Origin of the sequence: Kitasatospora sp. NPDC051702 (assembly GCF_040681575.1) — a bacterium.
In the GTDB taxonomy this organism is placed as follows: domain Bacteria; phylum Actinomycetota; class Actinomycetes; order Streptomycetales; family Streptomycetaceae; genus Kitasatospora.
Genome location: NZ_JBFAZB010000052.1, coordinates 1 through 56,990 on the forward strand (window position 1 = coordinate 1; position 56,990 = coordinate 56,990).

The 56,990-nt window shown below is 74.9% G+C and carries 50 protein-coding genes and 2 pseudogenes (1 of these 52 running past the window's edge); 20 read left to right on the forward strand and 32 right to left on the reverse strand.

All coding sequences use genetic code 11. The features are described from left to right. Positions 1–30 precede the first annotated feature (30 nt). The 7 genes from AB0N04_RS32060 to AB0N04_RS32090 all read right to left on the reverse strand — a co-directional run bounded on the left by AB0N04_RS32060 (position 31) and on the right by AB0N04_RS32090 (position 9,642). Complete coding sequence (locus AB0N04_RS32060; protein ID WP_360215290.1) at positions 31–786, reverse strand: methyltransferase domain-containing protein; 756 nt, start codon at positions 784–786, stop codon at positions 31–33. A 3-nt stretch (positions 787–789) separates the two neighbouring features. After that, positions 790–1,557, reverse strand: a complete 768-nt coding sequence (locus tag AB0N04_RS32065; protein ID WP_360215287.1) for an SDR family oxidoreductase — start codon at positions 1,555–1,557, stop codon at positions 790–792. Further along, the gene (locus AB0N04_RS32070) at positions 1,554–2,453 is read right to left on the reverse strand and encodes a TauD/TfdA family dioxygenase (RefSeq protein ID WP_360215284.1); all 900 of its coding nucleotides are present in this window, start codon (positions 2,451–2,453) and stop codon (positions 1,554–1,556) included. The genes AB0N04_RS32065 and AB0N04_RS32070 overlap by 4 nt, the downstream gene beginning before the upstream one ends. Positions 2,454–2,471: 18 nt before the next feature. Then, on the reverse strand, positions 2,472–3,743 hold the full coding sequence (locus AB0N04_RS32075) for an aminotransferase class III-fold pyridoxal phosphate-dependent enzyme (protein ID WP_360215281.1): 1,272 nt from the start codon (positions 3,741–3,743) through the stop codon (positions 2,472–2,474). Between the two features lie 163 nt (positions 3,744–3,906). Further along, entirely contained in the window at positions 3,907–8,250 is a 4,344-nt protein-coding gene (locus AB0N04_RS32080; RefSeq protein WP_360215278.1) for an amino acid adenylation domain-containing protein, read from the reverse strand. Continuing rightward, positions 8,247–8,834 carry a DUF6309 family protein gene (locus AB0N04_RS32085; RefSeq protein WP_360215275.1) on the reverse strand — a complete coding sequence of 196 codons (588 nt, stop codon included), beginning with the start codon at positions 8,832–8,834 and terminating at the stop codon, positions 8,247–8,249. The genes AB0N04_RS32080 and AB0N04_RS32085 overlap by 4 nt, the downstream gene beginning before the upstream one ends. A 10-nt stretch (positions 8,835–8,844) precedes the next feature. Continuing rightward, positions 8,845–9,642: a phytanoyl-CoA dioxygenase family protein gene (locus AB0N04_RS32090; protein WP_360215272.1), complete on the reverse strand. Its 798-nt coding sequence runs from the start codon at positions 9,640–9,642 to the stop codon at positions 8,845–8,847. A gap of 365 nt (positions 9,643–10,007) precedes the next feature. Here AB0N04_RS32090 and AB0N04_RS32095 point away from each other — a divergent pair, with 365 nt between their 5' ends. From AB0N04_RS32095 to AB0N04_RS32105, 3 genes are all read left to right on the forward strand, one after another. Then, on the forward strand, positions 10,008–10,691 hold the full coding sequence (locus tag AB0N04_RS32095; protein WP_360215269.1) for a TetR/AcrR family transcriptional regulator: 684 nt from the start codon (positions 10,008–10,010) through the stop codon (positions 10,689–10,691). A 156-nt stretch (positions 10,692–10,847) separates the two neighbouring features. Next, positions 10,848–11,042: a DUF1918 domain-containing protein gene (locus AB0N04_RS32100; RefSeq protein WP_360215266.1), complete on the forward strand. Its 195-nt coding sequence runs from the start codon at positions 10,848–10,850 to the stop codon at positions 11,040–11,042. Between the two features lie 50 nt (positions 11,043–11,092). Continuing rightward, positions 11,093–11,854 (forward strand): DedA family protein, encoded by a 762-nt coding sequence (locus AB0N04_RS32105; RefSeq protein WP_363365630.1) that lies wholly within the window; start codon positions 11,093–11,095, stop codon positions 11,852–11,854. A gap of 21 nt (positions 11,855–11,875) precedes the next feature. Here AB0N04_RS32105 and AB0N04_RS32110 read toward each other — a convergent pair whose 3' ends face one another. From AB0N04_RS32110 to AB0N04_RS32135, 6 genes are all read right to left on the reverse strand, one after another. Then, entirely contained in the window at positions 11,876–12,616 is a 741-nt protein-coding gene (locus AB0N04_RS32110; protein WP_360215260.1) for a PIG-L deacetylase family protein, read from the reverse strand. Between the two features lie 363 nt (positions 12,617–12,979). Next, a complete protein-coding gene (locus tag AB0N04_RS32115; RefSeq protein WP_360215257.1) occupies positions 12,980–14,215 on the reverse strand; it encodes an MFS transporter in 1,236 nt (411 codons plus the stop codon). Positions 14,216–14,220: 5 nt separating this feature from the next. Then, positions 14,221–14,868, reverse strand: a complete 648-nt coding sequence (locus AB0N04_RS32120) for a GNAT family N-acetyltransferase (RefSeq protein ID WP_360215254.1) — start codon at positions 14,866–14,868, stop codon at positions 14,221–14,223. Next, positions 14,865–16,103 (reverse strand): type III PLP-dependent enzyme, encoded by a 1,239-nt coding sequence (locus tag AB0N04_RS32125; RefSeq protein WP_360215296.1) that lies wholly within the window; start codon positions 16,101–16,103, stop codon positions 14,865–14,867. Before AB0N04_RS32125 ends, AB0N04_RS32120 begins: the two co-directional genes overlap by 4 nt. 166 nt (positions 16,104–16,269) lie before the next feature. Continuing rightward, positions 16,270–17,583, reverse strand: coding sequence for a DUF6271 family protein (locus AB0N04_RS32130; protein ID WP_360215251.1), 1,314 nt, complete (start codon positions 17,581–17,583; stop codon positions 16,270–16,272). Further along, entirely contained in the window at positions 17,565–18,674 is a 1,110-nt protein-coding gene (locus AB0N04_RS32135) for a phytanoyl-CoA dioxygenase family protein (protein ID WP_360215248.1), read from the reverse strand. The genes AB0N04_RS32130 and AB0N04_RS32135 overlap by 19 nt, the downstream gene beginning before the upstream one ends. Positions 18,675–19,198: 524 nt before the next feature. On the opposite strand from AB0N04_RS32135, the gene AB0N04_RS32140 reads away from it, so the two are divergent. Then, positions 19,199–21,157 carry an FUSC family protein gene (locus AB0N04_RS32140; protein ID WP_360215245.1) on the forward strand — a complete coding sequence of 653 codons (1,959 nt, stop codon included), beginning with the start codon at positions 19,199–19,201 and terminating at the stop codon, positions 21,155–21,157. Between the two features lie 132 nt (positions 21,158–21,289). Here the strand turns inward: AB0N04_RS32140 and AB0N04_RS32145 are convergent, their stop codons facing one another. Continuing rightward, complete coding sequence (locus AB0N04_RS32145) at positions 21,290–22,693, reverse strand: amidase (RefSeq protein ID WP_360215242.1); 1,404 nt, start codon at positions 22,691–22,693, stop codon at positions 21,290–21,292. A 295-nt stretch (positions 22,694–22,988) separates the two neighbouring features. On the opposite strand from AB0N04_RS32145, the gene AB0N04_RS32150 reads away from it, so the two are divergent. After that, complete coding sequence (locus AB0N04_RS32150) at positions 22,989–24,311, forward strand: cytochrome P450 (RefSeq protein WP_360215239.1); 1,323 nt, start codon at positions 22,989–22,991, stop codon at positions 24,309–24,311. 90 nt (positions 24,312–24,401) lie between these two features. On the opposite strand, the gene AB0N04_RS32155 is transcribed toward AB0N04_RS32150, so the two are convergent. Both AB0N04_RS32155 and AB0N04_RS32160 read right to left on the reverse strand, forming a co-directional pair. Further along, entirely contained in the window at positions 24,402–24,983 is a 582-nt protein-coding gene (locus AB0N04_RS32155) for a YetF domain-containing protein (RefSeq protein WP_360215236.1), read from the reverse strand. A gap of 184 nt (positions 24,984–25,167) precedes the next feature. Continuing rightward, positions 25,168–25,998 carry a LysR family substrate-binding domain-containing protein gene (locus tag AB0N04_RS32160; protein WP_360215233.1) on the reverse strand — a complete coding sequence of 277 codons (831 nt, stop codon included), beginning with the start codon at positions 25,996–25,998 and terminating at the stop codon, positions 25,168–25,170. A 58-nt stretch (positions 25,999–26,056) separates the two neighbouring features. Between AB0N04_RS32160 and AB0N04_RS32165 the strand changes: the two genes are divergently transcribed. The 3 genes from AB0N04_RS32165 (at position 26,057) to AB0N04_RS32175 (ending at position 29,542) form a co-directional block, all read left to right on the forward strand. After that, positions 26,057–26,476 (forward strand): DUF5997 family protein, encoded by a 420-nt coding sequence (locus AB0N04_RS32165; protein WP_360215230.1) that lies wholly within the window; start codon positions 26,057–26,059, stop codon positions 26,474–26,476. Between the two features lie 227 nt (positions 26,477–26,703). Then, positions 26,704–27,618 (forward strand): SDR family oxidoreductase, encoded by a 915-nt coding sequence (locus AB0N04_RS32170; RefSeq protein ID WP_360215227.1) that lies wholly within the window; start codon positions 26,704–26,706, stop codon positions 27,616–27,618. Positions 27,619–27,865: 247 nt separating this feature from the next. After that, positions 27,866–29,542 (forward strand): DUF885 domain-containing protein, encoded by a 1,677-nt coding sequence (locus tag AB0N04_RS32175; protein WP_360215224.1) that lies wholly within the window; start codon positions 27,866–27,868, stop codon positions 29,540–29,542. A gap of 58 nt (positions 29,543–29,600) precedes the next feature. Here AB0N04_RS32175 and AB0N04_RS32180 read toward each other — a convergent pair whose 3' ends face one another. Continuing rightward, positions 29,601–30,476: a hypothetical protein gene (locus tag AB0N04_RS32180; protein WP_360215221.1), complete on the reverse strand. Its 876-nt coding sequence runs from the start codon at positions 30,474–30,476 to the stop codon at positions 29,601–29,603. A gap of 314 nt (positions 30,477–30,790) precedes the next feature. Between AB0N04_RS32180 and AB0N04_RS32185 the strand changes: the two genes are divergently transcribed. Beyond that, positions 30,791–31,525: a hypothetical protein gene (locus AB0N04_RS32185; RefSeq protein WP_360215218.1), complete on the forward strand. Its 735-nt coding sequence runs from the start codon at positions 30,791–30,793 to the stop codon at positions 31,523–31,525. Positions 31,526–31,715: 190 nt separating this feature from the next. Here the strand turns inward: AB0N04_RS32185 and AB0N04_RS32190 are convergent, their stop codons facing one another. From AB0N04_RS32190 to AB0N04_RS32210, 5 genes and pseudogenes are all read right to left on the reverse strand, one after another. After that, the gene (locus AB0N04_RS32190; RefSeq protein WP_360215215.1) at positions 31,716–33,086 is read right to left on the reverse strand and encodes a nucleotide disphospho-sugar-binding domain-containing protein; all 1,371 of its coding nucleotides are present in this window, start codon (positions 33,084–33,086) and stop codon (positions 31,716–31,718) included. Between the two features lie 133 nt (positions 33,087–33,219). Beyond that, positions 33,220–33,963 (reverse strand): SDR family oxidoreductase, encoded by a 744-nt coding sequence (locus AB0N04_RS32195; RefSeq protein WP_360215212.1) that lies wholly within the window; start codon positions 33,961–33,963, stop codon positions 33,220–33,222. Positions 33,964–34,058: 95 nt separating this feature from the next. Continuing rightward, positions 34,059–34,511, reverse strand: a pseudogene (locus AB0N04_RS32200) (SAM-dependent methyltransferase); the annotation flags it as partial. 233 nt (positions 34,512–34,744) lie between these two features. Next, complete coding sequence (locus AB0N04_RS32205; RefSeq protein ID WP_360215293.1) at positions 34,745–35,677, reverse strand: ADP-ribosylglycohydrolase family protein; 933 nt, start codon at positions 35,675–35,677, stop codon at positions 34,745–34,747. A 37-nt stretch (positions 35,678–35,714) separates the two neighbouring features. After that, positions 35,715–35,885, reverse strand: a complete 171-nt coding sequence (locus AB0N04_RS32210) for a hypothetical protein (protein ID WP_360215209.1) — start codon at positions 35,883–35,885, stop codon at positions 35,715–35,717. 302 nt (positions 35,886–36,187) lie between these two features. On the opposite strand from AB0N04_RS32210, the gene AB0N04_RS32215 reads away from it, so the two are divergent. Next, on the forward strand, positions 36,188–36,610 hold the full coding sequence (locus AB0N04_RS32215) for a hypothetical protein (protein ID WP_360215206.1): 423 nt from the start codon (positions 36,188–36,190) through the stop codon (positions 36,608–36,610). A 103-nt stretch (positions 36,611–36,713) separates the two neighbouring features. Here AB0N04_RS32215 and AB0N04_RS32220 read toward each other — a convergent pair whose 3' ends face one another. Further along, positions 36,714–37,598, reverse strand: coding sequence for a hypothetical protein (locus AB0N04_RS32220; protein WP_360215203.1), 885 nt, complete (start codon positions 37,596–37,598; stop codon positions 36,714–36,716). Positions 37,599–37,656: 58 nt separating this feature from the next. Beyond that, positions 37,657–38,133, reverse strand: a complete 477-nt coding sequence (locus AB0N04_RS32225) for a hypothetical protein (RefSeq protein ID WP_360215200.1) — start codon at positions 38,131–38,133, stop codon at positions 37,657–37,659. Positions 38,134–38,260: 127 nt separating this feature from the next. Here AB0N04_RS32225 and AB0N04_RS32230 point away from each other — a divergent pair, with 127 nt between their 5' ends. Then, positions 38,261–38,842: a hypothetical protein gene (locus AB0N04_RS32230; protein ID WP_360215197.1), complete on the forward strand. Its 582-nt coding sequence runs from the start codon at positions 38,261–38,263 to the stop codon at positions 38,840–38,842. Between the two features lie 13 nt (positions 38,843–38,855). Here AB0N04_RS32230 and AB0N04_RS32235 read toward each other — a convergent pair whose 3' ends face one another. From AB0N04_RS32235 to AB0N04_RS32245, 3 genes are all read right to left on the reverse strand, one after another. Continuing rightward, positions 38,856–39,329 (reverse strand): hypothetical protein, encoded by a 474-nt coding sequence (locus AB0N04_RS32235; RefSeq protein WP_360215194.1) that lies wholly within the window; start codon positions 39,327–39,329, stop codon positions 38,856–38,858. Between the two features lie 104 nt (positions 39,330–39,433). Further along, positions 39,434–39,577: a hypothetical protein gene (locus AB0N04_RS32240; RefSeq protein WP_360215191.1), complete on the reverse strand. Its 144-nt coding sequence runs from the start codon at positions 39,575–39,577 to the stop codon at positions 39,434–39,436. 308 nt (positions 39,578–39,885) lie between these two features. Continuing rightward, entirely contained in the window at positions 39,886–40,458 is a 573-nt protein-coding gene (locus tag AB0N04_RS32245) for a nuclear transport factor 2 family protein (protein ID WP_360215188.1), read from the reverse strand. Between the two features lie 255 nt (positions 40,459–40,713). On the opposite strand from AB0N04_RS32245, the pseudogene AB0N04_RS32250 reads away from it, so the two are divergent. The 4 genes and pseudogenes from AB0N04_RS32250 to AB0N04_RS32265 all read left to right on the forward strand — a co-directional run bounded on the left by AB0N04_RS32250 (position 40,714) and on the right by AB0N04_RS32265 (position 45,308). Further along, a pseudogene (locus AB0N04_RS32250) lies at positions 40,714–41,908 on the forward strand (IS110 family transposase). Between the two features lie 433 nt (positions 41,909–42,341). Further along, positions 42,342–42,902: an SMI1/KNR4 family protein gene (locus tag AB0N04_RS32255; protein WP_360215185.1), complete on the forward strand. Its 561-nt coding sequence runs from the start codon at positions 42,342–42,344 to the stop codon at positions 42,900–42,902. A gap of 183 nt (positions 42,903–43,085) precedes the next feature. After that, positions 43,086–44,345, forward strand: coding sequence for a damage-control phosphatase ARMT1 family protein (locus AB0N04_RS32260; RefSeq protein WP_360215182.1), 1,260 nt, complete (start codon positions 43,086–43,088; stop codon positions 44,343–44,345). Positions 44,346–45,092: 747 nt separating this feature from the next. Beyond that, positions 45,093–45,308, forward strand: coding sequence for a hypothetical protein (locus AB0N04_RS32265; RefSeq protein WP_360215179.1), 216 nt, complete (start codon positions 45,093–45,095; stop codon positions 45,306–45,308). Positions 45,309–45,496: 188 nt separating this feature from the next. On the opposite strand, the gene AB0N04_RS32270 is transcribed toward AB0N04_RS32265, so the two are convergent. The 4 genes from AB0N04_RS32270 to AB0N04_RS32285 form a co-directional block, all read right to left on the reverse strand. Then, positions 45,497–46,870: a M14 family metallopeptidase gene (locus AB0N04_RS32270; RefSeq protein ID WP_360215176.1), complete on the reverse strand. Its 1,374-nt coding sequence runs from the start codon at positions 46,868–46,870 to the stop codon at positions 45,497–45,499. Between the two features lie 403 nt (positions 46,871–47,273). Then, on the reverse strand, positions 47,274–49,220 hold the full coding sequence (ftsH, locus tag AB0N04_RS32275) for an ATP-dependent zinc metalloprotease FtsH (RefSeq protein ID WP_360215173.1): 1,947 nt from the start codon (positions 49,218–49,220) through the stop codon (positions 47,274–47,276). A gap of 238 nt (positions 49,221–49,458) precedes the next feature. After that, complete coding sequence (locus tag AB0N04_RS32280) at positions 49,459–50,064, reverse strand: disulfide bond formation protein DsbA (RefSeq protein ID WP_360215170.1); 606 nt, start codon at positions 50,062–50,064, stop codon at positions 49,459–49,461. 116 nt (positions 50,065–50,180) lie between these two features. Continuing rightward, positions 50,181–51,788, reverse strand: a complete 1,608-nt coding sequence (locus AB0N04_RS32285) for an alpha/beta hydrolase (RefSeq protein ID WP_360215167.1) — start codon at positions 51,786–51,788, stop codon at positions 50,181–50,183. A gap of 285 nt (positions 51,789–52,073) precedes the next feature. On the opposite strand from AB0N04_RS32285, the gene AB0N04_RS32290 reads away from it, so the two are divergent. The 4 genes from AB0N04_RS32290 (at position 52,074) to AB0N04_RS32305 (ending at position 55,968) form a co-directional block, all read left to right on the forward strand. After that, positions 52,074–52,949: an NUDIX domain-containing protein gene (locus AB0N04_RS32290; protein WP_360215164.1), complete on the forward strand. Its 876-nt coding sequence runs from the start codon at positions 52,074–52,076 to the stop codon at positions 52,947–52,949. Between the two features lie 165 nt (positions 52,950–53,114). After that, the gene (locus AB0N04_RS32295; protein WP_360215161.1) at positions 53,115–53,495 is read left to right on the forward strand and encodes a PadR family transcriptional regulator; all 381 of its coding nucleotides are present in this window, start codon (positions 53,115–53,117) and stop codon (positions 53,493–53,495) included. After that, positions 53,492–54,094, forward strand: coding sequence for a hypothetical protein (locus tag AB0N04_RS32300; RefSeq protein ID WP_360215158.1), 603 nt, complete (start codon positions 53,492–53,494; stop codon positions 54,092–54,094). Before AB0N04_RS32295 ends, AB0N04_RS32300 begins: the two co-directional genes overlap by 4 nt. Positions 54,095–54,765: 671 nt before the next feature. Further along, positions 54,766–55,968 (forward strand): Ig-like domain repeat protein, encoded by a 1,203-nt coding sequence (locus AB0N04_RS32305; protein ID WP_360215155.1) that lies wholly within the window; start codon positions 54,766–54,768, stop codon positions 55,966–55,968. Between the two features lie 97 nt (positions 55,969–56,065). Here AB0N04_RS32305 and AB0N04_RS32310 read toward each other — a convergent pair whose 3' ends face one another. Beyond that, positions 56,066–56,779, reverse strand: coding sequence for a DUF5995 family protein (locus AB0N04_RS32310; RefSeq protein ID WP_360215152.1), 714 nt, complete (start codon positions 56,777–56,779; stop codon positions 56,066–56,068). A 207-nt stretch (positions 56,780–56,986) separates the two neighbouring features. On the opposite strand from AB0N04_RS32310, the gene AB0N04_RS32315 reads away from it, so the two are divergent. Further along, positions 56,987–56,990: the 5' portion of a TetR family transcriptional regulator gene (locus AB0N04_RS32315; protein WP_360215149.1), read on the forward strand. 689 nt of this gene lie beyond the right edge of the window; only the first 4 of its 693 coding nucleotides appear in the window; its start codon is at positions 56,987–56,989; its stop codon lies beyond the right edge, outside the window.

Here is a 56,990-nt window from a genome sequence, read left to right on the forward strand (position 1 = left end):
GGCCCCTGAGCGGCCGCGGGCCGCGCCCGCTCAGGGGCCGGGACCCGGCGCGGCCTCCCGGTGGCGCCAGCGGACCGGGTCGACGGGCGTGGAGGGCCTGGCCGCTCGGACCGGGGGCCGGTACCCGCCGCAGGAGAGGACCAGCCGCTCGTTGTCCCCGGGCTGGAACTCGTAGGCCGTCCGTTCCAGGCGGCTCGGGATCCCGGCGTCGGCGAGCTGCGAGCGCAGCCGCTCCAGCGGACCGTAGCGGCGGCCGGTGTCGTACACCATGACCGGGAAGAGCCGGACCTCGCGGCGGGCGACCCGGGCCAGCTCCAGCAGGGACGCCAGGTGGAACGCCTCGTCCAGCCGGTTGCCGTACGAGAAGAGCAGGTGCGAGCTGAGCACGAGGTCGAAGGAGTCGTCGGCGAAGGGCAGGTCGGGCAGCGATCCGGCGACGTAGCGCTCCGGGCGGGCGGCGATGTCGGCCCGGAAGGCGCGGGCGTTGCCGATCCACTGCTCGGTCAGGCGGTCGGGGTGGCCGTACCAGCTCCAGACGAACGCCGCCGCCTCCCGCAGCAGCGCCGGGTGCTTGTGACGGGTCTCCCGCTCGACGAGGGCGCCGAGTTCGGCCCGGTGGCGGGCGTACTCGCGGTCGACGGCCACCGCGTCGACGCCGCGCCCGCCGGCCTCGGCGACGAAGCTCCCGGCGCCGCCCGGGCAGTCCAGGACGCTCCCGACGAGGTCCCGGGCGGTGAGCCCGAACATCGCCCGGTACTCGGCGAAGGAGCGTGCGCTGACCAGCACGGTTCAGCCCCTTCCGACGTACGGCATGGTGGTGGGCAGGACGGTCAGGGAGTGGACGTTGGTGTCCAGGGGCATCGAGGCCATCAGCAGCACCGCCTCGGTGAACCGCTCCACCGGGATGGTCGGCTCCACCGCCGTCCGCCCGTCGGCCTGCAGGGCGGCCGGCTGGGGTCCGCCGTCGAACGGGGCGACGTTGCCGACGTCGATCTGGCCGACGGCGATGTCGTGGGCCCGGCCGTCCAGCGACAGCACCCGGGTGAGGCCCAGGAGGGCGTGCTTGGCGGCCGTGTAGGCGGCCGAGTGGGGGCGGGGCACGTGCGCGGAGGGCGCGCCGTTGTTGATGATCCGCCCGCCCTGCGGGGTCTGGGTGCTCATCACCCGGAAGGCCTCGCGGGCGCAGAGGAAGCCGCCGGTGACGATGGTGTCCAGCACCCGGTTCCAGTCGGCGAGCGGGGTCTCGGTGACGGGCCGGCGCGGAGCCGCGGCGCCGGCGTTGTTGAACAGCAGGTCGAGCCGGCCGAACCGCTCGCGGACGGCGTCGAACAGGGCGGCGACCTCCTGCGGGTTGCGGACGTCGGTCGGGAAGGCCAGCACCCGGCCCGGGTCGACCGGCGCGAGGGCTGCGGTCTCCTCGAGCGCGTCCTTGCGCCGGCCGGCCACCGCCACCGACCAGCCGGCGCCGAGCAGGGCCAGCGCGGCGGCCCGGCCGAGCCCGCTGCCGCCGCCGGTGACGATGGCGATCCGGCCGTCCGGTGTCCGTGCGGCGGTCATGACGCCTCCGTGTTCATCCAGATCCGCAGCATCCGCCGGGCGTTCGGTCCCGGCTCGTCCACGTAGGGTGAACGGCCGTGCAGCACGCGGCTGTTGCGGATGATCAGCAGGTCGCCCGCGGCCATCGGCAGGCCGAAGGCGATCTCCGGGCGGTAGAGCACCTCGTCCAGCACGCCGAGCGCCTCCCACTGACGGTCCGTCAGCGGTGGTCCGCCGCGGTCCGGCGAGGAGCGGACGGTGCGGGTCTGGTAGTAGCAGCCGACGGTGCCGTCCTTCTGCGCGAAGAGGATCGGGGAGACCACGACCTGGGGGCCCGCCCGCCCGGTCCGGTCGAAGGTCCAGTCCTCGGCGAGGGTGGCGAGGGCGTCCGGCCGCTCCCGCGCGATCAGGTCGTGGACGTGCCGCGCGCTCGCCAGCTTGGTCGCCCCCCCGCCGTGGAAGGCGGGTCGGAGGCAGAACAGGACGAGCAGGTCGCAGGTGTCGCAGTGGAAGCCGAGCTCGGTGTTCCCGTCGCCGTCCTGGTCGCTCAGCACCTGGGTGAGGTCGCCGCGGCCGTTCTGCGGGACGATCTCGCCGAAGTCGCTCAGCAGGAAGGACAGTGCGGCCGTGACCTCCGCCTCCGGCTCCTCCGGGTCCAACAGCCCGCGGACGTGGGCGAGGCCGACGGAGCGGGTGGCGCCGTCGACGAAGGCGCGCAGCCGGGCCCGGACGGGCTCCGCCGGGCCCCAGCGGCGGGCCCGCGCGTCGGCCCGGAGCAACCGCCGTTCCCGGTCGTCCGGCGCGAGCGACCAGAGCACCCGCCGGGCATCCAACTCGGCACTCTCCCAACCGATCTCGGCCACCCGGCCGGCCCCGGCCACCGTGCCGGCGTCCGGCGTCGTGTCGTCGTGGTCCATGTGCACACCGTCCCTCCGCTACCGGGCGTCCGCCACCGCGACCGCCTTGGACCACAGCGCCAGCGCCTCGTCGATCTGATCGGCCGTGACCACCAGCGCCGGCACCATCCGCACCACGTTGAGGTGGACGCCGCAGGTCAGCAGCAGCAGGCCGAGGTCGGCCGCCGCCTGCTGGGCCCGCCGCGCGGTGTCCGGGTCCGGCGAGCCGTCCGGGTGGCAGAACTCGCTGCCGGCCATCAGCCCCAGCCCCCGGACGTCGGCGACGGCCGGGGCTCCGGCGGCGACCGCCCGCAGGCCGTCGAGCAGACGCGGGCCGAGCTCGGCGGCGTTGTCGACGAGGCGCTCGTCCCGGATGACGTCCAGCGTGGCGAGCGCGGCGGCGCAGGCCACCGGGTTCCCGCCGTACGTGCCGCCCTGCGAGCCCGGCCGGGCCCGGCGCATCAGCGCGGTCGACGCGGCGACCGCCGACAGCGGGAAGCCGCTGGCCAGGCCCTTGGCGGTGATCAGGACGTCCGGCACCACGCCCTCGTGGTGCAGGTGGGCCCAGAACCGGCCGGTGCGGCCGAAGCCGGTCTGGATCTCGTCCACCACGAGCAGGATGCCGTGCCGGTCGGCACGCTCGCGCAGCCCCGCCAGGAACCCGGCCGGCGCGGGCACGTAGCCGCCCTCCCCCAGCACCGGCTCGACGAACATCGCCGCCGTCTCGTCCGGGTCGGAGACGGTGGCGAGCACCTGGTCCAGCCCGCGCAGGGCGTGGGCCACCGCCTCCTCCTCGCCCAGGCCGAGGTCCAGCCGGAGGCGGAAGGCGTTCGGGAAGGGCGCCACCGCGACACCGGGCATCACCGGGCCGATGCCCGCGCGGAAGCGGGTGCCGGCCGTGCTGAGCGCCGCCGCGCCCATCGTCCGGCCGTGGAAGGAGCCCTCGAAGACGATCACGTTCTGCCGCCCGGTGGCGTGCCGGGCGAGCCGCAGCGCGGCCTCCACCGCCTCGGTGCCGGCCGTGGCGTAGAACAGCGCGTCCAGACCGGGCGGCAGCACCTCGCCCAGCCGGCCGGTGAGGGCGAGCAGGGGGTCGTGCAGCACGGTGGTGTACTGGCCGTGGATCAGCCGGCCGGCCTGCTCGCGGACCGCCTCGACCACCCGCGGGTGGCAGTGGCCGGTGCTGGTCACCCCCACGCCGGAGGTGAAGTCGAGGTAGCGGCGGCCGTCCGCGTCGAAGAGGTGGAGGCCCTCGCCGCGGGTCGCGACGACGGGGGTGGCTTGCTTGAGCACCGGGGAGAGCTGGGACACGCGGTCCGCCTTCCGTGGTCGGGGGGTGGGTCTCGGTCGGTCGCGGATGGTCCGCGGGGTGCGTCGTCGGGTGCGTGCGCGGAGCGGGCGGGGGGCGCGGGAGCGGGCGGGGGGCGCGGGAGCGGGTTGGTGGGCGCGGGAGCGGGTCGGTGGCTCGGGGCGGTCAGTGGCGCGCGGGGGCGGGCGGCAGGTAGCCGGCGCCGGCCGCCCAGGTGAGCGCGGCCGACCACCACTGCGGGGTCGGCGCCGCGAACCGGACTCCCAACCGCGCCAGCACCGAGGTGGTGTACGCGCTGTCCACCAGGACGTTGCGCTCCTCCTGCAGCGCCCACGCGGCGGCCAGTCCGGCGGCCGTCGGGTGGTCGCGCTCGGCGCGGGCGATCGCCGCCGCGAAGGTCGCGTCGTCGGCGAGCCGGACGGCGTGGCCGTGGGCGGCGAGCCAGCGGACGAGGTCGTCGTGCGGCGTCTCGTGCGGCGTCTCCACGTGGTAGGCGCCGGGCGGCGCGGACGGGTCCAGCGCGATCGCGGCGATCCCGGCAGCCACGGTGTCCACGTACGAGAACCCGAAGGCGGTGTGCGGCCGGCGCGGGGCGACCCCGGCCAGCAGGTAGCCGCGGACGAGCTGGTAGATCCGGTTGTCGCCGACGTTGGCCTGGAAGGCGCCGGTGCCGCTGTGCGCCGCGATGTGCCCGCTGCGGTACAGGTAGGCGGACCGGCCGCCGGCCGCCCAGGCCCGGACGGTCTGCTCCGCGGCGAACTTGCTCCGCTCGTAGGGGGTGCGGAAGTGCTGGCCGATCCGCAGGTCCGCCTCGCTGAACCGGCGCGGCGGGCCGTCCACGCCGCCCGCGACGGCCAGCGTGGAGACGTGGTGCAGCCGGGCCGTCGGGGCGTGCTCGTCGACCCAGTCGAGCAGTCGGCGCACCGCCGTGTGGTTGGTCCGCTCCAGCTCGTCGGGCGAGGCGACCAGCCGGACGTCGGCGGCCGCGTGCACCACGACCTGCGCCCGCCGCGCCCGCGCCAGCCCGGCCGGGGACAGTCCCAGCCCTTCCCCGTCGATGTCCCCGGCGACGGCCCGGACGGCATCCGGCAGGCCGCCCAGCCGGCGCGCGGCGTCGGCGTCGTCGGCGGCCCGCACCAGGCAGGTGACCTGGGCACCGCGGTGGTGCAGGGCGTCCACCAGGTGCCGCCCCAGGTAGCCGGTGGCGCCGGTGAGCAGCACCCGGACGGGCTCGCGGACCACCAACGGGCCGGGCGCCGCGGGCCGGGCGGGCGGGGCCACCGGGGCGCCCGCGTGGAGCGGTTGGCCGGAGGTCGACAGCGGGCACCGCACCGGCGGTGCGGGCCGCGCCCCGGCCTCGGTGGCCACGGCGGCGGCGAACCCCGCGACGATCCGCTCCGCCTCCGGGTGCGGCAGCGCGGGCCACCCGTACACCAGGTCGGCGACCAGCCGGCGCTCCACCACCCGTGCGGTGAGCCGCAGTTCGTAGAGCGGGTCACCACCGGTGCAGCGCGCCACCCCGGCCTGCTCGTCGGCGACGGTCCAGTCCAGCGCCGGCTCGTCGGGCAGCCGGAAGGTACCGAGGAAGTTGAACCCGGCGGCCGGGCGGTCGCCGGGCGCGTCCATGGGCCGCACGGGTGCCCGGCGCAGCCGCTCGGCCACCGCCGCCGGGCCCGCCGACGGGTCCACCTCCAGCCGTTTGACGGCGGTGAACCAGCCCACGGTGTCCAGGAACTCGCCCTGGTCCCCGGCGGTGTCGCGGCCGTGCGTCTCCACCTCGACGGCGAGCCGTGACCGCGCACCGCGGCCCGGGACGGCCGCGGCGAAGGCGGTCAGCAGGAGGGCTTCCAGTCCGGCGCCCCCGCCGTGCCGGGCGACCAGCCGGGCGGTGCCCGCCTCGTCGAGCGCCCAGCCGACGGCCGCCGGCCGCGCGCGGACCGGGGCGGCCGGGGACGGGGGCCGGGCGGGCGGGCGCCGGACGGGCGGGGCGCCGGAAGGCGGTTCGTCCGCCGGGGCGGGCACGGCGGCGGCCCACCGGTAGAAGTCCGGGGCCGGCGGCAGGGCGGTCGGCTCACCGTCGAGCGCCGCCCGGTAGGCGTGGGCGAGGTCGTCCAGCAGGATCCGCCAGGAGAGGCCGTCCACCACCAGGTGGTGCGCGATCAGGGCGAGCCGGTCGTCGGTGCCGGGCGGGCCGGTGAACAGGTGGGCGCGCAGCAGCCGGCCGGCCGCGGGGTCGATGCCGCGGTGGAGTTCGGTGCAGACCCCGGCGATGGTTCCCGCGAGGGTCCCGGCGAGGGGGTCGGCGGTAGGCCCGTCGACCGGGCCCGGCGGGCCCGGGAGCCGGGAGAAGGTGAGCGGGTCGAGGTCGGCCACCGGCCGGGGCTCGCCGTAGCCCTGCGGGCCGACCGGCCGGCGCAGCGCCGGGTGCCGTTCCAGGACCGCCCCGAGGGCCGCCGACAGCGCGCGCGGGTCGACGGCCTTCCGGCAGCGCAGCAGGACGGACTGGTTCCAGTGCCGCAGGTCGTCGACGGCACTCTGGCGGTACAACCACCGCTGGGCCGGGGCGAGTCGGGCCCCCCGGTCGCCGGGCGGCGCGGCGCCCGCGTCCGGCGGCGTGACCGGGGTCGCCGGCGTGCCCGGGGTCGGTGGTGCGGCCGGAGCCGGCGGTGCGGCCGCGGCGACCGCCGCCAGGCCGTGCGCCGTCGGGTGCCGGTAGAAGTCCTCGTAGTGCACCCGCAGGCCCCGGCGGCGCAGCAGGGCGACGGTGCGCATGGCGAGGATGGAGTCCCCGCCGAGGCCCCGCACGTCGCTGTGCGGCCCGACCGCGGGCAGGCCCAGCGCGCCCGCCCAGAAGGCGGCGATCGAGCGGGCCAGGCCGTCGTCCTCTCCCGTGGTGGTCCCCGACTCGGCGCGCCGGCCGACCAGTTCGCCCACCAGCTCGGCCAGGCGGGCCCGGTCGAGCTTGCCGTTCGGCCCGAGCGGGAACGCGGGCAGCACCAGGATCGGCCGGGGCACCGAGTAGCCGGGCAGCCGGTCGCGCAGGTGGGCGTCCAGCCCCTCCGGGCCGGGGCCGCGCCCCGACAGGCTCACCGCGCCGACGAGTTGGTTCCCGAGCACGGTCTCCCGGACCAGCGCGGCCGACCGGGCCACCCCGGGGAACCCGTCCATGGCCCGTTCGACCTCGGCGAGGTCGACCCGGTAGCCGCGGACCTTCACCTGGCGGTCCACCCGGCCGACGAAGACCAGGCTGCCGTCCGGGCGGCGCCGGCACAGGTCGCCGGTGCGGTAGCGGAGCTCACCGCCGTGCCAGACGAAGCTGCGCGCCGTCTCGGCGGGCCGGCCGAAGTACCCGGCGCTGACGCCGCGTCCGCCGATCAGCAGCTCCCCCACCCCGCCGTCGGCCACCGGCCGCCCGTCGCCGTCCAGCAGGGTGAGCAGCACCTCGCCGATCGCGGTGCCGATCGGGACGGTCGGCTCGTCGGCGGGCAGCTGGCGGGCCTCGGTGGCCAGGAGGCAGGTGGCTCCGACGGTCGTCTCGGTCGGCCCGTAGTGGTTGGCCAGCCGCGCGGTGGCGCCGGTGTCGAGCAGGGCGGCGGCCAGCGGGCGCGGCAGCGCCTCCCCGCCGAGCAGCACGGTGTGCAGCGGCGGGGCGTCGGCCGGGCGGCCCTCCAGCAGCGCGGTCAGGTGCGAGGGCGTGGTCTTCAGCACGGTCACCCCGGCGCGGTTCAGGGACGCCCAACAGGCCTCGGGGTCGCGCACCTCGGCGTCCGGCACGACGTGCACCGAGCCGCCGACGGCCAGCGCGAGCAGCCAGGCGGTGTGGCCCAGGTCGGCGGCGAGGGTGGTGACGTGCGCGGTGCACGGGGCGTCGGCCTCGGTGTAGCCGAGCCGCCCGGCCAGCGCCTGCGCGTAGTGGACGGCGTTGCCGTGGGTGACGGCCACGGCCTTGGGCTCGCCGCTCGACCCGGAGGTGAAGGAGAGGTACGCCGGGTCGTCGCCCTGCCCGGCGGGTCCGGAGGCAGCGGGGCCGGTACCGGTACCGGGGCCCGCGGCGGCTTCGGCGGCGGCCGCCCGTGCGCCGGGCGGCCCTTCCGCGTCCAGCACCTCCACCGGCCGCTCCGCCCCGCAGCGGGCGTCCGGCTCGGTGCCGAGCACCCGGGTGACCCGGACGGCCGCCAGCCGTCGGGCGAGGTCGGCCGCCGACCACTGCGGGTCGACGGGCACCGCGGCCGCGCCCGAGCGCAGCACGCCGTACAGCAGCACCAGCATCCGGGCGTCCCGGGGCCCGAGCAGGGCGATCCGGTCCCCCGGCCCGGTGCCGGAGGCGGTCAGCCGGGCGGCGATCCGGCCCGCCGCGGCGTCGAGGGTGCGGTAGTCGAGGGCGCGGACGCCGTCGGTGAGGGCGGTCCGCACCGGGTGGACCCGGGCGTGGTGCGACAGGAGCTCGGACAGCGACCGGGCGGCCCGCGGGGGCCGCGCCGGCCGGACGTGCTGCGTCGCGGAGGTCACGCCGACTCGTCCCCCGTCCGCGCGGCCCGGGCCGCCCGGGGTGTCCGGGCCTCCGGCGCCACGAGCAGGGGGTCCCCCGCGAGGTACCCGTCCAGCCGGGCCCGGCCGGGCAGTCGCCCGGCCAGCTCCCAGGCCAGCATGCGGTGCAGGCCGTCGATGTGGATCAGTCCCTCCCGGACCAGCAGGTCCGTGTAGTCGGTGTGGTCGACCGGGCCGGTGCTGAGGTAGACCGGAGTGAACGGGGACCACCGGAGCAGCCGCAGCTTGGCCGCGCAGACCGGGTTCGCCCCGGACCAGTCGGCCCCGCCGGCGCGGATCCGCTCGGCCGCCTCGCCCACCGTCAGGCCGGAGCGGGGGACGAGTTCGCGCTCGCCGCCCTCGCTCAGGTGCCAGGGCAGGACGACGCCGAGGACGTCCGCCCGCGAGAGCCGGACGCGCCACCAGCCGCCGGGGATCCGGTCGGCGCGTTCGAGGTTCTCCTCGCCGGCCGGGTTGCTGTTGGCCTCGTGGGCGCGCTCCACCGGGTGGTCCCGCAGGTAGGCGTCGTGGACCTCGGGGTAGGCGACGGCGGTGACGATCTCCACGCGGTCCTCCTCAGACGGTTCCGGTGTACTCGGTGAAGTGCCGTTCCGCGAACAGCTCCGGCCACTGGGCGCCCGCCAGCCCCAGTTCGCGGGCCCGGGCGAGCATCTGGCGCCAGTACGGCTTCACCGGGCGCCAGCGCGCGCCGACCTGGCAGTAGGACGCGTCGATGAAGTAGCGGGGACTGCCGAGCCCTTCGGGCGCCGGTCTGCGGGTGTGGAGCAGGGCCGAGTCGAGCAGCACGGTGGAGCCCGCGGGCAGCCGGTCGATGACCACCTCCCCGGCCAGTTCGCGGGTGCCGTGGTGGGCGAAGGACGCCTTGCCGACGACGCGGCGGTGCGAGCCGGGCAGCACCGCCAGACTGCCGACCTTCTCGTCCAGCCCGCCGAGGTAGTGCAGCGCGTGGACCATCAGCAGCGACGGGTCGGAGCGGTCGTTGGGCTCGCGGTCGTGGTGCCAGGGCTTGCCGGGGATCCCCGGCGCCTGGCGGTCGCTGTGCAGGTGGTGGAAGACGAAGGACGGGCCGATCAGGCCGGTCAGGGTGCGCAACAGCGGCGGGTGGGTGAGGAGCCGGCCGTGGGCGGGCAGTTCCAGTTCGAGCAGCGGGGGCGCCGCGCGCCCGGTCGGGTCGGCGCAGGCGGCGATCGAGTCGGCGCGCAGTCCCTCGTCGACCCAGCGGTCGACCTCGGGGACGAGCCGCGAGCGGAGCGGCTCCGGCAGCAGGCCGGGCAGGACCAGGTAGCCGGACTCGAGGAACCGACGGCGCTGCGCGCCGGAGGGGGCCTCACGCCCCGGGGAGGACGGCGTCACCGAGCGGACCCCCTCCTTCCGGACGACGGGACGCACAACCGGGCACGGTCGATCGGACCTGAACGGGTTCGGTGGGTCGCACGGGACCATCCAGACCTCGGGTGGCGACGGAGACGTCCGTCGTCGCCACAGCTGACACACGGGTCACCACGAAGAGACACGAGTTGATCACGCAAAGTAGTCCGCGTGAGGAGTATGAACCGGCCTTCGCGTCCACGACAAGACCACGGCCGACCCGTGGACACCTTCCCGCCACCGTGCCGTTCAGCTCCGGCCACCGGTCGACCCGCTCCCCACGGGGCACTCGGGGGCGCCACCGCACCGGTGATTGGCCGCCGGAACAGCGGATACGGCAGAGTGACGTCATGAGCGCCGACACCAGGAGTCACCAGACGGCCGGCCGCGGCCCCGTGGTCCGACGGCGACCGGTCCAGCAGCGCAGCCAGGAGCGGTACGGCCGGATCCTGGACGCCTGCGCCGGACTGCTCGACGAGGTCGGCGCCACAGCGCTCACCACCAAGGAGGTGGCGCAGCGCGCCCAGGTGCCGATCGGCACCCTCTACCAGTTCTTCGCCGGCAAGGAGGACCTGCTGGCGGCGCTCGCCACCCGCAACCTCGACCAGTACCTCCAGCGGCTCGACGGCCGGCTCGCGGGCGCCGCCCCGCTCGGCCCGGCCGGGTTCACCGACCTCGCGGTGGACGAGTTCGTCGCCATGAAGCGCACGGTGCGCGGCTTCGGCCAGGTCGACTTCGGCCTCGCCGACGCCGGACCGGCCCTCCCCGCCTGGGTCCACGACGACCAGCACCTGCTCGACGCGGGCGTGGACAACAACACCGCCGTCGCGCTGCGCCTGCAGGCGCTCGGCGGGGACCTGTTCGCGGCGGCCGACCCGGCGGCGCTCACCCTGGCCCTGCGGGTCGCCCTGGAGGCCGCCGACGCGGTGCTCAAACTGGCCTTCCGCAGCGACCCGGACGGCGATCCGGCCCTGATCGCCGAGTGCAAGCGGCTGGTGCGCTGCTACCTCACCGAGCAGCCGCCCGCCCGCTGAACCGGCCCCGGGCCCGCCACCGGGCCCCGCCGGCAGCGCACCCGCCGCCCCCGACCCGCCCGCCCGAGGCGTTGCGAGCCCGCCGCCGCGGCAGCACAGTGGAAACCGTGGACCGGAACGGCCGCGCGGCGGCCGCCACGACCCGAGGAGCAGACCATGCACGCAGCGGTAGGTGACCAGCTCCACATCCACAGCAGGTCGGTGGGCATGGTGGACCAGAAGGGCGAGATCGTCGAGGTGCGCGGCGCCGACGGCCAACCGCCGTACGTGGTCCGCTTCGAGGACGGACACCAGGGCCTGATCTACCCCGGCCCGGACTGCAACATCGAGCCGCGCGCGACGAACCGCTGACCGACACCCCCACCGCCCCGCACCCCACCGGGACGAGGTGGTGAGGAGCGGTGTCCGCCGCCACGACCCCGCTGCCCGGGGCGCTCGCCGGGCTCGCGCCACTGCTGGACCACTACGGGTACCTCGCGGTGGCGCTGCTCGTGCTGCTCGACAACTGCGGCATCCCGGTGCCCGGGCAGACCATCCTCGTGCTCGCCTCGGTGTACGCCGGGACGGGCCACCTGAACTTCGCCGCCGTCCTGCTGATCGCCGTCGTCGCCGCCACCGTCGGCAACAGCCTGGGCTACCTGATCGGCCGCACCGGCGGGCGCGCCTTCGTCCACCGCTGGGGCCGCTACGTGCTGCTCACCCCGGAGCGGATGGAGCGGGCGGACGGCTTCTTCGCCCGGCACGGCGCCAAGGTCGTCACGGTGGCCCGCTTCGTGGACGGGCTGCGCCAGACCAACGGCATCATCGCGGGCACGACGGAGATGCCCTGGCGCCGGTTCCAGCCGTTCAACGTGCTCGGCGCGGTGCTGTGGGTGGGCGTCTGGGGCACCTTCGGCTACCTGGCCGGGGCCAACATCGGCACCGTCTACCGGACGGCGATCCGCTACCAGCTCTGGTTCGCCGTCGGCCTCGGGCTGCTGGTGGCGGCCTTCCTGCTCCGGCAGGTGCTGCGCTACCGGCGCCGGCGCGCGGAGGACGGCGGTGCCGACGGGAACCCCGCCGGCACCGAGCCGGGCGGCGCCACCGGCACCACCTCCGACACCACCACCGGGGACGACACCGCCACCGGGCACGACACCGAACCCGGCCCCGACCGCGACTGAACGGGCCGGCCGCCCGCGCGCCTACCGCAGCGGGAACACCTCGAACGGCACCGCGAACCGCACCCCCAGCCGGCTGCCGGCGCCGCGTCCGAAGCCCTCCAGGAACTCGCGCGCGTCCGCCATCGCCCCGCCCAACCCGGCCAGGTACGCCTTGTGCTCCTCCAGCGAGGCGACGCCCAGGTCGAAGTGGTCGGTGGTGTCCACCGCGTGCCGCGCCTCGGGCGAGCCCGCCGCCCACACCTGCCGCACCCCGTTCCACGGCTCGTGGCCCTCGTCGAGCAGCTCGCGGAACACCCACCGGTTGCCGGCGTCGCGCACCGCGTCCAGGGTGGCGCGTCCGACCGCGATGTGGTCGGCCTGGTTGAGGAACACCCCGCCGTAGGTCTCCCGGAAGTTGCTGGTGATCACCACGTCGGGCCGGTGCCGGCGCACCGCCCGGGCGATGTCCCGGCGCAGCGGCAGCCCGTACTCGAGGACCCCGTCCGGGTGGCCGAGGAACTCGACCGTGTCGACGCCGACGACCCGCGCCGAGGCGATCTGCTCGGCCTCGCGCAGCGGACCGCACTCCTCGGGGCTCATCGAGTCGATGCCGGCCTCGCCGCTGGTGACCATCACGTAGACGACCTTCTTGCCCTGCGAGGTCCAGCGCGCGACGGCCGCGGCGCCGCCGTACTCCATGTCGTCCGGGTGGGCCACGACGGCCAGTGCCGTGGTCCAGTCCTCGTCGACGGGGAGGTAGGGCTCGGGGGCCTGCTCGGTCATGGTGCTGTCGCCTCTCGCTCCGTGCATCACAGTCGTACGGTCGTGCCGCAGGCGACTCTAGAAGACCCCCGGCGTCGACGCACCGTCAGACACCGTTCCGGCCCGCGGCCTTGCCCCGGGGCCGGTCCGGCGGACGACCCGCCGCCCCGCGGAGGAGTGCCGCCCCGGACGCCGGGAGCGTCCGGGCGGGCCGCCCGACGGGACGGGCTCGCCCGGCACGTCCGCGACGGGGGCGCGGAGGTGCCGGGCGAGGGTCGGGTGCGGGCGGGTGACCGGGTGGTCCCGCCCCGGCGGAGGGGGCTCGCCCGGAACGCCGCGACGGGGGAGGGCGCGGCGTGCCGGCGAGGGTCGGGGGTGCGGGCGTCAGGCCGGGCCGGCCGCGAGGTCGGCGCCGGGCCCGGTGCGGGGCTCCGGGGCCGGCCAGCCGATGCGCAGGGCGCAGAGCGAGACGATCGCGGCGGAGGCGGCGACGGCGGCCATGCCCCAGACCAGACTGGTGGCGTCGGCGATGAAGCCGATCACGGCCGGGCCGGCGAGCAGTCCGGTGGTGCCCATCGCGGCGACCAGGGAGAGCGCGTCGGAGCCCTGGCGGGCCGCGGCGACGTAGACGCAGGGCGTGACGGCCGCGACGCCCAGGCCGACGCAGGCGAAGCCGAGCAGGGTCGGGACGACGCCGCCGACGAGCAGGGCGAGGGCCAGTCCGGCGCCGGCCAGCAGGCTGCCGGTCCGGACGATCCGGCCGTCGCCGAACCGGGTCCGCCAGCCGTCGGCGAAGATCCGGGCGAGCACCATCATCACCGAGACCACCGCGATGCCCATCGGGGCGAGCCCGGCGCCGGCGTCCACGACGTCCTTGAGGTAGAGCGCGGACCAGTCGTTCATGGCGCCCTCGGTGACGGTGCCGAAGACCATGGCCAGCCCCATCCAGAGGGTGGCCGCGACGGGCAGGGCGAAGCGGCGCCGCGCCTTCCGCCCCGCGGGCGCCGGCTCCGCAGCCTTCGCCTCGTCCGTCTTCGCCTCGTCGGCGTCCGCCTCGTCGGCGAGCAGCCCGGGCCGGGCGGCGACGACCAGGACGGCGAGCAGGGCGGCGGCGACACCGAAGTGCGCGAGCAGGCCGTCGGTGACGGCGGTGACGCCGGAGGCCAGCAGCGCGGCCAGCAGCGAGCCGGCGCTGAAGGTGGCGTGCAGCCGGGACATCGTGGTCCGCCGGTACCTGGCCTCGAGCGCCGCGCCCTGGGCGTTCATCGCCACGTTCAGGCAGCCCACCGCGACGCCGTCGCAGAACAGCACCAGGAGGGTGAGCGGGTAGTCGGGCACCACGGACAGGGCGAGCAGGACGGCGCCGAGGGCGAGCGCGGACAGCACCGACAGCAGGCGCGAACCGACCCGCCGCATCAGCACCGCGACCAGCGGGAAGGACACCGCCGCGCCGACCCCGCAGGTCATCAGCAGCAGGCCGATCTGGGCCTCGCCGAGGTCGAGCCGGGCCTTGAGCGCGGGGATCCGGGAGACCCAGCTCGCGTACTGGAATCCGAGCAGGAGGAACAGGGCGCCGATGGCCAGTTGGGACCGGCGGAAGGCGTCTCGATCGGGGGACATGTGCATCAGCCCACTTCGGCTCTGGGTGGGGACCCGGGGGACGGTTCGGTGGAGCGCGCCGGCGGCCGGGGCACGCCCGGGACGGGCGCCGGGGAGGGGACCGGGGCGGCGGCAGGGACGGGCGCCGGGGCGGCGGGGAGCACCGCGGGGGCCGCGACCGGGCCGAGCGGCATCGCCATGTAGACGGCCTGCGGCCCGTAGCTCTCGGGCAGGTCGACCTCGGGCCGCGCCCGGTAGCCCAGCGGGCCCCACACCACCTGCGCGCCGCCGACGGCGACCAGCGAGACGGTGCGGTAGCCGGCCGCGCGGGCGGTCTCCTCCAGGTGGCGCAGCAGCCGGTGGCCGAGGCCCCGGCCGCGCAGCTCCTCGGCGACGACCAGGTCGTGGGCGTGCATGTTGGTGGCGCGCACGCCGCCCGCCTCGCTCCGGCTGAGGTCCGGGCACCGGAACAGCGGGTAGGGCAGGGCGAGCAGGTACCCGCCGAAGCCGCCGGCGTGCTCCAGCACGAAGCAGGTGTCGGGTGAGGCCCGGTGCCGGGACTGCAGGGCGGCGCGCCCCTCGGAGAGACCGCTGGCGGCGTAGGCGCGCTCCTCGAGCGCGACCAGGCCGTCCCAGTCGCCCTCCCGGAGCAGCCGGATCCTGACGTCGTTCATGCCGCGCCCCCGTCCCGGCCGACCGTTCCGGCCACGGCGCCGGTCACGCCGGGGCCGTCCGCACCGCCCGTGCCGTCCGCCGGGTCCGTCCGGCCCACGCAGACGTAGGGCAGCGGCTCGAAGCCGTTGAACCCGCGAGTGGTGTAGGCGGTGGCGTACGCCCCGCAGGAGTGGATCCAGACCGGGTCGCCGGAGGCGATCGCGCGCGGGACGCGGACCAGTCCGCCGTCCCGGGTGTAGGCGTCGTCGCTGTCGCAGGTCGGCCCGGCGACGACGGCGTTGACGAACTGGCCACCGGGGTGGGTGGGGAACTCCAGGCGGTACTGCAGCTCGTCCATCTCGTAGAGGCCGTTGAACTTGCCGCAGCTCAGGTAGAGCCAGTCCTCACGGGTGCCGTCGAGCTGGCGGCGGGAGGAGAGCCGCGCGACGTGGGCGCGGATGGCCCCGTGGTCGGCGACCAGGTGGCGGCCGGGTTCCAGCAGGAACTCCAGCGGTGCGGCGTTGACGGTGCGCAGCCGCTCCATGCCCTCGCGGATCACCGCGAACATCTTGTCCAGCGGCGGCTCCAGCGGTCGCCCGTGCCGGTCGAGGACGCCGAGGGCGGGCAGGCCGCCGCCGAGGTTGATCCGCTGCGGGGTGATGCCGCGCCAGTTGAGCGCCTCCAGGACGGCGGCGAGCGAGTCGACGGCGGCGCCCCAGGCCTCGGCGGTCATCTGCTGGGAGCCCACGTGGACGGAGAGCCCGGACGGGACGAGCCCGGCCGTGCGGGCCGCGTCCAGGACGCGCAGAGCGTCCTCCGGCGAGCAGCCGAACTTGCGGCTCAGGCCCCACAGGGCGCCGTCGCCGGTGGTGGCGATCCGGCAGAACACCCGGGAGCCGGGGGCGTGTTCGGCGATCGCGGCGACGTCCTCCAGGCTGTCGGTGGCGAAGTCGCGCACGCCCAGCCGGTACGCCTCGGCGATGTTGCGGTCGGACTTGATGGTGTTGCCGTAGTGGATCCGCTCGGGGCCGACCCCGGCGCGCAGCGCCTGGGCGATCTCCTGCGGGCTGGCCGCGTCGAAGCCGGAGCCGAGCGCGGCGAGGCCGGCGAGCACCTCGTCGACCGGGCAGGCCTTCATGGCGAACCGGACGTCGACGCCGGGGAGTTCACGGACGAGGGCGGCGTACTGGCGCCCGATGCCGTCGAGGTCGTAGACGATCCGGTCGTCGGTGGCGGCGGCGAGGGCGGCGCGGATCGCCGTCCGGTCGTGCGCGGCCGGGTCGGGTGCGGGGCCGGCGAGTTCGCCGGCGTGGTGGGCGGTGGTGTGGTGCGCGGGGGCGCGGTGGGCGGCCGCCTGGCGGTGGCCGGCGCTCTGGCAGTGGGTGGTGCTCTGGGATATCACGGATGGGCTCCCGGTCCGGCTACCGCGGCAGCCGCTCGGCGGGGGTGGTCCTGCTCGCCCGGGTCAGCGGGCCCCACGCGTCGATCAGCAGCGCGAAGTCCTCGATGTCCGCCTGCGCCTCGTCGAGCAGGCGTGCCCGCTGGGGCGCCAGGTGGTCGGCGAACTCGGCGTACTTGCCGCCCAGTCGCCGGTAGCAGCGGTCGAGTTCGTCGAGCCGCCGGTGGTTCTCCGCGCGGTCCGTCGCGGCGCTGCGGCGGGCGGAGTCGGCGATGGCGTCGGCGCGCACGTGGTGCGCCTCGTCGAGGAGGGCGTCGCCGGCCGCCTCCATGTCGAAGTAGACCGGGTAGAGGTAGAGCATGGAGAGCAGGAACTTGGCGTAGCGCAGCTGGTAGGCGGTGAAGCCGGCGCCGGTGCGGCGTTCCGGGGTGTAGTAGTTGACGATGTGCCGGTTGTGGACGACGCCGGGCAGGGTGGCGTCCCGGACGAGGTGCAGCAGGAAGTAATCGCTGCCGATGGTGTCGGTGGCGGGCGGCAGCGGGACGCGTTCGTAGACCTCGTGGTCGATGGCGACGTTGCACATGTCGATCCGCCAGATGTCGGGCAGGTCGAGCACGGCGCGGTCACCGCCGAACGGTTCGGTGCCGCCGCCGGTGAAGGACTCGGCGACGAGCTCGCGCCGCTCCTCCTCGCTCGCACCGGTGGGCGCCCAGAGCGCGACGACCCGGTGGTAGGCCTGCGGGTCGAGGTCACGGATCTCGGCGAGGTCGACGGAGAGTTCACCGACGAAGGAGCCGCCGACCAGGGCCACGGGCTTGTCCGCGTGCGCCGGGTCGAGGGTGTGGTCGGTGACGGCGGCGGCCGCGTCGGCGGCCTTCAGGCCGAGTGCGGCCAGTTCCGGGACGATCGGGAACACCGGTTCGCCGTCGAGGAGTTGGTAGTGGCTGTCGGAGTCGCGGCGGTGCACGGAGGTGCAGCCGAGGGCGGCGGCGAGCAGGAAGGCGCGGTTGGTGCAGGCGCCGTAGGAGACGGCGTCGGGCAGCATGAGGTCGAGCAGCCGCTCGGGGCCGGCGGCGCCGGAGCGCTCGATCACGTCGCGCAGGAAGGCGCGTTGGGCGTCCTCGTCGAGGTGGTGGACGGTCACCCGCTCGACGGCGGGCAGGGCGGCGACGGCCTCGGCGTGCCGGCGGAAGACGGCCGGGTCGGCGGAGTCCAGGACCAGCAGGTGCACGCGGACGTCGAACCGCGCCGCGGCGAAGGCGGCTTCGGCGCCGATCGCGGCGATGGTGGCCGCGCACTCGCGGTTGGTGGGCAGGGTCAGGCAGACGGTTCGCATTCGGGCTCCCCCGTGGACGTGGCGGGCTGGTGCGCGGCGGGATCCTGCTCCGCCGGCGCCGGGTCCGCGCTCGCGCGGCCGTGCCAGGAGCGCAGGCCGAGCAGCTTCTCGCCGAGTTCGGTGAGCCGGGCCGGCCCGTACCGCAGCGACTCGTGCCTGACCGGGTCGCCGACCAGGGTGCGGTTCCAGTCCGGGGTGGCGAGGGTGCGCCAGGACTCCACCCGGGAGCGGCGCATCTGCTCGGCCTCCTCCAGCGCGGGCATCATGGACAGGTACTGCACGGCCCGCACGCCGTTCTCGGAGGTGTTGCGGGCGACTCCGTGGGCCAGCAGGCCGTTCCAGATCAGCAGGTCGCCGGCGGCCAACTCGGGCCGCACCACCGGGAACTCGGTGCGGTCGACGTCCGGGCGGATCGGGTCGCGGTCGGCCGGCTGGGCGGCCTGCCACTCGTTGAACCGGCGGAACAGCTCCGGGTTGCACTGGAAGCCGCCGTGGTCGGGGCGGGTGTCGTCGAGCGCGATGATGCCCTGGACGCGCTGGGGCAGCATGCCCTGGGTGGTGTCGACGTCCCAGTGCAGCTCGATGTCGAAACCCTTGTCGGTGGGCTCGATGAGTGCGCGGTCGCGGTTGCGGACGTTCGGCGGGTTGAGGTTGAGCCGGTCGAGGGTGACCCACAGCTCCTCGCAGTCCCAGACGTCGACGAAGGCGTCGTAGACGCGGCGGGTCTGCCGGCTGTCCCAGATCAGCTGGTGGTGGTAGGCCTCGACGAAGCCGTAGATGTGCAGGTGCTGGTCGAGTTCGTCCCGGTAGTCGCGCTCGCGGTACCAGTCCTCGGGGCGGTCGGGCGAGAGGCCCTGGAACTCCCAGGCGAACTCCAGCAGGCGCCGCGCGGCCTCGGCCGGGACGGCCTGCTTGACCACGACGTAGCCGTAGGTCTGCCAGAACGCGAAGTCCTCTTCGGAGAGCACCCGCAGCGGGTGCTTCTTGCGGACCTCGCGCAGCGCGGTCCGCGCGAGGTAGCTCTCCCCGTCCTCACTGAAGTAGGGGCGCTCCGAGGCGGCTCGGTGCAGATACCCGTCAGGGCTCGGCATGGGCAGTCACTCCATGGTTCGTAGTCGACGCAGCGCCCCTCGGGCGCAGAGTGCGGGTACGGCGGGCCGACGGCCCGTCACCGGCCGCACGCGGAATTCGACCCACGAACGCGTGCCGATCCGCAAACGCTCCGTCCCTTCCGGGGCCCGGTCGCGGGCTTCGCCGAAAGGGGCCAACTCGCAAGTCCGGCAGGCGTGCTCACCCCGTCTCAGCCTTTTGCCGAACCGCGCTCCCCATACGTTGGACTAGACCAACTAATGGTGTCAACCCTCGATCGGCGGTTACCAACGGGGAAATCCACGCAGCTCATGACGACCCTCGGGAGCGCTTTATGTTTCGGGAGCCGACATAAGCCGGGATATGTTTCCGGAATTGACATAACCGTCGGTGAACCGGATCGGCCGCCCGTCCGTTGCCCGCCCGCCCGGGCCGGACGCAGGACGAACCCCGGGCCGGACGCCCGACGAACCCCGGACCGGACGCAGGACGAGCCGCGGGCCGGGCCCGGCCGTACGTTGGGCCTATGGCACGCCGCCGACGAGTCGCCGCCAGGCTCGCCCCGCCCAGCTGGCTGACCGAGGGCCTGCGGCCCGCGCCCGCACCGGTGCCCTGGGCGGCGGCGGCCCGGGCCTCGGTGGCGCTCGCCGCGCCGCTCGCGGTCGGCACCGCCACCGGCCGGACCGGGTACGGCGCGCTGGTGTCGATGGGCGCCCTGTCCGGGGTCATCGGTGACACCGCGGACGCCTACCGGATGCGGGTGTTCAACATCGCCGTCCCCCAGCTGTTCGGCGCGCTCGGGGTGCTCCTCGGCACCCTGGTGTACGGCTCGGGCTGGACGGCCGTCGCCGTGCTGACCGCCGTCGCGCTGGTCTCCGGCATGATCTCCTCGATCGGCGCGGTGGCCTCCGTCTCCGGGCTGCTCCTGCTGCTGAACGCGGTGGTCGGCGCCGGGCTCCCGCTGCCCCCTCCGTGGTGGCTGCCGCCCGCGCTGCTGCTGCTCGGCGGTCTGCTGGTGCTCGCCCTCACCCTGCTGGCCTGGCCGCTGCGCGGCGGCACGCCGGAGCGCTCGGCCGTCGCGGACACCTACCGGACGGTCGCCGCCGTCCTCGAGGCCACCGGCACCCCCGGCCACGACGCCCGGCGCCAGGCGCTCACCCAGTCGCTCAACCACTCCTACGACCTGCTGCTCGCCCGCCGGGCCCGCCGGCACGGCCGCTCCCCCACCCTGGTGCGCCTGCTCGCCCAGCTCAACGCCGTCATCCCCGTGGTGGAGGCGGTCTCGGCGGCCCAGCTGCGCCCGAGCCCGCAGGTACCGCTGCCGGCCGCCTACCCGGCGGCCGTGCGCGACCTGGCCGCGGCCATCGACCACGACCGCCCCGGGCGCGCCCCGCCACCCGCCCTCCCCGCACCCACCGGGCCGTCCACCCGGGCCCTGGTGGACGCCATCGGCCACGCGCGGAGCGTCGTGCACGAGACCGAACCCGACCCGTACGGCGCCGAGGACCGGCTCGGCCGGCCCGCCGCGCTACGGGTCCGCGCCCGGAAGGCGGCGCACGCCCTGCTGCTGTCCGGCGCGTCCTGGCGGTACGGCCTGCGGCTGGCGCTGTGCATCGGCCTCGCCCAGATCCTGGTCTCGGTGCTCGCCGTCCCCCGCTCCTACTGGGTGGCGCTCACCGTCACCTTCGTGATGAAGCCGGACTTCGGCTCGGTGTTCTCCCGAGCGGTGCTGCGCGCCCTCGGCACCGCCGGCGGGCTGCTGATCGCCGTACCGGTGCTGGCCGCGGTGCCGCGCGGCTGGTGGGACGTCCCCGTGATGGCGGTGCTCGCGGCGCTGATCCCGGCGATGTCGGCGAAGGGCTACGCCTTCCAGACCGCGGCGATCACCCCGGTGGTCCTGCTGCTCTCGGACCTGCTCAACCACCAGGGCTTCCACCTGGTGCCGCCCCGGCTGTACGACTCGCTGATCGGCTGCGCCATCGCGCTGCTGGCCGGCTACCTGTTCTGGCCGGAGTCCTGGCACACCCGGATCGGGGAGCGGCTGGCCGACGCCGTCGCGGACAGCGGCTCGTACGTCGCCCTGGCCTTCACCACCGCGCCCGGACGGGACCACCCGGCCCGCGCCCGCTACCGGCGGCGGCTCTACCGGGACCTCTCCGCGGTGCGCAGCGAGTTCCAGCGGGCGCTCACCGAGCCGCCGCCGGTCGGGGCCAGGGCCGAGGCCTGGTGGCCGCTGGTGATCGCGGTCGAGCGGATCGTGGACACCACCACGGCCACCCGGGTCCGGGTCGAGCACGGTGCGCCGGCCCCCTCGCCCGCCGAGGTCCGTGCCGTCACCCGGGAGCTGGCCGCCCTGGCCGACGCGCTGCGCACGGGCGCACCGCTGCCCGCGGCCGGGGCGGACGGCCTCTCGCCGGACTGCGCGCTGGCCCGGCTGCACCACGAGGTGCAGGCGGCCCGGGCGGTCGCCGCCCCGGCCGGATAGCGCCCCGGGCGCCGGGCCGACCCGGGCCGGGACGGAGGCCGGGGGCCGGGGCCGGGACGGAGGCCGGGGGCTGGGAGCTGGGAGCTGGGGGACGGGAGCCCGGGCCGGGGGACGGGAACAGGGGGCCGGGGCTCAGTCCTGGATCCGGCGCCAGGGCCGGTCCGCCTCCAGCTCGAAGGCCAGCTCCAGCAGCCGCCGCTCCTCGCCGTGCGCCGCCGACAGGTGCACGCCGATCGGCAGGCCACCCGGTGCGACGCCGGTGGGCAGCGCGATGCCGGGCCCGCCCGTCACGTTGTTGACCGGCGTGAACGCGACGTAGCGCAGCAGGCGCTCGATCAGCTCGTCGAAGGCCACGTTGGGGCTGAGGTGCCCGATCGGCGGGGCGGTGTGCGCGAGCACCGGCGAGAGCACCGCGTCGTGGCTGCGGAAGATGCCCGCGTAGGCGGCCTCGGTCCGGCGCAGCCGGCGCAGCACCGCCGGGACGTGCCGGAACTCGCGCTGGAAGCGGCGGCGCAGGCCGGTGGTCAGGCCGTCCAGCCGGTTGATCCGGAAGCTGCGGTCCAGCATCAGCCGGCCGCTGACGGCGATGGCGAAGGCGATGTACCCCCAGTACAGGACGAAGTCGCGGGAGAACTCCTCGCCGAACGGCAGGGTGGTCTCCTCGACGTGGTGCCCGAGCGCCGACAGCCGGGCGGCCGCCTCCTGCACCGCCGCCCGGGTGGGGCCGTCGGTGGTGGCGATCGGCGAGTCGACGACCAGCCCGATCCTCAGCCGGCGCGCCGCCGGGCCCTCGACCAGCCCGATCGGGGCCAGCCGGGGGTTGCGGTGGTGGCGTTCGGCGGCGGCGTAGAAGGCCGCGGTGTCGCGCACCGACCGGGTCAGCACGCCGTCGGTGACGATGTCGATCGGCAGCTTGTCGCTCTGGGCGTTGACGACCAGGCGGCCCCGGGTGGGCTTGAGGCCGACCAGTCCGCAGCAGGCCGCGGGGATGCGGATCGAGCCGCCGCCGTCGTTGGCGTGCGCGATCGGCACCACTCCGGCGGCCACCAGGGCGGCCGAGCCGCCGGAGGAGGCGCCCGCGGAGTGCGAGGGCTTCCACGGGTTGCGCACCGGCTGCGCGGTGGCGAACTCGGTGGAGGCGTTCAGCCCGAACTCGGGCAACCGGGTCTTGCCGAGCACGGACAGGCCGGTGGCGAGGAACTGGTCCGTGAAGCGGGCGTTGCGGCGGGCGGGGCGGGCCCGGAACGCCTCGCTGCCCATGGCCGTCGGAAGACCCTGCAGGTCGACGTTGTCCTTGAGGAAGGTCGGCACGCCGTACAGCGGGCCGCCGGCCCCGCCCGGGCCGGAGCGCGGACGGTCGTAAGAGGGGTGGGCGACGGGCGTCAGCGCGCCGTCGATCCGGGCCGCCCGGGCGGCCGCGGCGGCGGCCAGCTCCGCGGGGGACACCTCGCCGGAGCGGACCAGCGCGGCCAGCGCCACGGCGTCGTGCGCCCCGAGGGCGTCGTCGGTGAACGCGTGGGCCCGCTCGTCGGACATCCGAACTCCCCAATCCCTACTGACCAGTAGTCTCGCAAGTTCCGCAGTGTAGGGGCGGGGCGGCGCCCGGGGATACCCCCCACGCCGAGGGCGGCGCCGACACGCACCACCGCGCTCCCGGCGTCGGCCGACGTTCCCCCAGGCGCCGGACGGCGCACGGACGTTCGGCACGCGCCCCCCTGCCTCCCCCGCCCGCCCACCGCGGATCGTTTCGCCACCGGGCTCCGGGAAAGATCGGGAGCACGAACCGTCCCGGCCACCACCGTTGCGGCCACCCCCACCCAAGGTGACGCCCGTGCCCACCCAGTACACCTCGGCCACCGCCCCCGGCGCCCTGCCCCTGCTCGGCCACACCCCGGCCCTGCTCCGCCGGCCGCTCGCCTTCGTCGCCGGCCTGCCCGCCCACGGCGACCTCGTCCGGCTCCGACTCGGCCCGCGCGACGCGTACGTCGCCTGCCACCCCGAGCTGGTGCGCCGGCTGCTCGCCGAGGACCACCTCCTCGACCGGGGCGGGCCCGGCACCGGCCCCGCGGGCGGGGACGGCCCCGCCGGCTGCCCCGCCGCGGCCCACCGGCGCCGGCGCCGCCTGCTCCAACCCGCCTTCCACCACGACCGGTTGCCCGGCTACGGCGCACTGATGGCCGAGGAGATCGCCGGCACCACCGCCCGCTGGCGCGTCGGCGACGTGGTCGACGTCCCCGCCGCGATGCACCGCCTCACCACCGCCGCCACCGCCCGCTGCCTGTTCGCCGCGCACGACCGGGCCGGCTCCCCGGCCGTGCACGACAGCGTGGACGTCGTCACCCGCGGCACCGGCCGGCGCGTCACGCTGCCGCTGCCCGGAGCCGACCGCCTCCCCACCCCCGGCAACCGCCGTCTCCGGCGCGCCCGCCGGGACCTGTCGGAGCTCACCGGGCGGCTCGTCGCCGGCCGCCGGGCCACCGGCACCGACCACCACGACCTGCTGTCCGGGCTGCTCGACGCCCGCGACGAGGACGGGCGCGGGCTCACCGACGCCGAGGTCCACGACCAGGTGGCCACCTTCCTGCTCACCGGCACGGAGACCACCGCCGCCACCCTCGCCTGGGCCTGGTCGCTGCTCGCCCGCCACCCGGCCGTCCGCGAGCGGCTGCACACCGAACTCGACACCGTGCTCGACGGGCGCCCCGCCCGCTACGAGGACCTCCCGGCCCTGCCGCTCACCGCCCGCGTGGTCAGCGAGACCCTGCGGCTCTACCCGCCGGTCTGGATCCTCAGCCGCACCGTCACCACGGACGCCGACCTCGGCGGCCTGCACGTCCCGGCCGGCGCCACCGTCCTGTTCAGCCCGTACCTGCTGCACCGCCGGCCCGACCTGTTCCGCCGCCCGGACCGCTTCGACCCCGACCGCTGGCTCACCACCGCCCGCCCCTCCCCCGGCACCTACGCCCCCTTCGGCCTCGGCGCCCGCCGCTGCCTCGGCGACGCCTTCGGCACCACCGAGGCCGTCCTCGCCATCGCCACCATCGCCGCCCGGTGGAGCGTCACCCCGACCCCGGGGCGCACCGTCCGCCCCGGCCGCGGCCCCTCGCTCTCCCCGCACCCCTACACGGCCACCCTCGCCCGCCGGGCCCGGTGAGCCCTCAGGGGCACGGTGAGCCCGTACCAGGGGGCGGTGAGCCCTCACGGGGGCACGGCGGGCCCGTCCGGGCACGGCGGGCCGCCCGGCTCAGCGCCCCCGGCCCCGGTCGGCCGCCAGGATGGCGAGCAGCCCCTCGATCGACTCCAGCCGGCGCCGCAGCTCCTCGACGTCGCCCCGGGTGGCGCCCTGCTCCTCGGGCTTGAGGGTGATCACCAACTGGCCGTCCGGCTCCAGGCGGCCGACCGCGACGTCCCGGACGGTGTCCCCGTTCTGCACCCGCACCGCGTGCTCGATCTCGGACGCCCGCAGCGCGAGGCCGCGCAGCGACTCCGGCACGAGCCGGCCGTCCTTGACGACGGTGGTCGGGGTTCCCTCCAGCAGCCGGGCGGCGCGCGGGTCCCGGGCGAGCCAGCGGGTGACGGCGGAGTTCACCGTGACCAGGGTGACCGCGCCGATCGTGCCCCCGAGCAGGCTGTTGTCGTTGCCGATGATCGCGTTCTGCACCACGTTGGAGAGCAGGAAGACGACCACCATGTCGAAGGTGTTCAGACCGGCCAGCCCGCGCTTGCCCGCGACCCTGAACAGCACCAGGATCAGCACGTAGACCGCCACCGTGCGGACGACCTTCTCCGCGATCGGCATCTGGACAACCACCAGGTCGTGCCACACGGCGCGCTCCTCCAACCCCTCGACCGGACGGGGCCGGCAGCGCCCGGGGCCGACGGTACGCGCCCCACCGGGCCCCGGCCAGCACCGGAGGCCCCGGGCGTCCCGGCCGGGGGCTCCGGTGCGCGGCGCCGCGGGGGGGGTTCCGGTGCGTGGCGCCGCGTTTGGCGGCCGCCCGGGCCTGGCGCTACGAGCGCCGCTTGGGCTTGCCGCTGCCCCGCTTCGCGGCCGCACCGCCCCGGCCGCCCGCCGAAGGCCGCGGCTTGCCCTGGGTCTTCTGCTGGCCGCCCTTCTGCTGGCCCGCCCGCTGCTGGCCGGCCTTCTGCTGGCCCGCCTTCGGCGACTGGGGCTTGCGGGCCTGCGCGCCCTTCTTCGGCTCGGCGGCGGGGGCGGCCGGCTGCGCGCCCCGGCCGCGCGAGCTGTTGACCGTCCGGCCGCGGACGATGCCGATGAACTCCTCGACCAGGTCCGTCGTCTCCTCCTGCCGCCAGGCCAGCACCACCTGGGACTGCGGCGCCTCCACGACCGGGCGGAAGGTGAGGTCGCGCCGGTGGTGCAGCCGGGCCAGCGACTGCGGCACCAGCAGCACCCCGACGTTGGCCGCCACCAGCTCGATCGCGTCGGCGGTGGTGGCCGGGCGCTCGACGGCCGGGCGGCCGGGCAGCTCCCCCGGCCAGCCCAGGGTGTCGTCGAGCGGGTGGAACACCACGTCCTCGGCGAGGTCGGTCAGCGCGACCTCCTCGGCCGCGGCGAGCCAGTGGTCCTTGGGGAAGACCACCACGGTCGTCTCGGTGTACAGCGGGATCGCGCTGAGCACGTCCCGGTCGACCGGCAGCCGGAGCAGCCCGGCGTCCGCGGTGCCCCCGCGCAGGGTCCCCTCGGCGTCGCCGACCGGCACCGCGAGGAGGTCGAGCGGCACGTCCGGGAGCCGCTCGCCCCAGACCCGGGCCCACTTGCCGGGGGTCACGCCCGGGACGTACACGAGCCGGAAGGACGGGTTCACCTGCATCTCTGTCACAGGGCAAGGCTACCGACCGTGACCGGGAGCGCCCGCGCACTCCCTTACCCTTGTCTCCATGACATCGCTCAAGCAGAAGACCGGCCAGACCATGAAGCCGGCCACCGCGGCCAAGAAGCTGGGGATCTACCTCGACGCGGCGCCGACCGGCTTCCAGGAGGGCGTGGTCTCCCGCGAGGAGCTCAACGCGCTGCAGGCCGAGCCGCCGCAGTGGCTCCAGGAGCTGCGCAAGAACGGCCCGCACCCGCGCCCGGTGGTCGCCGCCAAGCTCGGCATCTCCATCTCGGGCCTGGCCCGCGGTGGCGTGACGGAGGCGCTCACCACCGACCAGATCGAGGCGATCAAGGCCGAGAACCCGCTCTGGCTGCAGCACGAGCGCGCCAACCAGGTGGACGTCCGCAAGGAGACCGCCCGGATCAAGGCGAAGCACGACAAGGAGGCCGCGGCCAAGGCCGCCAAGGCCGCCCACGCGGGCTGAGCAGCGGCTCCGGCCGAGTGTCGGACCCCTGCGCGAGGATGGTGCCGACGTCCGTTCCACGGGCGTCGGCACAGTCGTCACCGCGGCCGGTCGGTCCCGGTGGGTCCGGCGGGTCCGGGTCCGGTGGGTCCGGCGGGTCGTTCCCGGGCAGCCGGGCCCGCCCGGGCCGGCCGGTGGCGTGACCGGGCAGCGGGCGGCCGCCGGAGGCGGTCAGGGAGGCGGGGCGCGTGGCAGGGGTACTGGACGGGCGGATCGCGCTGGTCGCGGGGGCGACGCGGGGCGCGGGGCGGGGCATCGCCGTCGAACTGGGCGCCGCGGGCGCCACGGTGTACGTCACCGGGCGCAGCACCCGGCGGCAGCGCTCGGAGTACGACCGCCCGGAGACGGTCGAGGACACCGCCGACCTGGTGACGGCGGCCGGCGGAACGGGCATCGCCGTCCCGACGGACCACCTCGTCCCCGCCCGGGTCGCCGCCCTGGTCGAGCGGATCGACGCCGAGCAGGGCCGGCTGGACGTCCTGGTCAACGACATCTGGGGCGGCGAGAACCTGTTCGGCTGGAACGTCCCGGTCTGGGAGCACGACCTGGACGACGGCCTGCGGCTGCTGCGGCTGGCCGTGGAGACGCACGCCGTGACCAGCCACCACGCGCTCCCGCTGCTGCTGCGCCACCCGGGCGGCCTGGTCGTCGAGATGACGGACGGCACCGCCGAGTACAACGGCGCCACCTACCGCAACTCCTTCTTCTACGACCTCGCCAAGTCCTCCGTGCTGCGGATGGCCTTCTCCCTCGGCCACGAGCTGGGCCCGCGCGGCGCCACCGCCGTCGCGCTCACCCCCGGCTGGATGCGCTCCGAGATGATGTTGGAGCACTTCGGCGTCACCGAGGAGACCTGGCGGGACGCCGTGGTGCGGGAGCCGCACTTCGGCATCTCCGAGACGCCGCGCTACGTCGGCCGGGCGGTCGCCGCCCTGGCCGCCGACCCGGCGCTCGCCCGGTGGAACGGCCGGTCGCTGTCCAGCGGGCAGCTCGCCCGGGAGTACGGCTTCACCGACCTCGACGGCAGCCGCCCGGACTGCTGGCGCTACCTGGTCGAGGTCCAGGACGCCGGCCTGCCCGCCGCACCGGAGGCCTACCGCTGACGCACCGTCAGACCGGTGCCCCGGCGCGCGGACACCGGCGCGGACCGGCAGCACCGCGCCGGTGCCGCACCCCGGCGCGGCCCGGCCCCGACGTCGACCGGCGCTCGTTCCACCGACCCCGTGCCACCGGTGCTTATTTCCACCGGTGCTTATTGACCGCGCCGCCGGCCGCTCCGAATAATCGGCGCAACCGGGGCCGCCCAGGGCCCCCTCGGCACACAGACCGCACCGGACCGGGGGAACGATCGTGACCGACCAGCCGCATCAGGCCGAACTCGCCTCACTCGCGGAGGAGTTCTTCGCCGCCGAGAACGCGCACAACCCGTTCGACGCGACGCTCAGCGGGGTCGCGGGCCACGCCCACCAGGTGCCCGACCCCTCCCGGGCGGCCGCGCTGCGCCACCGCGAGGTGCTGACCGGGATCGGTACGCGGCTGGCCGCGATCCCGGTGGACGCGCTGACCGGCGACGACCGGATCACCCACGGCGTCCTCGGCCGGCTGATCGAGAACGGCACGGGCCAGATCACCCACGGGCTGGCCGACTTCAGCGTCTCCGCGACCATCGTGGCACCGCAGAACGCGGCGTTCACCTCGCTCGCCATGACCTCCGTCGACCAGGAGGGCCCCGAGGCCTACCTGGAGCGGCTGGCCGGCCTGCCGGGCTACTTCGACGCCGTCCTGCAGGGCTTCCTGGACACCGCGGCCGACGGCCGACGGCCGCTGCGCAGCGGCGTCGACGCCGCCGTCACCCAGCTGGACGCCTACCTGGCCGCCGGCCCGGACGACGACCAGCTGCTGCGCCCGATGCGGGGCCGGCCGGAGCTCGAACGGGCCCTGGCGATCGTCCGCGACGGCGTGCGCCCGGCGGTGGCCCGCTACCGGGCCGGGCTGGCCCAGCAGTTGGCCGCGGACGCCAGGCCCGACGACCAGGCCGGCGTCTGCCACGTGCCCGGCGGCACCGAGGGCTACGCCGACGCCGTCGCCCGCTACACCCGGCCGGGCCTCACCCCGGAGGAGGTCCACCGGATCGGCCTGGACACCGTGGCCGAGCTGCGCGAGGAGTTCGCCGAGCTGGGCGGGCGGGTGCTCGGCATCACCGACACCGAGGGCGTGCTGACCGCGCTGCGCGAGGACCGCGCGCTGCGCTTCGACAGCGCCGCGGAGATCATCGCCCTCGTCGACGACGCGCTGGAGCGCGCCCGCCGCGCCTCGGTCGACTACTTCCGCCCGTACCCGATCGCCGACTGCGTGACCCGGGAGATCGACCCGGTCGAGGCGGAGACCGCGCCGCTGGCCTACTACCAGCCGCCGGGCCCCGGCGGCCTGCCCGGCACCCACTGGATCAACACCCTGCGCCCGCAGACCCGGTTCCGGTACGAGTACGAGGCGATCGCCTTCCACGAGAGCGTGCCCGGCCACCACCTGCAGATCGCCGTCGCCCAGACGCTGCACCACCTGCCGGTGTTCCGGCAGAAGCCGAGCGGTCAGCTGACCGCCCACGTCGAGGGCTGGGGGCTGTACACCGAGCGGCTCGCGGACGAGATGGGGCTGTACAGCTCGGACCTCTCGCGCTTCGGCATGCTCTCGATGGACGCGCTGCGCGCCGTGCGCCTGGTCGTCGACACCGGACTGCACCACTTCGGCTGGTCGCGGGAGCGGGCGATCGCGTTCATGCGGGACAACACGGCCACCACCGAGGAGAACGTCCGCAACGAGATCGACCGGTACATCTCCTGGCCGGGCCAGGCCACCGCCTACCTGATCGGCCGTCGGGAGATCGTCCGGCACCGCGAGCGCGCCCAGGCGGCTCTGGGCGGGCGGTTCGACGTCCGGGAGTTCCACCACCAGCTGATCGGGCACGGCAGCCTGCCCCTGGGGGTGCTGGACGAGCTCATCTCGGACTGGATCGCGGCGCAGCGGTAGCCCGTCGGCCGTGCCGCCGTGGGGCGCGGCCTCGCCCCCACGGCGGCACCCGGGGGGATCAGCAGACCGGGATCGGCACCGTCAGCACGAAGGCGTGCGGGTCCGGGTTGGCCGGGGCCTGGTAGGTGAGCGTGACCGGGATGCTCGTCCCGGGGCTCGCGGCCGGGTCGACCCGGAGCGCGAAGCCCCGGTTGTACCGGGACCAGGTGTTGTTGACCGGGTCGTCACAGGTCGCCGTCGTGCCGTCCGCCGAGATCACGCACGGGTTGGAACTCGGCGCGGTGTCCAGCCAGGTGGAGCCGGGCGGCAGCTGTGCCACCACCCGGCCGCGCCACGGGTAGTCGGTGGAGGGGCCCAGGTTGCGCTCCAGCACCTCGAAGTCGGCCGGGTCGCCGGGCGCCGCCGGCTTCGGGGGCCGCCACATCTCCAGCACGGCGTTCGTCACCGGCGCCGAGGTGGCGAAGGACCAGGTGGCCGACCCGTCGTCCGGGTTCTGCGCCGGGTCCCAGGTGACGACGGCGGTGCCGCCCGGGTAGGTCTGCGGGCCCGGGGTGGTGCCGATGCTCCGGCCGAAGATCCGCTCGGTCTCGCAGGTGCCCGGCGCGAGGCCCTGCGCCACCTGGAACCGGATCCAGTTCCAGCCGCCGTCCACCGGGCCCGCGTGGTCGGTGGTGAGCTCCAGGCCCGGATCCCCGGGACCGTTGACGACCAGGGTGGCCTCGGTCGGCGTCTCGGTCCCGTTGTTGCAGACCGTCACCAGGACGGTCCCGACGGCGCCGGGCGCGGTCGGGAAGGACGGCGGGCTCACCTGCACGCTCAGGTCCTTGGCGTACGTCGGGCGGTGCACGGGCGCGGCGGAGGCCCGGGCGGCCGGGGCGGCGAGGAGCGGGACGGGTAGCAGCGCGGCTGCCGCGATCAGGGCGGGGATCCGCATGGGGTGACTCCGCATGGGGTGACTCCGGGAGGTCCGAAAGGGGCGAACGTCGTCGTTCGGTCACGAAGCTACGCCGCCCGGCGCCTGCCGCCCTGCTGGGTTGCTCCGCCCGGCGGCCGGCCGCGGCCGGCCGCCGGGGAGGGCCCGGGCGTCCGGTGACGCGGAAACGATTCCGCACGCCGGTCACAGCCCTCCCGCGCCCGGACGTGGCGTCACCCGTTCGGCCCCCTCGACACGGTAGTGTCCGCTGGCGCGGCCGGCGGCGTCACCCGTCCGCCCGCCGCCCGTCCGACCGCACCGACCTGGAGGAACCCGTGCCGGCTCCCGCCCGTGCCGCCCTGGCCATAGCCGCGGCCGCCCTGATAGCCGCAGCCACCGGCTGCTCGCCCGGCGGCGGCCACACCGCCAAGCCGGCGGGCCGCAGCACCGCCGCCGCACCCGCCGGCGACGCCGCCGACCCCAACGCCGGAGCGGCCCCCGCACCCGCCGCCGTCGCCACCGGAGCCGGCCCGAAGAGCTCCTACGACGTCCAGCCGCAGCCCGCGCCGGGCAGCTGCAAGTACCGCTACACGGCCGACAAGCAGCCGCTGCCCGACCCGAACTGCACCCCCGGCGCGATCAGCCCGGCCGTCAACCAGGGCAACCTCAACGACACCATCTGCAAGACCGGCGGCTACACCTCGACGATCCGCCCGCCGTCCAACATCACCGGCAAGGAGAAGGCCGAGAACGCCAAGTCCTACGGCTACAGCGGCCCGATGGGCGACGCCGAGTACGACCACCTGATCAGCCTGCAGCTCGGCGGCGACCCCAACGACCCGCGCAACCTCTGGGTCCAGCCGCCCTCCCCCGACCACGTGCCGGGCAAGGGCCCCAACAACCCCAAGGACTCGGTGGAGACCCACCTGCACACCGCGATCTGCAAGGGCCAGACCACCCTCGCCGCCGCCCAGCAGGCCATCGCCACCGACTGGACCACGGCCGAGGTCAAGCTCGGCATCAAGTCCGGCGGCGCGCCGACCGCGGCCCCCGACGCCGACGGGGACTGACGGCGACGGGGGTTGACGGTGACGGGGACTGGCGGCGAGCGGGACTGACGGCGAGCGGGACTGACGGCGAGCAGGCCGGTCCCCGGGGTGCCCCCGGGGGTGGCCCGGGCACCCTGAACCCGGGCACCCGGAGCCCGGCCTCAGCAGCCCTGAGCGGCTCTCAGCAGCCCTCAGCGGCCCCCGGAGACCTTCAGTGACCCTCAGCAGCCAGGGAGTCCACCAGCTCGGCGATGGCGTCGAACGGCCGGTACTCCGCGAGCTCCGCGCCCAGCGCCCGGGCCCGCTCGCGGAACCGGCCCCGCCCGAGCACCTCGTCGACCGCCCGCCCCACCGCGGCCGGATCCGGGCGACCGGTGCGCAGGTCCACCCCCACACCCGCCCACTGCACCCGGGCCGCCACCTCCGGCTTGTCCTCGCTCGCCCCCGCCACCACCAGCGGCACCCCGTGCCGCAGCGCGGTGTGCACCCCGCCGTAACCACCGTTGCTGACCAGCACGTCCGCCTGCGGCAGCAACCGCTCGAACGGGACGTACCCGGCGGCGCGCACGTTGCCCGGCAGCTCCCCGCCCAGCAGATCCACCAGCGCCGCCGGCCCCTCCGGGCGGCCGGTGACGGCCACCACCAGGACGTCGCGGTCCGCCAGCGCGGTGACGGTCGGTACCACCAGCTCCCCCAGGTCGGCGTTGGCCAGCGTCCCCTGCGTCACCACCACCACCGGCCGCCCGTCGGACAGCTCGTCCCACCACGACGGCAGCGGCTGCGCCTCCCCGTCGACCCCGGGCAGCGCCCCGATCAGCCGGAACGACGCCGGGGCGTCACTGCGCGGGTACTCGAAACCCGGCACGGTCAGCTGGAGGTAGTGGTCCGGCACCGTCACCATCGCCAACCCGCGCGGCCCCTCCGGCATCCGCACCCCCAGGCCCGCGTACACCTTCGCGGCGTACTCCCGCAGGGGCTCGCCGCGCCGCTCCGACTCCGCCAGCAGCGCCCGGTTGCGGGCCCGGCCCTCCTCCCCCGGCATCGGCGGCAGCGCGTAGCCGAACGGCGCGGTGTCCACGCTCGGCAGCATCACCGGCGACACCCCGATCCCGATCAGCGCCGGACGCTCGGCCCGCGGCCGGCCCGACGCCAGCGCCAGCGCGCCCTGCACGAACGCGTCGGCGATCACCGCATCGGCCGGGAAGTCCGCCAGCAGCGCCAGCAGCGTCCGGTACTGCGCCGGAATCGGGTCCAGGAAGACGTGCCGCACGTCGAAGCCGATCCGCTCCGGCCCGGGCGGCAGCGCCGACCGGCCCGGGAACGACGCGTCCAGGTCCCGGTCGTCGAAGTCCGCCTCGGCGGGCAGCGCGGCGAACCGCACCCCGGCCCGGCGCGCCGCCCCGGCGAACCGGGAGCCCCCGAGGAAAACCACCTCGTGCCCTCGGGCGGCGAGGTCGGCGGAGACGGCCAGCAGCGGGCCGGTGTGGCCGTGTGCGGGCAGGGCGGTGGTGATGATCCTGGACAGCGGGGACTCCTCGGGTCGGTCGTCGGCGGTCGGTGGTCGTCGGTCGCCGGTGGTCAAGTGCGGCGGTCGTCGGTGGTCGTGCGGCGGCCGTGCGTCGGCGGACGGACCCACGGTAGGCAGGGCCGGTTGACGTCCGATGAACGCGCCGCGCGGCGCCGCGGCCCGCGGTGCCGCGACGCCCGGGCACCCCTCAGCGGCCGAGCACCGCACCGCCGTTCAACCCGATCACCTGCCCGGTGAGGTACCCGGCGGACGGCGAGGCGAGGAAGCCGACCGCCTCCGCCACATCGGCGGGCGTACCGGCCCGACCGACCAGCGTGTCGGCGACCTTCCCGGCGTGGAACTCCTCGCTCCAGCCGGCACCGAAGATCTCGGTGTCCGCCACGTAACCCGGCGCGAGCACGTTCACCGTGACACCGTCCGGGCCCAACTGCCGCGCCAGCCCGAACGCCCAGCCGTGCAGCGCCGCCTTCGCCGCCGCGTACGAACCGGCCGAGTGCGGGCCCGCACCGCCGCGCTGCGCCGCCGCCGAACTGATCACCACCAACCGGCCACCGGGCCGGCGCAGCCTCCCCTGCAACGCGGTCGTCAGCAGCACGGCGGTGAGCAGGTTGGCGTCCAGGTCCTTGCGCCAGGCGTCAGCGAGGGCCGCCAGGCCGTCCCCGGCGGGCGGGGTGACGATGGCGCCCGCGTTGTTCACCAGCACGTCCACCGGGCCGAGCCCGGCGATCCGGGCGGCCGCGGCCTCGACCGCCGCCGGGTCCGTCAGGTCCGCCGGCACCGGGACGATCCGGCCCGGGCCGACGGTCTCCTCGATCCGCGCCCGGGCCTCCTCCAGCACCGCCTCCCGGCGGCCGAGGATCACCACCCGGTTCCCGTCGGCGGCCAGGCGGGCGGCGATCGCCCGGCCGATCCCGGTCCCCCCGCCGGACACCACCGCGAGCCTCACTGGGCGGACCCGGAGGTCTCGGTGGCCCCTGCGGACCCGGAGGTCTCGGTGGGCTGAGCGGACTCGGCGGACTCGGTCTCGTAGTACTCCTTCATCAGCTCCACCGACCACTCCGACTGCCGGACCTCACCCCGCGGCCCGAACTCCGCCAGGTACGGCTTGATGTCGAGCACCGGCGTACCGGCCACCGCGTCCAGCCCGGTCACGTGGAGCTCCAGACCGTCGACGCGGACCAGCTCGCACCGCGAGACGCCCAACCGGTTCGGGCGGTTCTTGCCGCGCTGCGCGAAGATGCCGACCAGCGGCCAGTCCGGGTTGCCGCGCGGGCGCCGGGCCCCGGACTCCACCTCGTCCTCCGGGACGCGGTCGAAGTGGTAGACCACCTCCAGGTGCGAGAAGTCCGCCAGCCCGTACAGCGCCTCCTCGCCGAACCGCTCGCCGTCCAGCCGGATCACCGCACCGACACTCCCCCAGCCGTCGTCCCGCACCTCCTCCCGCCCGCCGACCACCCACGCCACCGGACGGACCGTCACCTCGACTGCCACCTGGCCCCCTCATTCGCTCTCGAACCGCTGCCACCGTACGGTAGCCCCGCCCACCACCGACCCGGCCACCGGGTCCGCCGGGCCCCGGAAGGTCACGAGGTCAGGACGCTCGGGGCCGTCGGGCCGGTGGGCCGTCGGGCCGGTGGATCGGTGGGACGTCGGGCTCTTGCCCCTCAGGTCGTCGGCCCGTCAGATCGTCGGCCCGTCAGATCGTCGGCCCGTCAGACCGGGCGGCCCGGCCAGGCCGCCAACCGCGCGGCCAGGTCCACCAGATCACCCACCCTCAGCACCCGCCCACCGGATCCGGGCAGCGGCACGTGCAGCGGCTCCGTCCAGCGCGCCGGAATCGCCGCCAGGCCGTACCTGGCCCCGGCCAGGGCCCCGGTGACGGCAGCCACCGTGTCGGTGTCGCCGCCGAGATCGACGGCGGCGCGGAGCGCCTCCTCGAACCCGCTGGTGGTGCGCAGCGCCCACACCGCCGAACCGAGGCACGGCCAGACCGCCCCGTTCGCCTCGGTGGCCCGGTCTGGGTGCCAGTCCGGCGCCAGAACGGCGGCGTAGCGGTCGCGGTGCTCGGCGTCGACGTGGGCCAGGGCGTCGGGGACGGCGGCGAGCGGATCGGCCCCGGCGAGGGCGAGGCGGACCAGCTCGTGGAAGATCGCCGTCCCCTCCCAGGCCGCCCGGTCCCCGTGGGTGAGGGCGGCGATCCGGCGGGCGGCGTCCATGGTGGCCGACCGTCCGGCGTCGGCGAACGCGACGGCCGACGTCGAGGCGCGCATCAGCGAACCGTTGCCGGCCGCCCGCAGCGTCGAGTTGAAGTGGACGGCGGCCGCGAGGTCCCACGGCATGCCGTTGGTCAGCACGTCCTCCGTCTGGATGCCGATGTCCTTGGGCTCGGCGGCGGCCCAGCGCCGGAACCGTTCGAAGACGTCCGGGAGGTCCAACTCCCCCCGGTCGAGGAGCGATTCGGCGACCAGCACGGCCATCTGCGTGTCGTCGGTCGCCTCACCCCGCTCCCAGCCGCCGCCCGCCGCCAACTCTCCCCCGCCGTCCGGGAACCGGGCCGAGAACGCCCCGGCCGGGCCGAACTCGTAGGGCGCGCCCAGGGCGTCACCCACCGCCGCCCCGACGACCGCCCCTGCCGCTCGTGACACCACGCCCCCCGTTCCCTGGACGAGTCATTCCAAGTGATCAGTGATCGTAGGCGATCAGGGGCCGTGTGATCGGCTGTCCGGTCCTGTGGTCGTGCCAGGTTTCCACGGCCGGCGCGAGGACGCGTCGGGCGACGCGGACGGCGACGCCCTCAAAGGTCCGGCCGCCGCGTTGTTCCAGGTCGAGCAGGCCTTTGAGGGTGTCGTTCACCGACTCGATCAGTTGAGTAGGCCACAAGCTGTGGGAGACCGGACGCCGCCGCCATGGCCGCCCGTGCCGGACCTCCCGGTCCGCGCTGTGGCCAAGAGCACCCAGGACAACGCGAAGGTCTCAGGTCTTCCGCCGTCTGCTGCCCGCCGCTGTCGAAGGCGGCGACGACCTGGCCGCCTTCGCGTCCCGGCCTCGGCCCGGTGTTGCCCGAACCCCGTGCCGTGTTCATGCCGTTGGTGTCATAGTCGGACGCTATGTGGACAACGCTTGCGCCGCTCATCGGCGTCCTACTCGGCGGACTCATGTCGATGCTGGCCCAGCGCTCGGCAGGACGCGCCCTGGAACGCGGCGAGGCGCGCCGCAGTGTTCGTGAACTTGCCGAGGCGCGCCGCAACGAGCGTCTCACTCACCTCATCGAATTTCTGTCTGCGGTGCAGGAAGCAGAACGAGTCGCGGTGGATCGGCATCACCACGACCTGGCTGACGAGCAGTGGCAGGCCCGGGCAAAGCAGGTCCTTGACAGGGTGTGGGTGATGCAGAAGACGATCCACGTACTGTGCCCGTCCGAGGTCAGCGAAGCGGCACGCAGCCTCGCGTTCGCACTACAGGACGTGATCAGAAAGGGCCCCGAAGACCCGGGAGAGCCACAGGACGAGAAGGTCTGGGCACACATACATCCGAGCCGACAGGCATTCCTTGATCTCGTGCGCGACCAGCTGAGTTGAACCCCGGGGAGGGATTCGGCAGCTGCCGTGAGCGGCCCGGGACAACGCCCGCGCCCGACTCCTCGGCTTCACCTCACCGCAACGGGTGGACGGCGGCACACCGTTATCGGCCCGCCCCGTCCGGCCGGGTGCCGAGGGCCCGGGCGAGCCGGTCGGCCGTCTCACCCGACACACCCGACGCGCCGCTGTGCGCGGCGTGTCGCGGGCTCGCCGGGGCGTCGCACCGGAGGACGTGGTCGGCAGGCCCCCCGGCCACCCGCCTGCACCACGACGGGCCGCGCCACGACGGCCCGCGCCGGCCGCGGTCTGCGGACGCCGGCGACTCCCAGCGGGCGGCCGGCCAGACCGGGCGGTCCAGCAGGAAGCGCGCGGCAGCGGGCGCGTCCGCCGCCGCCACACCGGCCGCGGTGAGGGCCGCCCCGATCGACCCGACCGCCCCCTGCGGGGTCTCGGCGTCACCGACCAGCGGGAGCAGCAGGAGCAGCCGCGCGTGCGGGTCGTGGACCCCCGGGGCCGCGCGGTCCGGCGTCCGGGCCAGGTGTGCGGCCTCCCGCCAGGACAGCCCCGGGCCCCGCTGGTGCTCCGGCGTCCCGAGGCGCCGTGCGACGTACCGGTCGACGTCCGCCAGCTGCACCGAACGTCCGCCCCAGCCGGGGTGGTGGATCCGGAACTCCGTCCCCCAGTCCGTGGGGAACTCCACGCTTGTCACGACCACCCGGTGACCGCCGCCGAACGGCACCAGGACCTCGGACTCGCCCCACAGGTGCGCGTCCCAGGCCGCTTCGGCGTCGACGGCGTCCACCCCGAACCAGCGTGCCAGGCACCGGCCTTCCGGATCGTCCAGCGCCCACATCCGCATCAGGTAGGCGGCCCAGAAGGCCGGACGGATCAGCCTCCCGTCCGGGCTGCCCTCGCCCTCCCCCGGCCCCGGCCGGTGGCTGCCCTGGTCGCCCTCGTCGCCCTGGTCACGCGTGTAGTCGCTCGGCACCGGCCCAGCCTGCCACCCGCGTCCGCACCCCCGCACGCCACCCCGGTAGCCGGGCGGGTCAGTCCTCCAGCACGGTGTACCCCAGCGCGCGGGCCTGCTCGGCGACGGCCTCGAAGCGCGCCACGGACGACAGCGTCGCCACCAGCCCCCGGCCGACCGCCCCGCCGACCAGCACCGCGGCCACCGCCTCCCGATCGACCTCCCGCTCGTAGTAGTCCTCGGCGAACGCCACGTACGCCTCCGGGCCCTCCCCGGTGAGCAGCCCGAACAGCCAGTCGGAGCCGTCCGACTCGCCGTCGGCGAACTCCACCGGACCGCACCGCCACGCCGGGGCAGCCGCCTCCCTCCAGACGCACACGGTGGCGTCGAAGAACCCCTCGAACTGGAACTCCGGCGCCTGCGCGTACGGCGCGAGCGACGCGGGCAGCCCGTCCAGCAGGCCGGGCCAGTGCGCGCGCTGCTCCGCCCGCCACGGGGTGGCGTCGCTCTCGTGGTCGAAACCGTGGAGGAACACCCCGGCCTGATCGAAGACCACCGCGTAGTCGTCCCCGGAACCGTTGTACCGGGCCGCCCGTGCGGCCGTACGCCGGTGCGCCGGCGCACCCGCACGACTGTCAGACCCGGGTGGCAGCATCCCCCTACGACGACGAGAGGGGGCGACGGTGAGCTTCCTGGGGATGTGGTGCCTGCTGCCCATGACGGCCGACGCCGTCGCGCAGTACGCGCCGCGGCTGCGACCGGCCGTCGACGCCGAGGCCTCCCTACCCGGGTCGCGGGAGCTCCTCGCGTGGTGGCGCGAGGCGGGAAGCACCGAGGAATCACGGCACCACCTCGTCGAGTCCGCCGCGCCGTCCGCACTGGACGACCGGATCTGCCTCGTCTACGAGGCCTGGGAACGCGGGAGCGACGACTCGCTGCCCCGCCTCGCCGTCTCGGCCCGCAACTCCTACCCGGCGGCCGCCCTGGCGCACGCCCTCGGCCCCACCCGGTTCGCGCTCCTCCCCGGCTGGTTCGGCGATCTCGTCCTCACCCCCGAGGAGGTCCGGCAGACCCTCCCCGCCGTCGAACAGGCCTTCACCTGGGACGCCCCCGCGCGCCACCACGCCGAACGGCTCCTCACCGCCGCCCTCCGCGACGAGGCGACCCGGGCCGACCTCGACACCCTCCTGGACGGCGTCCCACCCGTCTGGCGCGCCGCCGCCGACACCGGCCGGGGCCTCCTCGGCGCCCACTTCCTGCCCTGAGCCCCCGACCGGGTCAGTCCACGTCCGACGGGTGCTGCGCGCGGCTCGCCCGCAGGAAGGACTCCAGCCGGTCCCGCTCCGTGTCGAGGTTGCTCAGGGTCTCGTAGGCGTGCTCCCGGGCGATGCCCGACGGATGGGTGACGAGTTCCCGGTAGAGGATCCAGACGCCTCCCCGGATCAGCTCCTCGCACTCCTCCTGCTGCACGGTGTCCCCGGCGCCGAAGGCCAGGAGAAGACCCAGCAGGGCGGTGCGGGCCACCGGCGTGGTGACGGCCGGATCGGCCAGCGCCGCGAGGACGACGGCGGCGGCCGCGGGAGCCGGGTCCATCAGGCTGGACTGGATCATGACGTGACCGTCGATCTCCGCCAGCGTCGCCTCCCCCGGCGTACGCGCGGTGATCAGCCGGAGCAACGCACCCGGCAGATGAGCCGCCGATCGCCCGCACCCGCAGGAGAACGCGCCCCAGTCGTACCGGTCGATCTCCATGCGAACCACCCGCATTCCGGGCGCCTCCGCCATCCCACCCACCCCCGTTCCGGCCCCGCTCCCCGATCCCGATCCCCCCGACCCTACGGGTGCATCCCCACGCACTACTGCCGCGCCCCGCTCTCCGTCACGATGTCGACGGCGACCCGGAGCGGCGTCTCCGCTCTCCCGAGCAGCTCCCGGGTGATCGCCATCGCCTCGATGACGGTCGCACCACGCTCAGCCAGGAGCGCCTGAACGGCCCCCATCCCATCGCCCTCGAGAACCGGCCGGGCCTCCTCGACCGGCGCGTTCCACCGCGCCGCCCGCTGCACGGGAAGTCGGCCTGGTCGACTTCCCGTGCAGCGGGGCCCGGTTGCCTCATCCGGGCCCGCGCCATCCCCCCCAGCACCAAGCCCTGGAGCAGCAGCCAGCCAGAGCCGGCCATCAATGACCGGCTGGACGGCTCCTGGCCGGCGTCGTGGGCTGGCGGTCGTGGCAGTGTGCACCGGAAGTCGGCCGGGCCGACTTCCGGTGCGTCGGCGGACGGGCCGTGGCTCCACCGCTGGTCGGGAGTTCAGAGGCCGGCCGCCACTCCACCCGGCCGCCACCGCGAGCGCGCACCGGCCACTGGGGCCGCCCGGCGGTGCGCGATCTGACCAGCGGGCGGGGTCCAGTCGGCGGGGAGGCCGGACTGGGCGAGGACGGTGGAGAGGCTGTAGCGGTCGCGGTCGGCGGTGATCCTGCAGTGGCTCCCGTCGAGGTCGAGGACGGTGGTCATCGGCACGGCGAACGGCGTCGGTGCGCCCTTGAGGTGGCCCGCGTAGACGGCGTCGACGGTGATGCGGTCGCCGTTGCGGTGAGCGGCCCGCACGGTGACGTGGACGCCGTCGATCAGGCCGTCCGCGCGGGCCTTCCACCCGGAGATCTCCTGGCGGCCGTGGAAGGTGACGCCCACGCCCTCGTCGGAGTAGGTGCCGTCGACGGTGAACAGGGCGCCCAGCGCCCGGGGGTCGGTGCCGTTCCAGGCCCGGGCCCAGTCGTTGACGATTCTCGACGGACGCCGGCCGGCGTCCTCCACAGCCTGCGCGGTGGTGGCGGCCGAGACAGCGGTGGCACAGAGGGCCGCGGCGGCGACCAGTGTGCTCACGGCGTGGGGCGGACGGGACGTCATGGTGCTGCCCTACCTTTCTTGGTGGGTTGAAACTGATCATTCGTAAGATCGGAGCTACCCAGGGGATCTGGGTATGGCTACATGTGCTGCGCCGCCGATGGCTCAAGGAGCTTGGCCGCCCGGACCCCCGCGACGACTCGACCGCCAATTGGGATCTGCGACTCGATCGCTTTGTAGGGCAACGCCGGCGAGGTCGTCTGCTGGAAGTTCGACCGTGACGAGCTGGCGGAGGTGACCGTGCCCCGGATCTGGGCCGGAGTGGACATCGGCAAGGAGCATCACCACTGTGTGGTGATCAACGCGGACGGCGAACGGCTGCTGTCCCGCCGCGTCCTGAACGACGAATCGGCCCTGCTGGAGCTGATCCAGGATGTCCTGGCCCTCGACGAGGACGTGCTCTGGGCCGTCGATCTCAACCACGGCGGCGCCGCGCTGCTGATCAGCCTGCTGGTCGGCCACGACCAGCCGCTGGTACATCACCGGCCTGGCTGTCCACCGCGCCTCTGGCACCTACCGCGGTGAGGGCAAGACCGACGCCAAGGACGCCTACGTCATCGCCGACCAGGCCCGCATGCGCAAGGACCTCGGCCTGCTGCGGCCCGGTAACGAGATCGCTGTCGACGTGCGGACGTTGACCACCCGCCGCACTGACCTGGTGGCCGACCGGACTCGCCAGATCAACCGCCTTCGCGCCCAGCTGCTGGAAATATGCCCGGCGTTGGAGCGCACGCTGGAGCTCACCAACAAGGGCCCGGTCCTTCTGCTGACCGGCTACCAGAGCCCGGCGGCGATCCGCCGGGCCGGCGCGAAGCGCATCGAGACCTGGCTTCGCAACCGCAAGGTCCACGGCGCCGCCGCGCTGGCCAAGGCCGTCGTGGACGCGGCCGAGGCCCAGTACACCGCCCTTCCCGGCGAGAAGCTGGCTGCCGCGATGGTGGTCCGGCTCGCCAAGGGGGTGATCGCCCTCGACCAGGAGGTCGCCGAGCTCGACACCATGATCGAGGCCCGGTTTCGCGAACACCCGTACGCCGAGGTAATCCTCAGCCTGCCCGGCATGGGCAAACTCCTCGGTGCCGAGTTCCTGGCTGCCACCGGCGGCGACATGGCCGCCTTCGGCAGCGCCGACCGCCTCGCCGGATACGCCGGCCTGGCTCCGGTCCCGCGTGACTCCGGACGGGTCAGCGGCAATCTCCGCCGCCCTCGCCGGTTTCACCGCGGGCTCCTGCGGTCGTTCTACCTCTCCTCGTTCGCCAGCCTGAAGTCCTGCGCCGCTTCGAAGGCGTTCTACACGCGCAAGCGAGCCGAGGGGAAGGGCCACAAACAAGCCCTGCTGGCGCTCTCGCGCCGCCGCGTCAACGTCCTGTGGGCCATGATCCGTGACGGACAGTGCTATCACGATTCACCTCCCGTCACTGCAACGGCTTGACATCAGCATTGGGAAGCTCCTTCGGGCGGGCTGGGCAGTCGTGCAGTGCGGAGGTGCGGGGATGGCGCGTCAGACGACCGGACCGGCACGGCCCGTCGGGACTCGGCGCACCTCCCGTCCGTCCGGGTGCGTGTGCGGGGTCCATGGCGCACAGCCTCACGTCAGGGGCTGTCCACTTCCCAGACCTGCGGGGAACGGCGGCTGTCCGGCCCTGTCCGCACCTGTCCACCCGCTTCGCCCGGAGCCGTACGGCGGCTGTCATGCGCCGGGCCCTGGGGATCCGGTGCGAATCGGGTTCCGTGGTCGGCGACCGCGGTTGCGGAGTTCGCCTCGCACAGACGTGATCACTAGGGTGTCCCAGGCCGCGGCGGGAGCCGCGCTCCTGCGAAACGCTCGGCGGGGCTCTGTCCGGGCTCTCTGAGAGGCACTGCTGATGCATCCGAGTGTTGCCCGGTTGGCCGGGGTTCTGCCGCCGCACGACGGAGCCGGCGATCCCGTCGACTGGGACGCGGCGGCCCGCAGATGGGGCACTCGGTTCCCCGCGGACTACCGCGCCTTCGTGTCCGCCTACGGTGGCGGATCGATCAATTGCTCGCTCCACGTGGGGCTGCCGCTGAAGGATGTCCAGGACCCTCGCAGCCACCTGGGGTTCGAGGAGTTGATCGAGTGCGGGTACGAGCTGCTCGACCTGAACCCCGAGGACGGCCCGGCCCTGCGGGGGAGGTTCTCGTGGGCCGTGGACTGCAGCGCCAACCAGGCGTTCTGGGACACCACGGATCCGGATCCCGACAGGTGGACCACCCTCGTACTCACCCGGGACGGCGACTGGGTCGAGTACGACTGCGGCATGGTCGACTTCCTCGTCGGGTTCCTGGCCGGGGAGATCAGTCCTCAGCCCATGGGCCTGTTCTCCCCGGATCAGCCGGTCTTCCTGAACTGGCGGGAAGAACAACGGCTCAAGGAGGCGGGAATCGACCCGTGGCCCCACCTCTGACCCTCGGCCCGTACACCCCAGCGCGCGGCCCGCGACACCGGCCGCCCGGAGCAGGTCACGATCCATCCGCATGGGGGCAGGAACGGGTGGCTACGCCCAAGGGTGGTGCAGACCTCGTGCGAGGCCCGTCGGCAGTACTGTCGGACCGGCCGCCCGGCGATGATGAGAGAAACGAGCAGCACCGTGTCGAACGCACCCGTGATCCGCAGCGACGTCCCCGGGTCGTTCGCCTGGGGCGTCTTCCACCAGCGGCACCCGGTGCTCCTCCGACAGGTCCTCGGCGCGCTGCCGTACGGGCCCGCCGAGCGGGCGGCGGTCGGGCGGCTGCTCGCGGAGAGCACCACCGGTGTCCTGGAGCCGCCGGGCACGGACAGCCCGGACGCCAGGCAGTGGGTGGAGTGGGGCCGGGGCCTGTGGGGCAAGCCGTGGGGCGAGGCGCCGTTCCTGTGGGCGGAGAGCTACTTCTACCACCGCCTGCTCGACGCCACCGGCTACTTCCGGCCCGGTGCCTGGCAGGGCGTCGACCCGTTCGCGCCCTTCAAGGCCGACGAGCTGGCCGGGGCGGCGGTCGACGACGAGCTGGCCTCCCTCGACGTCCTGGACGGCCTGCCGCAGAGCCGACGGGCGGACGCCCTGCTGTCGTCCGCCCTGTGGGGCAACCGCGCGGACCTGAGCTTCCGCATCACCGCCGAGCCGGAGGGTCCGCCTGCGCCCGACGGCCCGGCCTCCTCCGACGGTCCGGCGTCCTCCGACGGTCCGGTTTCGGCCGCCGGCCGGGCCGCCTCCGGCCTGCTCGCCGACGACAGCGCGCAGCTCTGGGCCACGCTGGAGCGGGCCGGGGGCGGGCGGGTCTGCGTCGTCGCGGACAACGCGGGCCGGGAGCTCCTCCCGGACCTCGTCCTGATCGACCACCTCCTGACCCGCGGCCTGGCGGCGCAGGTCGCCCTGTACGTCAAGCCGCAGCCGTACTTCGTGTCGGACGCGACGACGGCCGACGTCCTCGCCGCACTCGGCCGCCTCCGCACCGCTCCCTCACCGGCCGCCGCGGCGGCCGGCGGGCGACTGTGGCAGGCCATGGGCGACGGAACGCTCGCCGTCCGCACGCACCCGTTCTTCTGCGCCCCGCTGCCGTACCACGACATGCCCGGGGACCTGCGGGCCGAGTTCACCGGCGCGGCCCTGACCGTCCTCAAGGGAGACCTCAACTACCGCCGCCTCGTCGGCGACCGGCTCTGGCCGCCGACCACCCCGTTCGCCGAGACGACACGCCACTTCCCCTCCGCCGTCGCGGCACTGCGCACCCTCAAGTCGGACGTGATCGTCGGCCTCGACGACACCCGTGTCACCCGACTCGACGACACCGCCACCCCGTGGCGCACCAACGGCCGCCACGCCGTCATCCAACTCGCCCCCGCCAACACCGACGTCGACGCCGAGGGTTGACGCCGCTGGCGGCGAGCCCGGTCAGACCGGAGCGCCCACCGATGACGCGGGCCGCGCCGTGCACTCCCTCCGGCCACGCGTCGCGGGCCGCAGCGGTGCAGCGAACGACGCGATCCCCGGTGATCGCCCGGAGCCTCGATCGATTCATGACGTCACTGCGCGATAACAGTCCTGCACATGAAGGTAGTTGGCCTCCGTCTGCTGCCAGACTCGGTCCTGGCCATCCGACCCACAGGTAAGGCACCACTCGTGACCGACCCCGACCTATCCCGCCCCAACCAGGGAGGGGCGCAGAACCCCGACTCGGCCAGGGCACCATCCGGTCTTGCGCCGTCGGTTCAGCCGGCCACGCCTCGCCCACGCAGGTTCAAACCCTGGCAGGTCGCCGGCATGGGCTGCGGTGGCCTGTTCGCCCTGCTCATGGCCATCGGGATCATCGGCTCGATCGTCGGTCCTCTCCCGAGGGCCATGCCGCCCAGCGCGTCGACCACACAACCGAGGCCGGCGGCGGTCACGGGCATCGCAGCTCCGGTGACGGCGTCGGTAGCAGCACCGGTGCCGTCTGCCAGTCCAGACCGGGAAGCGAGAACCACACCGCCGTCAACGCCGCCGTCCACGCCGGCCACGCACAGCCCGACCGTGCAGGCGCGGCCCGCGGGTCCGCAGGCGGCCACAGCAGCCACAAGTACGCCCTCGCCGGTCACGACCGGCTGCGGGCCCACACGTGACGTCATCGTCCGGTTCGTCGTGCCGGGTCTCCCCCCGAGCTCAGAGCTTCTCGGAGCGTACGCAATCGCGACCTGCGAACCGACGTTCGAGAACCTGGAGAGGACGGCCCCGAAGGAACCGGGCTACTGCACGCAGGCGGCCTGGGCGAGCGACAACCCGGGCTACGACACCGACGTCACACCCGCCCCGCCACTGAAGAAGGTCCAGGTGTTCTTCGGCCCGGCCTGCCGCTAGTCGGGATCAGGAGGCGTCCACCGGGCCTTCCGACGTCCTCTGCCGTGGCACCGGGCCCGTCTGAGCTGCAGCGGACAGGCCTCCGCCGCCGGCGCTTCTCGCGCGCCGGCGGCGGAGGCCTCGACTCTTCGTGAGCGTCGGCCCGTTCGGCGAGGAAGGGCCGGGCACCCGCTCCGAGGTGTGTGCGGTCAGGCCGGGATGCCGCAGTACTGCTGCTGCTTGCCGATCACGCGGTAGACGCAGTCGGCGGTCTCCACCAGGCGCAGGACCGCCTCGCGGTTGCGGCTGGTTTCGCGGCCGATCACCTCGTCGGGCGGGTAGAAGCCGCTGCTGCCGTTGGGGCCGGGGTACATCTCGAAGGTGTAGGCGAAGACGCGTTGGGCGCCCCAGAGCCAGTCGTCGATCGCGCCGTCGGTGATGTAGAGGTCGCTGGACTGCTCGGGCGTGTAGCCGTTGGTGGCGGCCATGCTGCGGCCGAGGGTGGCGAAGGTGTTGTACTCGTCGGCGGTCATGCCGGGCACCGTCTCGGCGGTGGTCCAGCCGAACGGCCAGAGCACCAGTTCGCTGTAGGTGTGGAAGTCGATGGCCGCGGTGATCTGCTGCTTGCCGCCGACGATCCGGCTGCGGACGAAGTCGGCGACGACCTTGGTCTCCCGGGCGGACTCCGGGGCGCTGCCCCGGTAGGTCTCGCTGGAGGTGGAGCCGGAGGAGCCGCCGCAGCAGCCCCACTTGTAGTTCCAGTTGCGGTTGAGGTCGGTGCCGACGCTGTTGCTGCCGGAGTTCGGCTGACGGTCCTTGCGCCAGCTGCGGTAGCGGCCGGTGGCGATGTCGTACTCGCCGCCGTCCGGGTTGAGGTCGGGGATCACCCAGATCTCGCGGCTGTTGACGGCGTTGGCGATCCGGCTGTCGGTGGCGTACTTGTCGCCGAACTCGTGCAGCAGGTACAGCGCCATCTCGACGGTGAGGTGCTCGCGGGCGTGCTGGTGGGCGGTGAACAGCACCTCGGGCTCGTTCTCGTCGGTGCCGACGTTGTCGCTGATCTTCACCGCGACGATCGGCCGCCCCTCGTACGAGGTGCCGATGACGCGCTTGCTCATGATGTCCGGGTGTGCGGCGACCACGGCGTCGATGTCGGCGGTGGCCTCGGCGTAGTTGTGGTAGCCGGAGTCGGCCTGCGGGAAGTCGTTCACCCCGCTCAGGCTCCCGACGTCGGGCCCGTCGCCCTGTCCGGTGCCCGGCTCGGCGCCGTAGCGGGGGCCGGGCAGCGCGACCGGGGACCAGCCGAGCGCCCGCAGCCGCTCGGCCTCGGCGGGGGTGGCGGTGACCACCACCGCGTCGGGCAGGACGGCGTCGACGGCGGCGCCGGTGGCGGCGACGGCGGTGCGTTCGGCGACGGTGCGGGGGCCGTCGAGCCGGTACTGCCGCGCGGCGTCGACGGACGCGGACGAGGGAGCGGGGCGGCGGTCGGGGGAGGCCGCCCGGGCGGTGATCGGTGTGGCGAGGGCGAGGGCCAGCAGCACGGCGGTGGCCGCAGCGGGCTTCCCTCGGCGGGGCAGTCGCATGACTGTCCTCCTGTGGGGGTCCGTGGGGGCGGAACGGTGGAGGAGGTGAGGCGCGCGCCAGCATGATGGTCCGCCAGTGTCATGGGTTCGTCAAGACACTGGGAAGGAAAGGAAAAGCCCCCCGAAAACCCCCACCCGACGGCGCCCGAGCCGGCCGCCACGCCAACCGGGCAGGCGCGCATCCTGATGGAACCGGGGGACGGCGCCGACCCCCGACTCGCGCACATGGTGCGGGACTCGAGCGCCGGATGGCCGGCCGCCCGCGCCACCCTCCGCATGCCTGCGGGGGTCGGCCGCCCCCGCGCATCGGTGATCCGCACCTCGGCGGTCCTCCCCGCACACAGGGATTCAGCGCCGGGGGCGCGGGGTGCGGGGATGCATCAGGCCAGGCTGGGCGTGGGGGTCAGGGGGCGGGGGTGGGGTGGGTGAGGAGGGTGAGGACGACGGTGCCGTCGACGGTCTCCTGGGCGACGAGGAGGGCGGCGAGTTCGTCGAGGTGGTGGCGGTGTTCGCGGAGGAGGTCGACGGCGCGCTGTTCGGCGCGGCGCAGGAGGCGGGCGACGGCTTCGTCGACGGCGCGCTGGGTCTGTTCGGAGTAGGGGCGGCGGAGCAGGTCCTCCGGGGTGTCGCCGAGGAACTGCGGGGCGCCGGAGGAGTAGCCGACGGGGCCGAGTTCCGGGGAGAGGCCGAACTCGCGGACCATCCGGGTGGCGACGCCGGTGGCGTTGGCGAGGTCGTTGGCGGCGCCGGTGGAGCCTTCGCCGAAGACGACCAGTTCGGCGGCCCGCCCGCCGAGTTGGACGGTGAGCAGGTCGGTCAGGTAGCTCTCGCTGTACAGGTGGCGTTCGGCTTCGGGGAGTTGCTCGGTGGCGCCGAGGGCGACGCCGGCCGGGATGATGGTGACCTTGGCGACCGGGTCGGCGTGTTCGCAGAGCGCGGCCATCAGGGCGTGCCCGGACTCGTGGACGGCGACGGCGTGCCGCTCCTCGGGCAGCAGGGCGTTGGAGGAGTCACGGCGGCCGAGCAGGACGCGGTCGCGAGCGGCGTCGAGGTCGGCGGCGGTGAGGGTGGCGCGGTCGGCGCGGACGGCGTTGATGGCGGCCTCGTTGAGGAGGTTGGCGAGGTCGGCGCCGGAGAAGCCCGGGGTGCCACGGGCGATCCGGTCGAGGTCGGCGTCGGGGGCGAGGGTCTTGCCGCGCACGTGGACGGCGAGGATGGCGGCCCGTTCGGCCTGGTTCGGCAGCGGGACGGTGACCTGGCGGTCGAAGCGCCCGGGGCGCAGCAGGGCGGGGTCGAGGGCGTCGGGGCGGTTGGTGGCGGCGATGACGACGATGCCGGTGCTCTGGTCGAAGCCGTCCATCTCGGCGAGCAGCTGGTTGAGGGTCTGCTCGCGTTCGTCGTTGCCGCCGAGCCGGGTGCCGCCGGCGCGGCGGCCGCCGACGGCGTCGATCTCGTCGATGAAGATGATGGACGGTGCGCGGTTGCGGGCCTCGTCGAAGAGGTCACGGACGCGGGAGGCGCCGACGCCGACGAACATCTCGACGAAGCCGGAGCCGGTGACGGAGAGGAACGGCACCTCGGCCTCGCCGGCGACGGCGCGGGCGAGCAGGGTCTTGCCGGTGCCGGGCGGACCGACCATGATCACCCCGCGCGGGCCCTTGGCGCCGGCGGCGGCGTACCGGTCCGGGCTGCGCAGGAAGTCGACGACCTCGCTGACCTCCTGTTTCACACCCTCGTACCCGGCGACGTCGGCGAAGCCGGTGGCGGGCCGCTCAGCCTCGATGATCTTGGCGCGGGAGCGGCCGATGGCGCTCAGGCCGCCGCCGAGCGCACGGGTGGCCATCCGGCCGGACCAGAGGAAGAGTCCGCCGAAGATCAGCAGCGGCAGGAACAGCAGCAGGGTGGACCAGATCGAGCCGCCCCCGCTGCGGGTGGCGGTGACGTCGACGTGCTGGTCGGCGAGTGCCCGGCTGAGCTGGGAGGTGTCCAGGGCGGTCGGGATCTGGCTGGTGAAGTGCGTGCCGTCCTTGAGGCTGCCGGTGACGCCGCCGGTGTTGTTGACGTTCACGGTCCGGACCTGTCCGGCGTCGACCCGGTTGAGGAGGTCGGTGTAGCCGTAGCGGGTGCCGGTCGGACCGGGGCTCGCGAACAGCACCAGCAGGAGCAGGGCGACCAGGACGGCGACGGGCAGCAGCCAGCGGCGCGCCGACGGCGGGGGCGGCTTGCCCGGCGGCGGGCGGCCCGGGGTGGGCTTGCGGGGACGGTCCGGGCCGACGCCCGACCCCCAGCCGCGGTGTGGCGGCGGGGTGGCCGGGTGTCGGGCGGCGCGCGACCGTCCTCGCACGATCATCGTCGCTCACCGCCTCTCGGCACCTCCGGGCCCACCCCTCCATGGTGGGGCCGGATGCGCCCGGACGGGAGTCCTGGGGGCGACGAGAGGGCCGGGGCGGGCGGGCCGGGGCAGCCCGGGCGGGAGGCGGCGGGCCGGGAGACGGCGGACGGCGGTCGGCGGAAGGAGGCCGGCGGAAGGAGGCCGAAGGACGCCGGAGGGACGCCGAGGGCGGCAGTGCAGGCCCCGGGCGAACGCCTCAGGAGAAGTCGAGCGAGCCCGTCCGGGTGCGCTTGAGCTCGAAGAACTTCGGGTAGCCGGCCAGCAGCCGCACGCCCTCGAAGACCCGGACGGCGTCCTCGCCGCGCGGGATCGCCGTCAGCACCGGGCCGAAGAACGCGACGCCGTCCACGTGGATGGTCGGCGTGCCGACCTCCTCGCCGACCGGGTCCATGCCCTCGTGGTGGCTCTTGCGCAGGGCGATGTCGTGGGCGGTGCTGTCCGCGGCGTCGGCGAGCTGTTCGGGCAGCCCGGCCGCGACCAGGGCCTCCCGGATGACGTCGGCGTCGGCCTCGCGGTCCTGGTCGTGCAGGCGGGTGCCGAGTTCGGTGTAGAGGTCGCGCAGCACGTGCTCGCCGTGCTGCTCCGCGGCGGCGATGCAGACCCGGACGGGGCCCCAGCCGGTGGTCATCAGGCGCTGGTACCGCTCGGGCAGGTCGGTGCGGCCCTCGTTGAGGACGGACAGGCTCATCACCCGGAAGTTGAGGTCGAGTTCGCGGTGGCGCTCGACCTCCAGGATCCACCGGGAGGTGATCCAGGCGAACGGGCAGATCGGATCGAAATAGAAGTCGACTTTGGTGGTCACGCCGGAGAGACTAACCGTCCGAGTGGACCGGTATCCAGGGCCAATTGATATTCGATGGAGTGGGCCACTCACCCGCTGCCGGTCGCCCCGCCGGCTGCGGACGGGCTCCCGCCGGGTCAGCTGCAGGTGGTGCCGTCGGCCGGGACCGTGCCGTCCAGCAGGTAGCCGTCCACGATCTTCTTCAGGCAGGGGTTGCCGGTGTTGTAGCCGCCGTGGCCCTCGCCCTGCAGGGTGACGGTGACGCCGACGCCGGGGCCGAGCTGCTGGGCCATCGCCCGGGCGCCCTCCACCGGGGTGGCCGGGTCACCGGTGGTGCCGACCACCAGGATCGGGGCCGCGCCGGCGGCGGACACCTCCGGATGGTCGGTCCTGCCCGCCACCGGCCAGCCGGTGCAGCTGGTCAGCCCCCAGGCGGTGAAGGCGCCGAACACCGGTGAGGCACTGTCGAACTGCGGCAGCTGCTGCTGGACGTCCTGGTCGGAGTAGCGCTGTCGGGAGTCCACGCAGGAGATGGCCCGGTTCGCGGACATCAGGGTGCTGTAGTGGCCCTGCGGGTCCCGGCCGAGGAGCGCGTCGGCCAGCTGGAGCAGCGTGTCGCCGGTGCCCTGTTGGGTGGCCTCGGTGAGGCCGGCGGCCAGCGCGGGCCAGGTCTCCTGGCTGTACAGGGCGGCGGCGATGCCGGTGAGGGCCAGGCTCTCGGTGAGTTGGCGGCCGCTCGCCGTGGGCAGCGGGGACTGCTCCAGCTTCTTCAGCAGGGCGGTGATCGTCGCGGTGCCCTCGGCGCCGCCGCCGCCGGTCGGGCAGGCCGGTGCCTGGCTCGCGCAGGCCTTCATGAAGTCGTCGAGGGCGAGTTGGAAGCCCTGGGCCTGGCCGAGCGCGGACTGCTGGGGGTCCTGGGTCGGATCGACCACGGAGTCCAGCACCATGCGGCCGACCTGGTGCGGGAACAGGTGCGCGTAGACGCCGCCGAGCTCGGTGCCGTAGCTGATGCCGACGTAGGAGAGCTTCTCGTCGCCGAGCGCCTGCCGCATCAGGTCGAGGTCGCGGGCGGCGCTCTCGGTGTCCACGTAGGGCAGCACCGGGCCAGCGTTGTGCTCGCAGGCGGCCGTGACCTGTGCGTTGCTGTCGTCCAGGGCCTTGACCGCCTCGGGGCCGCTCGGCGTGCTGTCGACGGCCGCACTGGCGTCCGTCGCCCGGTCGTCCAGGCAGTGCACCCCGGCACTCTCACCGACTCCGCGCGGGTCGAAACTCACCAGGTCGTAGCGGGAGTTGAGGGAGTCGTAGGTGGCCGCGAAGGCCGGCAGGGTGGCCACGCCCGAAGCGCCGGGGCCGCCGAAGTTGAACAGCAGCGAGCCGATCCGGTGCTGCGCGTCCTTGGCCGGGGTCCGGATCAGCGCCAGGTCGATGGTGCGGCCGCCCGGGTCGGCGTGGTCCAGCGGGACCTTGAGGGTGGCGCACTGCCAGTCGCCGGCGGGAGCCGTCCCGGCGCCCTGGGCGGTGCTGGGTGCGGCACAGGTGTGCCAGTCGAGGTTCCGGGCGGACGGCCCGCCGCTCGTGGTCGCCGCGGCCGCCATGGCCGCCCGGTCGGCCGGGGAGGCGGGGGAGGCGGGGGAGGTCGGCGCCGGCTCGGCGGTGGACCGGCCGTCGTCCTGGCAGCCGACGGCACCGGTGAACAGCAGCGCTGCCAGGCCGACCGCTCCGGCCCCGCGAACGACGGTCTGCATGGTGCGGTCCACCTCTCGGGTTGACGGGCGCGCTCCGGCGCACGGCCGCGCGGCGTACACCCCGGCGCCCGGCACGGTCGACGCATCACCGACCCTAGGGGCGGCGGGGCGGCCGTGCCCGCCGGAAGCCCCGGACGGGGGGCGTGCGCCGGACCGGCCGCCACCGGCCGTCCGGGTGAAGGAGCGATCCGCCCTCCGGGTGAGGGTTCAAGCCGCCCGTCAGGTGGCAGCCTCAACCGCCGGCCGCCCGCGCCGGGCGGCGGCCCCGTCTGCAGGGAGGGCGACTTGAGCACCGACTTCACAGGCTTCGACTCCACCGGTTCCGACTCCGGTTCCGACTCCGGTTCCGGCTCCGGCCCCAGCTCCAGCTCCAGCTCCAGCGAGTCCGGTTCCGCCTCCGCCTCCGCGTCCGCGAGGACGAGCGCGGGCCCGGCCAACGACGACTACGACAGCGTGGACGTCTTCATCACCAACAGCCGGCACGAGGTCCTGCTCCAACTGCGCGACGACAGGCCGGACATCTGCTGGCCCGCGTACTGGGTCGTCCCCGGTGGCCACCGCGAACCGGGCGAGACGCCGTACCTGACCGCCGTCCGCGAGCTGCGCGAGGAGACCGGCCTGGACGTGCCCGGCCTGCTGCCCTTCGACCCCGTGCCGTACGAGGGCGCGACCACCGGCCCGTACCGCTTCTTCCACGCCGTGGTGGACGTCGACCCGGCCGACCTGGTCCTCGGCGAAGGCCAGGAACTGCGGTTCGTCCCGATCGCCGAGGCCCAAGGAATGAAGGTGCCGCCGGCGGTCAGGGACTACCTGCGCCAGCTGGAGGGCCACCTGCGCACCGGCAGGCCGCGGGTCTGGGCCGTGATCGACGAGATCCACCGCCACCTCTCCGACCACCGGGCGGCGATCGGGCAGCCGCTGCTGCCGCTCCAGGTGGTGAAGATCCAGGAGGAGGCCGGGGAGGTCGCCGAGGCCCTGCTCGGCGTGCTCGGCGCCAACCCGCGCAAGGGCGTCAGCCACACGGTGGCCGACCTGCAGGGCGAGCTGTGCGACGTGATCACGGCCGCCATGGTCGCGTTGCGCGAGACCACCCCGGACGCCGCCTCCGTCCTGGCCGCCCACCTGGCCGCCTGGCGCCCGGGGCCGCGCGCACAGGCCTGACCCGGTGGGGATGCCGCGGCGCGCCCGCCATCCCCACCGGCACCGCCACCGCACCCGGCACCGCCACCGCCACCGCATCCGGAGCCGTCGCCCGTCGCCCGTCGCCCGTCGCCCGTCGCCCGTCGCCCGTCGCACTATCTTGCTTCGCCTGCTATCTTGCATTGCATGGTACCTGGCATCGCACAGCACGAGGGCGCCGGCGACCCGGCCGACGGGCCGGTGGCGACGCAGCTACGCAAGGGCGTGCTGGAGTACTGCGTCCTCGCCCTGCTGCGGGACGGCCCCCGCTACGGGGTGGAGCTACTCCAGGAACTCGGCCGGTTCCCGATGCTGGCGACCAGCCAGGGCACCATCTACCCCCTGCTGTCCCGGCTGCGCCGCGCCGGGCTCGCCGACACCTTCCTGCGCGACTCGGCCAGCGGCCCGTCCCGCCGGTACTACACCCTGACCGACGCGGGCCGCAGCGCACTGGCGGAGTTCACCGCCCTGTGGCCGGCCTTCCGCGAAACCGTCGACCACGTCCTGACCCCGGGAGAGAACCCGTGAACGAGCCGATCGAGCACCCCCTGGTCCGCGCCCACCTGGACGCGGTCGCCCGCTACACCGCCCCGCTCCCCGAGGAGCGCCGCCGCGAGCTGCTGGCGGACCTGCGCGAGCACGTCGAGATCTCCCTCGCCGAGTGCGACCCCGCCGACGAGGCCGCCGTCCGACGGGTCCTGGAGCAGCTGGGCAGCCCGCGGGCGATCGCCGACGCCGCGCTCGACGAGGAGGGCCGGGCGCGGCCCGAACCGGAGAGCGCCGGCCGCACCACCCGCACCCTGATCCTCGCCGTGCTCCCGATGCCGCTGGCGCTGATCCCCGCCCTCGGGCCGCCGCTCGCACTGGCCGCCGCGGTCATCGCCGCGACCCGGGTGTGGCGCTCCCCCCAGTGGACCCGCCGGGAGAAGCGGCAGGCGGCCCTGCTCCTGCTCTCGCCCGCCCTGGTCACCCCGCTGGCCGCCGCCGTGCTGGCCGTCTCCGGCCCCGGTCTGACGCCGGTCGGCGTCCTCCTCGCCTGCGCCGTGGGCTTCTGCCCCACCCTGGTGGCGGCCTTCCGGCTGGCCCGTTCGGCCTCCCGCCTGCGCACGGCCGCACTGACGGCCTGACGGCCTGACGATCTGACGGCCTGATGGCCTGATGGCCAGGCCGGAGGCAGGCGCTCCACCCCCCCGGGCCCCGCACGACGAGGAGCCCGACGCGCCCGCACAAGGCGCCGGCTGCGGTCCTGGCGCCGGCCGCGGTGCGGGCACTGATGGTCCTGACGAGCCGCGAAGCAGCCCACCGACCGACGGCCGGTCCGCGCAGTCATCCGCCCACGACCAGCGCGAGTCCACCCATGCCGACGCACACCGGGCCCACGGCCTGCGGCTTCCTGCCGCACGCCGCCCAGTGAGTTCGCACACGGCCCAGTGTGATGGTGTGCGGCATGCCGCTGTCGGCGCAATCGGGGCACACGGGCCGTCCGGTCGTCACGCTGTGCCTGTCGATCGCGCTCCGGGCCAGGGACACCACCGCTGTACCGATCGCGCGATCCAGCACCCCGAAGCCCCACCTCAAGCCAGCACATCGGGAGACAGCAGTGACCGGACACCACGCCCCCGGACATCCCGTCGTCGAAGGAGAAGCAGGCGTCCGCGCTCGTGCACGGTGGTGGCAGGCCGGGATCGTGGCAGGGATGTGCGCGGCCCTGGCCGGTACCGGGCCGGCCCCCGCAACCGCCGCCGCAACGGGGCCTGCGCCGGCCGCCACCCCGGCGCGAACCCGAGGAGCCGACCCGGTGTTCACCTTCGGCTTCACCGGCGCCCCGCAGAGCCTCACCATCCCGGCCCAGGCGGTGATCACGATCACCGCCGACGGCGCGGGCGGCGCCGACAACACCGGCACCTCCTGTTCCGCCACGGGGGCCGGCGGTACGGGGGCGCGGGTCGTCACCACCCTCCCGCAGACCACCGCCACGACGACGGTCACCGTCACCGTCGGCGGCGCGGGCGGCAAGGGCTGCAACGGCACGGGTACGGGGGGTGCCGGCGGGTTCAACGGCGGCGCCCCGGGCGGGGGCATCCCGGCCACCGGCTTCAAGGCGGAAGGTCCGGGCGGGGGCGGGGCCTCCAGCGTCAGCGCGGGCTCCTTCCTGGTGGTAGCCGGGGGCGGCGGTGCCGCCGGCGGCACCGGGGCGACCCGCGCGGGAGGGAACGGGGGCAACGGCGGGACGACGCCGGACGCCACCGCCGGTACCGCGGGAACCGCCACCGGCCCCGGGGCTTCGCCGGGCCAGGGCGGTGGCGGCGGCAGCACCAGCACGACCACCGGTGGTCCCGGTGGGACCGCCGGCAGCGTTCCGCTCTGCGGCGTCACAACGGGTGGGCCGGGAGGCGGGTTCGTCGGCGACACGGTCGGCACCGGCGGCACCGGCGGTTCCATCGGCGGCGGCTGCGCCGCCACCGCCACCGGTGCCGGGGGCGGTGGAGGCGGCGGGTACTTCGCCGGCGGGGGCGGCGGCAGCGGTGCCGTCAACAACACCGGCACCGCGGCGAGCGGCGGCGGAGGCGGTGGCGGGAGCAGCTTCGCGACGCCGTCGGGCACCGGGACGTCCTATGCGGCCTCCACGATCGGAACGGCGAACCACAACGGCCAGGTGATCATCAGCTACACCGTGGGCGAGCCGATCACCACGACCATGACGGCGATGCCCCAGCGCACCCGGATCGGCTCGCCGGTCGTGCTCAACGACATCGTCTGCCCCCGCGGGGCCTCCACGACCAGGCCCACCGGAACCGTCACGTTCACCGACGCCACCACCGGGACGACCCTCGGCACGGGGCGCCTGTTCGTCTCTCTCGGCAGGTGCGCCGCCGGCGGGACGGTCACCGCCTTCCGCACCGCCGGCACCCACACCATCACCGCCGTCTACAGCGGCGACTCGGTGTACCAGGACAACAGCGCCACCCCCGAGACCATCACCGTGACGGTGAACCCCTGACCGGGACGCCGTAGCGGCGGGCCGGACGGTCCGCCGCACGACGCGGCGGCCGCCCCCCGCCCACCGGGGAACGGCCGCCGCTCCACGCGCGCCGGGGCTACCCGGCCGGCGGCGGGACGACGGGGACGAGGATCCCGTGACTGGTGGTCCGCACCCCCTGGGCCATGAGGGCGAGCTGGCCGTTGTAGGCGAACGGGAGGCCCCGCACGGCCCACAGACCGTTCGCCGCGCCCCAGGCGACGTCGCGGGCCGCCCTGATGCTGAAGCCGCTGACGGCGTGCTTGAGCGACTCGGCGGGCGCGGTGGCGATCCGGACCAGCCGGCCCTCGAACTCGGCCCGGACCTCGGCCTCGACGCTCGCCAGCAGGTCGTTGACCTTCTCGTAGTCCCGGTGGACCGGCGGGCGCTCGGGCGCGGTGCCGCGTTCCTTGCAGGTCTCGACCACGCTGATCGCGAGGTCGTGGTCGATGTGCGCGTTCATCCCCGCGAGGGCGAACTGGATCGGCCAGACGACCCGGTTGCCGCGCATCCGGAAGAGCGGCTCCCAAGCCGGGTCGACCGGCTTCCCGGCCTTCGCGGCGTCGACGTTCGCGAGGTAGAGCCCGGCGAACAGGACGTCCATGCGCTCCATGAACGCGTTGTCCTCGAAGCCGCCGGCGGCGACCTTCTCCTTGACCAGTTTGGTCACTTTCAGATACATGCGGTTGAAGCAGGCCACGCCGTCGCGGGGGTCGAGTTCGGCGTCGACCTGCTCCATCCTGGCGATCACCGCATCGATGGTGGTGGGGAGTTGGGTGGACTGGGTGGTCATGGTCGGCCTTCCGTGGGGCGGGTCAGCTCAGCGGATACGGTACGACCTGTCCGCCGCTTTGACTACGGAGCGTGTCGAAACAGCCCACAAGGTAGTACGGGGAGCAACGGACGCGCGGCGCGACCCGCCGCACCGGGCGTTGCCCTCGCCGCATCCGTCCCGTATTAATAAATGAACAGTCATTTATGAATGGGATGGGAGTGCACCATGG

Excerpts from the sequence above, each read along its gene's own strand:
- AB0N04_RS32130 (WP_360215251.1), bottom strand. The coding sequence starts at position 17,583 with ATGCGAACCGTCTGCCTGACCCTGCCCACCAACCGCGAGTGCGCGGCC.
- AB0N04_RS32310 (WP_360215152.1), bottom strand. The coding sequence starts at position 56,779 with ATGACCACCCAGTCCACCCAACTCCCCACCACCATCGATGCGGTGATC.
- AB0N04_RS32140 (WP_360215245.1), top strand. The coding sequence starts at position 19,199 with ATGGCACGCCGCCGACGAGTCGCCGCCAGGCTCGCCCCGCCCAGCTGG.
- AB0N04_RS32180 (WP_360215221.1), bottom strand. The coding sequence starts at position 30,476 with ATGCGGATCCCCGCCCTGATCGCGGCAGCCGCGCTGCTACCCGTCCCG.
- AB0N04_RS32095 (WP_360215269.1), top strand. The coding sequence starts at position 10,008 with ATGAGCGCCGACACCAGGAGTCACCAGACGGCCGGCCGCGGCCCCGTG.
- AB0N04_RS32255 (WP_360215185.1), top strand. The coding sequence starts at position 42,342 with ATGCATCCGAGTGTTGCCCGGTTGGCCGGGGTTCTGCCGCCGCACGAC.
- AB0N04_RS32235 (WP_360215194.1), bottom strand. The coding sequence starts at position 39,329 with ATGGAGATCGACCGGTACGACTGGGGCGCGTTCTCCTGCGGGTGCGGG.
- AB0N04_RS32070 (WP_360215284.1), bottom strand. The coding sequence starts at position 2,453 with ATGGACCACGACGACACGACGCCGGACGCCGGCACGGTGGCCGGGGCC.
- AB0N04_RS32145 (WP_360215242.1), bottom strand. The coding sequence starts at position 22,693 with ATGTCCGACGAGCGGGCCCACGCGTTCACCGACGACGCCCTCGGGGCG.
- AB0N04_RS32215 (WP_360215206.1), top strand. The coding sequence starts at position 36,188 with ATGTCGATGCTGGCCCAGCGCTCGGCAGGACGCGCCCTGGAACGCGGC.
- AB0N04_RS32165 (WP_360215230.1), top strand. The coding sequence starts at position 26,057 with ATGACATCGCTCAAGCAGAAGACCGGCCAGACCATGAAGCCGGCCACC.
- AB0N04_RS32135 (WP_360215248.1), bottom strand. The coding sequence starts at position 18,674 with ATGCCGAGCCCTGACGGGTATCTGCACCGAGCCGCCTCGGAGCGCCCC.
- AB0N04_RS32240 (WP_360215191.1), bottom strand. The coding sequence starts at position 39,577 with ATGGGGGCCGTTCAGGCGCTCCTGGCTGAGCGTGGTGCGACCGTCATC.
- AB0N04_RS32120 (WP_360215254.1), bottom strand. The coding sequence starts at position 14,868 with ATGAACGACGTCAGGATCCGGCTGCTCCGGGAGGGCGACTGGGACGGC.
- AB0N04_RS32100 (WP_360215266.1), top strand. The coding sequence starts at position 10,848 with ATGCACGCAGCGGTAGGTGACCAGCTCCACATCCACAGCAGGTCGGTG.
- AB0N04_RS32270 (WP_360215176.1), bottom strand. The coding sequence starts at position 46,870 with ATGCGACTGCCCCGCCGAGGGAAGCCCGCTGCGGCCACCGCCGTGCTG.
- ftsH (WP_360215173.1), bottom strand. The coding sequence starts at position 49,220 with ATGATCGTGCGAGGACGGTCGCGCGCCGCCCGACACCCGGCCACCCCG.
- AB0N04_RS32115 (WP_360215257.1), bottom strand. The coding sequence starts at position 14,215 with ATGTCCCCCGATCGAGACGCCTTCCGCCGGTCCCAACTGGCCATCGGC.
- AB0N04_RS32110 (WP_360215260.1), bottom strand. The coding sequence starts at position 12,616 with ATGACCGAGCAGGCCCCCGAGCCCTACCTCCCCGTCGACGAGGACTGG.
- AB0N04_RS32065 (WP_360215287.1), bottom strand. The coding sequence starts at position 1,557 with ATGACCGCCGCACGGACACCGGACGGCCGGATCGCCATCGTCACCGGC.
- AB0N04_RS32285 (WP_360215167.1), bottom strand. The coding sequence starts at position 51,788 with ATGCAGACCGTCGTTCGCGGGGCCGGAGCGGTCGGCCTGGCAGCGCTG.
- AB0N04_RS32295 (WP_360215161.1), top strand. The coding sequence starts at position 53,115 with ATGGTACCTGGCATCGCACAGCACGAGGGCGCCGGCGACCCGGCCGAC.